This is a genomic window from Rathayibacter sp. AY1C1, from assembly GCF_002932105.1.
In the GTDB taxonomy this organism is placed as follows: Bacteria; Actinomycetota; Actinomycetes; order Actinomycetales; family Microbacteriaceae; genus Rathayibacter.
Map to the genome: position 1 here is coordinate 1 of NZ_PSWH01000013.1, position 55290 is coordinate 55290.

Here is a 55290-nt window from a genome sequence, read left to right on the forward strand (position 1 = left end):
CCCCCGCACCGACCGTCCCCGCCGGTCCCTCCTCCGCACCGCCCTGATCGGGACGACGACCGCTCTGCTGGCCGTCCTGGTCGCGGCGGCGCTCCTGTTCCACGCGTCCGGCGGACGCTGGTTCATCGTGCAGACGCCCTCCATGGGCACGGCCGCCCCGGTCGGCACCCTCGTCCTCACCGAGCCGACGGCCCTAGAGGAGGTCCGGGTCGGCGACGCGGTCAGCTTCCACCCCACCACCACGCCCGACGAGACCTACACCCACCGGGTCGTCGAGATCGCGGACGACGGCACGCTCCGCACCCAGGGCGACATCAACGGAGCCGTCGATCCGTGGGCCACCGGCCAGGACCAGCTCATCGGAGTCGTCACCACGGCGCTGCCGGTGCTCGGCTGGCTCGTGCGCGGCCTGCCGCTGCTGATCATCGGCGCCGTCCTCGTGCAGCTGCTCACCCGCTTCATCGCCTCGCCCACCCAGCGGGCGTCGATGCGGATCCTCGGCCTCTCGCTCGTCGCGTCCGTCACCGTCTTCGTGCTCCGCCCGCTCGTCGGCATCGTCGTCCTCGAGGCCACGGTCGACAGCGGCACGACGAACGCCACGCTCGTCTCGACGGGCGTCCTCCCCATCCGCGTGAGCGCCGAGGGCGCCGACCCCGTCGACCTGGTCTCCGGACAGGTCGGCCGCCTGCAGATCCCGGCGCACGACGGAGACGCCTACGCCCTCTCCTCCGCTCTGCACCTGCCGTTCTGGGGCTGGGTCCTCTTCGTCCTGCTCTGCGCGATCCCGGTGCTCTACACGGTCTTCGTCGGCCTCCCCGGCGAGCCGGAGCGGACCGCTGAGCGCGGCCGCCGCGCCGCCCGCGAGGAGGAGACGGCATGAGCCGGCACCGCCTCTCCGCCGCCTCACCGGCCGCGCGGCTGCGCACCCTCCTCGCCCGCCCGAGGTCTGTCGCCGCCGCCCTCGCCGCCGCCGCCCTGGCCGCCGTGCTGCTCACCGCCCCCGCCACCTCGGGCGCGTACACCGCGTCGATCCTGAACTCGACCAACACGGTCGGCAGCGCCGCCGCGTTCTTCACCTGCGACGGCGCCCTCGCCGCCGACCGCGGGGCCGCGCTCTTCGCCTACACGCTCGCGCAGCCGAGCGGATCGACGACCGCGCCCGACACGGACTCCGGCCAGTACCCGGGCACCTACCGCTCCACCGGCCTCTTCCCGACCGCGATGGTCAGCTCCGCCGCGACGCCCAAGGCCTGCCCGCGCGACGCGGGCGGCTCGTGGACGCCGAACGGCACCAACCAGTACCTGAGCACGCCGCTGGAGATCAGGAACCCCGGCACCTTCAGCACCGAGATCTGGTTCAAGACCACGAACGCCGGCGGCAAGCTCTTCAGCTTCAGCGCGGGCGCCACCGCTCCCGGCGGCCAGTACGACCGCCACACCTACATCGGTGCCGACGGCAAGCTCGTCTTCGGCGTCTACAACGGCGCCGCGCAGACCATCACGAGCACCCGAGCCGTCAACGACGGGCTCTGGCACCACGTCGTCTCCACGCTCTCGCCGACGGCGGGCATCGCGCTCTGGGTCGACGGCGTGAAGGTCGCCTCGAACAGCACGTACCGCACGGCCGAGAACACGACGGGCACCTGGAAGATCGGATACGACAGCCTCGGCGGCCAGTGGCCGAACGTCGGCTCCTCGTACTTCGGCGGGAGCCTGCGCTACGCCGCGGTGTACTCGACGGTCCTCACGCCGGAGCAGATCCAGACGCACTACGCGGCAGGACGCTGAGCGAACGGCCCGGTCGGCGGCGCCTCCGCAGCCCTAGGGTGAGCGGATGAGCACCCCCGCCCTCTCGCGCCGCGCCCGCTTCCACCAGCGGTTCCTCGTGGAGGAGCGCGTGATGGCCCCGGAGGCGCGCCGCGGCCTCGACCGGGCCGGCTTCGGCCTCATCGGCGTCGGCGTCGTCCTCTTCGCGGCCTTCACCGCGCAGGTCGCGAGCGGCACCGGCCTCACCGTCCTCGACCCGGTCGTCGCCGAGTGGTTCCGCGAGAAGCGCTCCGCCGAGGGCACGGTCGTGATGGACGCGCTCGCCACCGTCTTCGGGCCGGTCTACCTGCCGGTCATCATCCTGGCGGTGCTCGTGCTCTGGTTCGTCCTCGCCCGCCACCTCTGGCGGCCGATCCTCCTGGCCGGCGGCATGCTCGTCGGGATGCTCAGCGTGCAGCTGGCCGCTCACCTCGTGATGCGGATGCGTCCGCCGGTCGAGTACATGCTGCTCGGGCCCGACGGCACGTTCTCGTTCCCCTCCGGCCACGTCACCGGCGTGAGCGACTTCTTCCTGATCACCACGTTCCTCCTCGCCTCCCGCCGCTCCTCCCGGAGCTGGATGATCGGGGGCTTCGCGCTCTCGCTCGGGATGATCGCCGGCCAGATCGTCGCCCGGCTCTACCTCGGCTACCACTGGCTGACCGACACGCTCGCCTCGGTGTCGCTCGCCCTGATCGTGCTCGGCTCGGTGATCGTCATCGACACCCGCCGGACCGCGGTCGTGCGGGGCGACGCGGACTGACCGGCGCGGCGCCTCCCTCTGCGGCGAGGAGCCGACCGCGGGAGCAGGCCCTGTCGTCAGCCCCGGTCGGCCGGATCCTCCTCGGTGACGATCGGCACCGGCTCCGTCACGCCGATCGTGCTGACGATCGGGACGATCCCGGTGCGGGTGAACGGCTCCTCCGCGGGAGCCGCCGGCTCGTCGGGCAGCGGCGCGGGGTCGACCGCGGCCGGCGCCGACGGGTCGGACGCCGGGAGGCCGGGTCCGCTGCCCGGCGCCGTAGCGTCCTGCCCTGCGTCCGTCTGCCCCGCTTCTGCGCCGTCGGGGTAGAGGACGTCGGCGGCGAGGGCCTGCTCGATCCCGCGGTCCCGGCGGGTCCGGGCGCGGACCGGCGCCACCGCCCGCACGATCGGGGTGCGCAGGCGACGGTAGGCGATCCGGCCGAGCGTGACTCCGCCGGCGAGGCCCAGCGCGATCATGCCCGCCTGGAGCAGGAGCTCGATCCCGGCGCTCGGGCCGGCGTTCGAGGTGAGGCCGAGGACGCCGCGGTAGAGGGTGAGGCCGGGCAGGAGGGGGACGATCGCGCACGCGGTCGTCACCACGGCGGGCACCCGCATCCGCTCGGCCAGCATCTCGCCGAGCAGGCCGATCGCCAGCGCCGGGAGGGCGTTGGCCATGAGCGGCGCGAAGCCCGAGGTGGTCAAGGAGTCGGAGACGAGGAACGCGCCGGCTCCGGTGAGGGCGGCGATGAGCGCGGGCCGCGGCGGGGTGTGCGACGAGAGCGCCCAGGCGCCGGCCGCGACCCCGGCACCGAGCACCTGCACAGCGGCAGGCCAGGGGCGGGCGTAGGAGTCGACCAGCACCAGCTCGACCCCGAGCGAGCGCGCGCCGTCGAGCACCACGGCGATCCCGACGACGATGCCCAGCGTCAGCAGCCCGACCTCGAGCAGTCGGCCGCCCGCGGTGATCGGGAACCCGTTGATCGCGTCGTCCGCCGCTCCCACGAACGAGAGCCCGGCGAGGAGCACGACCACCCCCGACGCGACGACGAGCGCGGGCGGCAGCACCGCCAGCTCGACGGGCAGACGCGGCACGACCGCGAGCAGCACCACCGCCACTCCGGTCGCCAGCGCGGCGCCCGCGATCTGCTGGAAGAAGGCGGGCAGGCCCCAGCGGGCGAGCAGCTGGTTGACCAGGTCGATCGCGGCGGCCGTCGCGGCGGCGAGGAGCACGACGAGGGGTCCGCCCCCGAGCAGGAGCGCGACGCCCGCGGCCATCAGCGCGAGCGTGAGGGTGACGACTCCGCGGCGGTAGCGGTGCGGCTGGACGAGGATCGCGTCGAGCCGGTCGTGCGCGGCCTCGAACTGGTGCCGGGCCTCCTCGCGGGCCTCGGCGGAATCGACGGCATCGGCGACCCGCACCTCCGGCGAGCCCTCGGTGATGGCGGTGACGAGCGCCGTCACGCGAGCGAGCCGCTCGTAGTCGGCGCTGCGGGAGGGGACGACGCGCAGCACGCTCACGCTGGGGGAGTCGTCGCCTCCGTCGTGCACGACAAGGATCGACGTGAAGGTGAGGTCGACCTGGCACTCGATGCCGTACGCGCGGCACACCCGCTGGATCGTCTCGGTCACCTCGGCGGCCGCGGACCCCAGCGAGAGCAGCGTCTCGCCCAGCCGCACGGCCAGCTCGAGCACCCCGCGGACCGTCTGCTCGGCGAGGAGCGCCCGCTGCGCTCGACGGCTCACCGGGGCCGCGGGCCGCTGCCCACCGAGCTTGCCGACGACCTGCTGCAGAAGACGAGGAGAGCGCACCGTCCAGGGTAGGCACGCGGGGGCCGGTCCGGGGACGGGTTGCGCCGGCGGCTTCTGCGCGGATGCCCGGGCAGCAGCCCTCAGAAGCAGGCGAGCACCCGGGTCGTCAGCCAGAGGGCGGCCTCGAGCTCGGTGTGCAGCTCCCGGCCGAGGGCGAGCCAGCGCTCCTCCGCCTCGGCGCTCCTCCAGCCCTCGAACACGTCGCATCCGGCGGCCCAGAGCTCCTGCCAGCGGAGCAGCGGTCCGTGCAGGGCCTCCGGGACGCCGATCGCACCCGGGTCGTCGACCGGGCCGTCGACCGCCCAGAGCGGATACTCCGCGCCGTGGTCCGGGTACAGGCGGAGGTCGGCGAGCCGCCCCTCCCGATCGGCCCGCGCGCGGGCGAGGGTGTCCTCCTCCGTCGCGAACGGCGGGACGATCCACTCGATCTGCGTGACGGGATCGACGACTCGGCGTTCCACGGCTCCTCCTCCGCTCCTCGATGCGCGCACGACGGTAGCAGGGCCGTTCCGCGCAGCATCGGAGGGGGCCTGCCTACACTGGCGAGCGACTGCGTCCGCGAACGGGCGGGCGGGGCGAGGGGTGGGAGCGCATGAGGGTTCACGAGCGCGCGGTGCGGCACGGGCGGCTCCGGCGGCGGTCCGGGGTGCGGACAGTGGTGGTCGGGATCGCGGCGGTGGTCGGCGTCCTCGCCGTCAGCGCCACCTCGCTCGTGGCGATCGCGACGGTGAGCATCAGCCGGAACGTCGCCGACAACGCGGTCGACCTGGGCGTCGCTCCTCCCACCGCCGGGAACGTGCAGATGGGCGCGGTCGAGGGCGGCTTCGACGTCCTGGTGGTCGGCACCGACAACGACGCCACGCAGGGCGACTCCTTCGGCGTCCGCGACGACACGCTCAACGACGTCAACATCCTGCTCCACGTCTCGGCCGACCATCGCAGCGCGACGGTGATCAGCTTCCCGCGCGACCTGATCCTGGACCGTCCCGCCTGCACGGACCCCGAGACGGGCGTCGTCACCGAGGCGGCCGCCGGCGTCCCGCTCAACTCCGCGTTCCAGTACGGCGGGCTCGCCTGCGTCAACGACACCCTGCAGCAGTTCACCGGCCTGACGGTGCCCTACGCCGGCTGGGTGTCCTTCAACGGCGTCATCGAGATGAGCAACGCCGTCGGCGGCGTCCCGATCTGCCTCACGGGTCCGATCCTCGACACCGACTCGGGCCTCGACCTGCCCGCCGGCACCTCCACCGTCTCCGGGTCGATGGCCCTCTCGTTCCTCCGCAGCCGCCACGGCGTCGGCGACCAGAGCGACCTCAGCCGCATCTCGTCGCAGCAGCAGTACCTGGCCTCCCTGATGCGCACCGTCCGCTCGGCCGACACCCTCTCGAACATCCCCGCCCTCTACGGACTCGCGCAGGCGACCTCGTCGAACGTGCACCTGTCGACGTCGCTCACGAGCCCGGCGACGATGATCTCGCTCGCCCTCGCGCTGAAGGACGTCGACCTCTCGAAGATGGTGTTCGTGCAGTACCCGGCGCTCGACGACCCGGACTACCCGGGCAAGGTCGTGCCGAACGCCGAGGTCGGCGCCGAGCTCATGAGCCGCGTCCTCAACGACCAGCCGGTGACCCTCGCATCCGACGCTCCGGCGGAGGAGGCGCCCGCGGCGGAGACGCCCGCGGAGGGCGGCGCGGCTCCGACGGATCCCGCTCCCGTCGCCGTCGACGCTCCGGGTCAGACCGCGGCGGAGGAGACCTGCGCGGTGCCGTCCGACTGACCCGACAGGTCTCGCGACGACGAAGGCGCCCGGGCGGTGTGCCCGGGCGCCTTCGTCGTGCGCGGTGCGCGGCCGTCTACGCGCGGCGGCGGCGGAGCACCGTCAGGGCGAGACCGCCGAGGATGCCGAAGGCGGCCAGGGCGAGCGGCGCGGTCGTCGAGACGCCGGTCGAGGCGAGGACGGGGCGGTGGCCGCCCGTCTGCGCCGCGGGTCCGGAGCCGGCCGGGTGCACTGCGGGCCCGGCGCCGGCAGGGTGCGCCGTGACGGCGGCGACCGCGGCGGAGCAGTCGGCCTCTCCGGCGATCGGGTCCTCCTCCGTCAGCGTGTAGTCGTAGGAGGTGCTCGCCACGAGACCGCTCGACGTGCCGCGGGCGATGACGCAGTAGATCTCGCTCGCCGGGTCCTGCAGAGGGTACTCGCCGAGGGAGATCAGGCTCCAGCCGAGCCCGTCGACGCCGACCTCGAGGCTCGAGCCGCCGCCCGTGAGCGTCTGGCGCGCACCCGAGGTCGAGAAGACGCCGATCGAGACGGTCTCGTCCGCGCCGAAGCCGAGGAGAGCGCCACCGCTGGTGGGCTGTCCGTCCGCCGGGGCGGGCTCGGGCGAAGCCCCCTGGGGCCAGATCCGGATCGCGGTGCGCGAGGGGACCTGCTCCAGCGACGACGTCACGGAGCGTCCGCTGGTCTCTCCCGTGGCGGTGACGGAGAAGGTGCCCAGCTGGTCCGCCATGGTGTCGGCGTCGAGCAGGACGAAGGCCTCGCCCGAGAGCGGGGTCGGCGCGGGGGGCACGAGGGCGGAGGTGCTGCCGTCGGGCGCGGTGAGCGTGACGGACACGTCCTCGCCGCGGTCGAATCCGCGGAACGAGGCGACGACGCCGTAGATCCGGAACTCTCCGACCTGGATGTCCGCACCGGCCGGGAGCACCCCGCCGTCCTCCCGGTTCTGGAAGACGACGCTCGTGTCGGGCTGCGTCACGGTCAGCTCGACGGCATCGGAGGCGACACGGGCGCCCGAGGCGTCGAGTCCCTCCGCGACGACGGAGATCGTCTCGCCGGGGAGCGGGAGGTGGGGGTCCACCGCGACGCCGTCCGCGTCGGTGGGGAGCCAGTCCTGGAGGCGGAGCTCGCCGGAGGCGGTGATCACGCTGGTGGTGACGGCCTCCTCCGAGGCGCCGTCGCGGAGCACGACGACGGCGACGGTGCCGGGCTGGAAACCGGTCCCGGACACGTCCAGGCCGCCGGCCCAGCCCTCCGCCGAGGGGATCGCGGAGAACGCCGAGCCCGCTTCGTAGGTGGTGCGGTCGAGGGCGATCGCCAGGGGCGACTGCGCGCTCTCGACGGGCGCGGTGGTCGGAGCCGGAGTGGGCGCCGGAGTCGAGGCCGGCTGCGGCGTCGCCGTGGGCTCCGGAGTCGCGGTCGGCTCCGCGGTGGGAGCCGGCTCGGCCGGTGCGGGGCTCGAGGCGGCGTCAGGGACGACCTCGGTGGCCAGGGCGACGGACGGGAACGCGAGCGCCCCCAGCAGTGCCGCAGTGGTGATGATGGTGACGCCGTGGCGTCGTCGCGCAGAACGCACGATTCCTGCTTTCTCCGAGCCGCTGATCGCGGTCGGCTTCCCCATGAGCGGGGGACGATCGCCCCCTGTGGCCGAGTGTGTCCTATGCGGAACCTCAGCCGGTGCCGGATCCTGCAACGATCCGATCACGCCGCGCGGCGCGAGGTGACGGTTCGGTCACGGCCGGGCGCGGCGATTCTGACGGGCCGGTGGTCGTCGCTCTCCGGAGGCTCCTCAGGCCGGCGGCACGACCAGCAGGACCACGCCGATCGCGGCGCTCACCGCGGCGACCACGCACCAGCGCTCCGCCCGGGTTCCCGCGGGTCCGCGCGTCCGCGCCACGGCGCCGAGACCGATCGCGAGCACGGCGATGCCGATCTGCAGGGCCACCGTCGTCCGGATCAGCGCCCACGCCTCGAAGGCGCTCGCTCCGGTCGATCCGGTGGCGAGGAGCGGCACTCCGCCGACGCCCGCCGGGACGAGCAGCAGGCCGGATCCGATCGCCAGCGCCGCGATCAGGTGGGCGAGCACGTCGTCCAGCGCGGTCCGAGGCGGCGCGCCGACCGGCGCGAGGGCGGCGGTGCCGGGCCTGATCGCGACCGTGCGGAGGTGCATGGGGCGAGCGTAGGCCCGGACCGCACCCGAGCGGACCCCCTGCGGAGGCCCCTGTCCGGTGGGCATTCCGGGGGAGGATCGGCGCTGAGCGAGTAGTCGAGGGCCCCGCCCTCCGGTCGCTCGTCGACGCCGTCCGTGCGGCTCGCTTCACGCCCGTCAGTCGCTGCTCCCGGTCCAGGTCCCTTCGATCACCTGGATCAGGTCGTGCCGCTCATCGGGGCCCAGATCCGGTTCGAACTCGACGACGAGCCGGTCCGACCGGTAGACGTCCCTCGTGTTGTACACCGTCGCCTGCCGCGCGAGATCGAGGGAGTGGTAGCGGTGGATCGACGCCCCGGGCCCGTCGACGCCCTCCACGCACCCACGACGATCTCCGCAGGCCTCCCTGCTCGGAGCGGCAGCGCGCTCGAGTCCGTCCAGCTCCGCGCGGGTGACGTCCCGGATCGTGATCCTCGATCTCGAGTCGTCGAGGAGGAGCCCCGCTCCGAAGACGGCGGCTCCGCCGACGACGGCCCCGACGACGAGACCCGCCGCCCCGAAGACGACGGCGGTCCGGCCGACCGTTCCCGTGGCTCTGCTCGTCGCTGTCATGGAGGTCCTCTCTTCGGCCGGCTGCTCGGGCGGACGGCGGAGTGCCACCGCATCCGGAGAACCTCCCAGCGCTCATCGGCGGAGTCAAGAGCGCACACCTCGATGGCAGGAGATGTGGCGCGATCGTCGACGCAGAGGGTGCAGCAGCAGGCTCCGCATCCGCCCGGCGCCTCCGCCTCAGGCGCCGTCTCCGGCAGGATCAGGGGATGCGCCTGCAGACCCTCACCACCGGATCCGGACCACGACACGTCGGGCTGGTGCACGGTCTCGGCGCGTCGGCGACGACCTGGGGGCCGTTCGTCGAGCGGCTCGTCGCGACCGGCCGCTACACGGTCACGGCCGTCGATCTGCGTGGGCACGGCGCGAGCCCGCGGGCGGAGTCGTACCGGATCGACGACATGGCCGCTGATCTGGTCGAGTCGCTGCCGGCGGGGCTCGACAGCGTGGTCGGCCACTCGCTCGGCGGCGCGGTGCTGCAGCGCGCCGTCGCCGCACTCGCGCCCGGCCGGGCCGTCTACCTCGATCCCGGGTTCGCCCTGTCGCTGCCGACGAGCGGCCTCGCCGGACGGCTGTTCTGGGCGGTGCCGCTCCTGTCGCTCGGCCTCGCTCAGCTCGGACAGGCGCGGGCGGGCGCCGCGGTCCGCGCCGCCTACAGCCCCGAGACCCGCGCGCTCCTCGACGACGCGAAGAAGCGGTTCGACGCGCGGATGGCCGTCGGCGTGTTCCGGGACGTCGCCTTCCACCCGGTCCCGGTCGAGGCGCCGACGGTCCCGTCGACGGTCGTGCTCTCCGACCAGTCGCCGGCGGTGCTGCCGGACGCCCTGGCCGCGCGGCTCGAGCAGCGGGGCTGGCAGGTGCGCCGGCTCCCGGGCGTGCACCACGACATGCAGCTCGAGGACCCGGACAGGACGTTCGCCGCGATCGCGGACGTGCTCTAGCCGCCCCCTCCGCGGGTCGGGCGCCGGTGAACGGGGATTCCGGGTGCATCCGTACCTCGCGGATCAAGACGTCGGGCGATCCCGGAGGCCCGCCCGCCGTCCTCCTGCGCCCGCGGTCAGCGGACGGTCGTCGCGGCGTTGTCGGCGTTGCTGCGCATCGACGGGTCCGGTGTCCTGACCGAGAACGCGGCGGCGAAGGCGGTCGCGGTGCCGGTGCGCGTGGCCGTGACGGTGATCCTCTCGGTGACTTTCTGCCCGTTCGCGAGACTCGAGCGCGGGAAGATCACGATGCTCCCGATGCGGCTGTACGAGCCCGTGGCGGACTCGAACTGCACGGTCGGGGGGAGGATCACCTTCGAGTAGACGGACGTCGACGCGGAGGGTCCGGCGTTCTTCGTGATGAGCGTGTACGTGAACGTCCTCCCCTTCACCGCGGTGGTCGGAGCGGAGACGTCGACGCGCAGGTCGGCCCTCGTGGTCGCCTTCTGCGGAGAGACGGTCAGCGTGCTCGCCGCCTCGACGGTGCCCGCCGGGTTCACCGCGCGGAGGGTGAAGCCGTACGTCCCCGCGGTGGTCGGAGTACCGGTGAGGCGCCCCGAGCCGTCGAGGGCGAGCCCAGGAGGCAGAGTGCCCGACGCGACGGTGACGACCGGCGCCGGGGATCCGGTCGCCGTGTACGTGAAGTCGTAGGCGGAGCCGACCACGCCGGCCGCGGCCGTCCCCGAGAGGGTCGGAGCGGTCGCCGCCTGCCCGACGGTGAGTGTGTGGGGCGCGCCGGTGGTGGTGCCGAAGGTGGTGCGGGCGGACACGGTGAAGGAGGACGCTCCCTCGACGGTCGGGGTGCCGGAGAGGACGCCCGCGGAGGTGAGGGTCAGGCCGGCCGGGAGGGACCCGGAGGCGAACTCGATCGTCGACGCGCCGCCGGTGGCGAAGGTGTAGGAGAAGGGCGTTCCGAGAGGCGCCGTCGCCGGAGGGGCGTCGGCCGTGAAGACGGGCCGAGCGCCGAGGGCGAGGCTGTGGAAGCTGCCGCCGGACACGGCGGTGGCGCCGGTGAGTCCCGTCGGCACGGAGGCCTCGCCGAAGCCGTCGTAGCCCCAGGCGGTGACGGTGCCGTCGCGGCGCAGAGCGATGCTGTGGTAGCCGCCGGCGGCGACGGCGGTGACGTCCGCGAGGCCGTCGGGGACGTCGGACTGGCCGTCGCTGTCGCTGCCCCAGGCGACGACGGTCCCGTCCGCGCGCAGCGCGAGGCTGTGGGTGGCTCCGGCGGAGACGGCGGTGACGCCGGTGAGTCCCGCGGGCACGTCGGTCTGCCCGAAGGCGTCGTCTCCCCAGGCGGTGACGGTGCCGTCGCGGTGCAGCGCGAGGTCGTGGAAGCGGCCGGCGGCGATGGCGACGACTCCGCTGAGCCCGTCCGGCACGGTCGCCTGTCCAGAGAAGTCGTATCCCCAGGCGGTGACGGTCCCGTCGCCGTGCAGGGCGAGGTTGTGGTAGCCGCCGGCAGCGATGGCGGTGACGTCGGCGAGCCCGTCCGGCACCGTGGCCTGCCCGTCGCCGTCGTCGCCCCAGGCGGTGACGGTCCCGTCCCTGCGCAGGGCGAGGCTGTGGTTGACGCCGGCGTCGACGGCGACGACGTCGTCCAGACCGGTCGGCACGGTGGCCTGCCCGCTGCTGTCCTCGCCCCAGGCGGCGACGGTGCTGTCGCTGCGCAGGGCGAGGCTGTGGGAGCCGCCCGCGGCGATCGCCGTCGCGTCGGTGAGCCCAGCCGGCGCAGCGACCTGCCCGCTGGAGTCGTCACCCCAGCCGACGACACCGGTCGCCGCGGGAGCCGCGGCGACCGCGGACAGGGGAGCCGTGGTCCCGAGGAGGAGCGCGACCGTCGCCGTCAGCGCGAGCAGGCCGAGCGCCGGCCGAGGCCTCGTCCTCCGCTCAGGGGTCGAGCGGGCCGTGCCGGCGTCCGGGTCGGTCGGGCGGGAGGCGGAGGGAGAGCGCATGCTGGAGCCTTCGATCGGGTCGACCGTGGGCGGCCGTCTCCGAACAGTGGCACCCGGTCCCACCGCCGACAACAGCCTCTAGCGGACATGTCCGCAACAGGGCAGGGGCCGGTGCGCGGAGGATGCGTCGGCCTCGGAACGGGCCCGCGGAGCATCCCCCACCGGTGCCGGGGCCGATCCCGACGGATCGCGCGCAGGCGTCTCGCGCAGACCGATCGCGGCGAGACGTTCTCCTCCCGGCCACCCGTGCCGGACGCCCCGGCCCCTACCGTGGCCGCATGACAGCAGCGGAGTCAGGACGTCCCGGAGCCCGTGAGCGGGGCTCGAGCGGGATTATCGCGGCCGGCGCTCTGATGCTCGCCTCGGCCGGGCTGCAGCAGCTCGCCGCCGTTCAGCGCTGGGCCGTCGCCGGGCCGATCCTGGGCGAGCAGGCGATCGAGGACCACCGGTACGACTACTCGTGGCCCTCCGATCCGTGGGAGAACGTCGGATCGGCAGCGCAGCTGCTCGGGATCGGGCACCTCCTCGTCGCTCTCGCCGTCCTCGCCGCGGTCGGTCCGGGACGGCGGCGCCCGGTCGCGGTGCTGCGGATCGTGGTCGCCGCGGCGTTCGGCTGCCTCGGCCTGCACGCGGTCCTGTCCGGGATCCTCGGAGCACCGACGATCCTGCAGGCGATGCTCCCGGCGGTCCTGCTGGGTCTGGCCGCACCCGCCGGCCTGCTCGTCCTCGCGGTCCTCGTGGCGAGGACGTCGCCCCTCCGCGCCGCGTCCTTCGTCCTCCTGATCGGATCGACGCTGCCCGGCTACCTCGTCGCGACGTTCGCGATCGCTCCCGCGCTCGTCGACTACCAGTCGTACGACACCACGCCCTGGACGGAGTCGGTCGTCGCCGCCTCGGTGGCCCTCGCCGGGGCGGCGCTCCTGCTCGAAGCGCTGATCCGCTCGATCGTGCATCGCGCGGGGGCCGTGCCGCGTCGCGAGTCGCCGGGAGCCGACGCGTCCTGATCGAACGGCGGGCTCACCCGGCCCGCTCGGTCGTGCCGATCCCCCCGGACGCGAGGAAGGGCCGCCCCGAGGGACGGCCCTTCCCGCGACTCCGTCGGCCCGCGCTCCTCCAGAGGAGCCGGGCCGACGAGTGCTCAGTGCTGGCGGATCTTGTCGATCAGCTTCCCGCCGAGGTCCTTGACCTTGTCGGTGATGGGGGTGCTCGACTTCGGGCGCTCGGTGACGGTGAACGGCAGGGTGATCGCCTTGCCGGTCTGGTCGCCGGTCACCGTGACGCTGTAGTCGCCGGGCGTGGTGGGCGCCTTCGCCGTGACGGTGAGGCCGCCGCCGGCGAGGTCGCGGGTCGCGGTGCGGTCCGTGAAGAGGGGCGCGGAGCCGATCAGCTGCGTGTCCCCGTTGAAGCCCTTCGCGGTGAGGGTGACGTCGGCTCCGGGGGCGAACGACGAGCCGGAGAGCTCGGCGGTGGCTCCGAAGCTCATCGAGCGGATGTCGCGGTCCACTCCGAGCGCGTTCGTGATGGTGAAGAACGTGTCGGTCTGGTCGGTGAGCCCGGCGACGTTCGCCGCGCCCGGCCCGTAGGCGGCGATGCGCAGCTGCGTTCCGGTGTGCTGCTGCGATCCGCCCTCGGCGGCCGTGCCGTACGACACCTTCATGGTGCTGCCGTCGGCGGTCTTCAGCGCGGTGCTGAGCGAGGTCGGCGGGGTGGAGTCGACGATCTGGCTGGAGTGGGCGTGGTCGGCGGTGACGATGACGAGGGTGTTCCCGTCCGCCTCGGCGAAGGCGAGCGCGGCCTGGACGGCCTCGTCGAGGTCGACGGTCTCGCCGATCTGGCCGCACGCGTTCGCGGCGTGGTCCTGCTTGTCGATGCTCGCGCCCTCGACCTGGAGGAAGAAGCCCTGGTCGCCGGTGTCGAGGAGGTCGATCGCCTTCTCGGTCATGGAGCGGAGCGTCGGCTGCTCGGCCGGACGGTCGGGGTTCGCGACGCAGGTCTGCGGGGCGGCGTCCGCTCCGCCGACCGTCGCCGGGGTGGGCGCGTAGCGGACGGGCAGGTTGCCGGAGTTGAACAGTCCGAGCACGGGCGCGTCCTGGTCGGCGACGGTCAGCGCGTCGAGCTGCGCGGCGGTGGCGGGAGTCGTGGCGTCCCCGAGCACCTGGAAGCCGCGCTCCGCGGCCTGCTGGAACAGCGGCTCGCCGCTCCAGTCGCCGGCGCGGGCGACCTGCGCGAAGCTGGCCGACCCTCCGCCGAGGGTCAGGTCGGCGCGGGTGTCGAGGATCTGCTCGCTGATCGAGCCGAGTCCGCCGTTCTCCAGCGCGTCGTCGCCGCAGCTCGCGCTGTCGGGTCCGTAGCAGCTGCGGGCGTCGACGTGGGCGGCCTGCACGGCCGGGGTGGCGTCCTGGATCTCGGCGGTGGTGACGTTGCCGGTCTTCAGGCCGTTCGCCTTCGCGATCTCGAGGAGGGTGTCCTTGCGCTGCTGGTCGATGTCGACCGAGATGGCGTTGTCGTAGGTCTTGGTGCCGGTGGCCCAGGCGCTGCCGGTGGCGGCGGAGTCGGGTACGTAGTCCGGGGCGCCCTTGACGGCGCCCGTCGCCGGGTCGTCCGCCCGGTAGAGCGAGTAGGTCGTGTACTGGCCGGTGATCGGCAGGGCGTCGATCCCGGGGAAGCGGCCGGCCGCTCCGTACTGGTAGTTGCGAGCGACGGTGATCTCCGAATCGCCCATGCCGTCCCCGATGAGGAGGATGACGTTCTTCGCGTCCTGCTCCTTCACCGCTGCGCGCAGCGAGTCGGAGAGGTCGGCGTCGACCGGGGAGATGCGGGCGGCTCCGCCGGTGGCGGAGAGGTCGGCGGCACCGACAGCAGTGGCGGCGCCGGGTGCGGCCAGTGCGGCGGCGCAGACCAGAGCAGCGGCCGAGAGGGCCAGAGCGGAGCGTCCGCGGTTCGCGGAGCGGAACAGTCGTGTCACGTCGTGGACTCCTTGAGAGGTGAGACCCCGGAAAGGGGCACGCTCATCTCACTCCGGATCGCCCCGTCGGTGGGTGAACGGTGATGCATAGCTGAGTGAACTTTCCGACGAGGGCTCTCGGCCCTGGCGGCCCGCCGGAGCGTCCTGCCGACCGGCGCTCACCGGGAGCGTCGGTCGGCAGGGGCGCGGTCGCCGGGAGCCTTTCGGGTCAGCGCTGGACGAGCGGGACGGCGATGTCCGTGACGTCCGCGCCGATGGCGCCGAGCGGAGTCGCCGTTCCGTTCAGCAGTCCGATCTCGTAGAGCGACCCGTTGACGGCGGCGAGGCCGACCGAGCCGATGGAGCTGCCGTTGCGGAGGACGGAGTAGATGTCGAAGCCGGTCGCACCCGCTGCGTCGAGGCCGAGCTTCCCGGTCGGCGCCAGGGTGCCGGCGTTGGCCGGGGACTGGATCGCGATCTGGTCGAGGGCCGTGTCGAGGACGAACAGGGTGGTCGCGCTGTTCGCACCGAGGTCGTTGTTCGTGTACGCGGCCCCGGCGACACCGGTGGCCACGGCGGGCGCGGCGTAGCTGAGCGTGCCGTCGGCGACCGTCGCGGCGCCCGCGGTGGCGAACGGCTGACGGAGGTTCTGGCCCGTGTCGCTGACCACGCGGAGCGCGTTCGCGGCGGGGTTGAAGTCGACGCCGAAGGAGGTGCCGCTCAGCGCCACGGTGAGACGGGTCACCTGGGTGGCGACGCCGGTGGACGGGTTGATGGAGTAGACGCCGGCGCTCGCCGCGTTGTCCCCGACGCCGTAGAGGGCGCCGTCCTGGACCCGGTAGTCGATGCCGATGAGCGCGGTGTCGCCGCCGGTGAGGCCGGTGACGGCGACGCGGTTCGTGACCTTGCCGGGCTTGGTCGGGTTGAACTGCACGAGCTTCGTGCCGCCGTCGGACAGTCCGACGACCCGCAGCTTCGCCGCCACGGAGCGGACCGCGTTGATCAGGTTCCTGTCCGACGCGCTGCTGGAGTCGCTGGTCGCCGCGGCGGGAGCGACGCTGCTCGCACCGGCGAGCACGGGTGCCACCGCCATCACGCCCGCGACGGCGACAGCTGCGATACCGACTCTGATGTTCCTGCTCATCGTGCACTCCTCGAGACTTGCGGTCGCCGGAGATCGGCGGCTCGGAGGGGGATACCGTCCGGAGCGCGCGAGCGTTCATCCGATCCGGAGATCCGTGCCCCGTCACTCCGGCGAGCCGTCGGCGAACCGTCGGAGCGCGGCGGCGTAGCGGTCCGGGTCCCGGTGGTCGCTGTCGGTCAGGATCAGCACCGAGCCGGAGACGGCGCGCGCGTACTCGCCGCGGCAGGGGAGGGTGACCACCGTCCTCAGTCCGGCCTCCCAGGCGGGGACGAGGGAGCCGAGGCAGCGCCGCTCGGGGGCGGCGTCCAGAGGGACGTCCCGCGCGTCCATCCGGGCGGACCGCAGCTCGTCGTGCCAGGCGCGGAATGGGGCTCCGAGGGAGTCGTCGCCGAAGCGCTCGCGCCAGCCGGGGCCGCGCGCAAGGTCGAGGAGGCGTGCGCGCTCGGGGGATCCGTCGGCGGTGCTGGAGAGCTGCCGGAGGAGCGGGCCGGTCTCGACCGCCAGATGCTCGACGCAGTCCTGCCACAGCTGAGGCCAGGCGCGCTGCTCGTCGGCGCCGGGCTCCGCCGACCCGACCCGCTCCGGGGACCGCTCGAGCGGCGGCGGCCCGTCGCCCGCCGGAGTGAAGCCCCACGCTTCGCGGATCCAGAGGAGCTCGAGCAGCGCCGCGGGGTTGTCCTCGACCGTGATGACCATCTCCGACGGCCAGGGGTCGCCGGGAAGAGGACGGGATGCGCGCATGAGAGGAGCTCCTTCCGAGGGGATGAGGTCGGATCGTGCCGGAGAAGGCTCCAGGGAGGCTGGGCTCGCGTCGGCCGACGCGCCACTCCTCCGGGCGCCCAGCGGCGTCCCCGGTGATCGTCCCCGCGAGCGGTCGAGGACGGCGCCGAGCGCCTCCCGAATGTCGGTGCCCCCGACCTACACTCGGACGCGTTCGAACACACGTTCGATGCGATGAGGAGGGAGCCGACCATGGGCGTGACCGTCGTGGAGCGCATCGCGACCCCGGCCTCGGACGCCGTCGCCGTCATGTTCCTCGTCACCAGCGAGGCGGTGGCGGCCGGATTCCCGTCGCCGGCGCAGGACTACTTCGACGGGTCCCTCGACCTCAACGACCACCTGATCCGCGACAGGACGTCGACGTTCATCGTCCGCGTCTCGGGCGAGAGCATGGTCGGCGCGGGCATCAGCGACGGCGACGAACTCCTGGTCGACCGGTCGATCACGCCGACGCACGGGAGCGTCGTCATCGCGATCCTCGACGGCGAGCTGACCGTCAAGCGCCTCGAGCTGCACCCCGGGGGAGTGGTGCTGCGGGCCGAGAACCCGGAGTACCCGCCGATCCACGTCGCCGAGCTGAGCGACCTCCAGGTGTGGGGCGTCGTCACCGTCTGCCTCCACCGGCTGCACCGTGCGCTCTGAGCGGCGCATCGCCCTGGTCGACGTGAACTCGTTCTACGTCTCCTGCGAGCGGCTGTTCGATCCGAGGCTCGCGGGCCGGCCGGTCGTCGTCCTCTCGAACAACGACGGCTGCGTGGTCGCCCGCTCCGACGAGGTGAAGAGGCTCGGGATCGAGAACGGCACGCCCTGGTTCCAGATCGAGCCGCTCATCCGCTCCGGTCGCCTCCCGGAGGTGATCGCCCGATCGAGCAATTACGAGCTGTACGGCGAGCTGTCCGCGCGCGTGATGGAGCTGCTGGGCCGCTACTCCGCCTGGCAGGAGGTGTACTCGATCGACGAGTCCTTCCTCGGCGTCGACGGCGACGTGGCGGAGCGGGCGAAGATCGGCCGGGAGATGCGGGCGGCCGTCGCGAAGAACGTCGGGCTGCCCGTCTGCGTCGGCTTCGGACCGAGCAAGACTCTCGCGAAGTTCGTCAACAAGGGCGGAGCGAAGAAGCACCCGCGCCTGGGGGGCGTCTGCGACACGGACTGGTACACGCCCGAGCAGCTCGACGCGCTCATGGCCTCGCAGCACGTCACCGAGCTGTGGGGAGTCGCCGGCCGCACAGGGAAGCGCCTCGCGGAGCTGTCCATCCACACCGTCCGCGACCTCCGCGACGCGGACCCCGCGCTGATCCGCAAGAAGTTCTCGGTCGTCCTGCAGCGCTCCGTCTACGAGCTGCGCGGCGTCGACTGCATCCCGCTCGAGGCCGCCCGCACCGTCCGCGACCAGCTGATCTTCTCCCGGTCGTTCGCCACTCCCGTGACGACGATCAGCGACATGGAGCAGGTGCTCTCCGTCTACGCGCAGCGCGCCGCCCACCGCCTCCGCGCGCAGGAGTCGGTCACCAGGACGATGAGCGTGTTCGCGTCGACGTCGCCGTTCGCGGACGCGCCGTACGAGTCCGCCGGCGGCCTGGCCGGCTTCCCCGTTCCCACGGACGACCCGGTGGCGATGGTGAGGGCCGCGATCGGCACCCTGCGCCCGCGGCTGCGGGAGGGCGCGCGCTACGTGCGGGCCGGCGTCATCCTCACGAACCTCTCACCGCGGAACTCCCACGCGCTGCTCGAGATCTTCGACACCGCCTTCGACACGAAGGGCCTCGGCGCCACCATCGACGCCGTGACGAAGCGCCACGGGCGATCTGCGGTCGGCCTCGGGCTGGCGGGCATCCGCACGGGGCCGGTGTGGACGATGAAGCGCGACGCCCTCTCGCTCCGGGCGACGACGCACTGGGGCGAGCTGGCGACGGCGCACGCGCGGTGAGCCCGCCGCCGGGGAGATCGGGTCATCCGACGCGTAGGCGCCCGGGGCTGTCTCGGGCAGGCTCGTCGCCATCGACGAGTGTCGGTGCGGGGACGGCGGGAGGACCCATGGCCGAGAGCTGGCAGGACGCGTCGGTGCGGGGCGTCGCGATGATCGAGAACGAGCTGGTCGTGCGCGACTTCCTCGAGGTGTGGAGCGCTCGCGACAGCCGCCAGCTCATCCCGTTCCTGCATCCGGAGGTCGTCTACAGCGCGTGGAGCTCGCAGGAGATCGCGGGGCGGGCGCGGGTCCTCGAGATGTGCGACGAGGTCCATCGGGCGTTCACCGAGATCCGGATCGCCCTCGTCACGATCGCCGTGGCAGGAAGCGTCGTCCTCACCGAGCACGCCCTGCACCTCCGCTCGGACACGGGGGAGGGCCACTGGCTCCGCTGCTTCGGGAGCTACGAGCTCCGCGGAGAGCAGATCGTCACCTGGCGGCAGCTCCATGGCTGAGGGCCTCGCGTGACGGCGGTGACCGGGCCCGCGCGCCTCAGGCTCGCCCTGGTGCTGCTGGCGATCGCCTCGGGCGCGACCGACGCGTTCGCGTTCCTCCTGCTCGGCGGCATCTTCACCGCGAACATGACGGGCAACCTGGTGCTGCTGGGGCTGTACCCCCGCTCCGCCTGGCTGACGACCGCGGCCGGAGCGGTCACGGCGATCGTCTTCTTCGCCGGAGCGGTCTACGCCGGGTTCCGCACGACCCGGGCGCGCACGCCGTCGACCGGCGACGGGAGACGTCCGCTCCGCTCGATCGCGCTCGTGGGGGTCGTCCTGCAGCTCGCCGTCGCGGTCGCCTGGCCGACGGTGCAGAGCGGAAGGTCGCTGCTCGTCGACTGCGCGTTCATCGCGACCAGCGCGACGGCGCTCGGGCTGCAGACCGTGCTCGCGAAGCGGATCTCCGGCGCCGCCGGCCTGACGACGACGTTCGTCACGGGCACGCTCACGAGCCTGATGCAGGAGCTCGCCGAGCGCTCGTCCGGGTCGAGGACCGTCCAGGCGCTCATCGTCGCGAGCCTCGCGGTCGGGGCCGTCGTCGGAGCGGCGACCGTGACGCTCGCTCCGGCCTGGGCCCCGACGCCGGCCCTGGTGCTCTCGGCGGTCGCCGTCGTGCTTCTCTTCGCGCACCGCGCGCGAGCCGTGCCCGCGGGAGCGGAGCCCGGGGCCCCGCGTCCCGCGTGACCGGGATCAGGCGTCGAGCGCCCACTTCGGCCGGACCCAGTGGCAGGTGTAGCCGCCGGGGTGCTTGCGCAGGTAGTCCTGGTGCTCCTCCTCGGCGTCCCAGAACTCGCCGGCGGGCTCGACCTCGGTGACGACCGGTCCGGGCCAGCGGCCCGACGCGTCGATCTCGGCGATCGTCTGGCGCGCGACCCTCTCCTGCTCAGGCGAGAGGAAGAGGATCACGGAGCGGTAGGCCGTGCCGATGTCGTTGCCCTGACGGTTCTTCGTCGTCGGGTCGTGCACCTGGAAGAAGAACTCGAGCAGGTCGCGGTAGGAGAGCTGCTCGGGATCGAACTCGATCTCGACCGCCTCCGCGTGGTCGCCGTGGTGGCGGTAGGTCGCGTTCGGCGTGCTGCCGCCGGCGTACCCGGCGCGGGTGCTGAAGACGCCCGGCATGTCGCGGATGAGCTCCTGGAGCCCCCAGAAGCATCCGCCCGCGAGGATCGCGCGCTCCTCGGCCATCAGACGCCTGCCTTCGTGTCGTGCGCGGACTCGCGCGGAGAGATCATCATGCGGGCAAGTCCATCACGACCGGGGACGTCGCGGCGAGCGTCGGACGACTCTCGGAGCAGACCGTCGGCGGGGGAGCCGAGCGTGTCCCGGCCGAGCGCTCCGTCACTGCGATCGGTACGCCGCCGGGGATGCACCGGTGGGAACGAGTCATCTGACCGGGTCGCTCCGGGTGCCCCCGTTCCTACGCTCGTCGGTACAACCGAGGAGAGAGCGGAGCGGACCATGGAGCAGCCGAACGTCGAGACGCGCAGTGCACGGCGGGTGATCGAGACCCTGACCGCCAACGGCGTGAAGTACGTCTTCGGGATCCCGGGAGCGAAGATCGACGCGGTCTTCGACGTCCTCGCCGACGAGGGGCCGGAGCTGATCGTCTGCCGGCACGAGCAGAACGCCGCCTTCATGGCCGCCACGGTGGGACGGCTGACGGGCAGCCCGGGCGTCGTCCTCGTGACCTCCGGCCCCGGCACGACCAACCTCGCCACCGGCCTGCTCACGGCCAACACGGAGCAGGACCCGGTCGTCGCGCTCGCCGGGGCCGTGCAGCTCTCCGACCGCCTCAAGCGCACGCACCAGTCGATGGATGCGGCCGCCTTCCTCTCCACCGTGACGAAGTACACGGTCGAGTCGACGGATCCGGACGACGTCTCGGAGGCGGTCAGCAACGCCTTCCGCGCCGCCGTCACCGAGCCCCGAGGCGCCGCGGCGGTCGTCCTGTCGGCCAGCGTGATGGCCGCGCCGACCTCGCAGGTCATCACCCGGGCGGCCACGGGGCCGACGAGCGGTCCGGCGCGCGCCGAGGACCTCACCCACGCCGCCGACCTGATCAACACCGCGGAGCGGCCCGTCCTCCTCGTGGGACTCCGCGCGTCGGAGCCGGCGACCGTGGCGGCACTGCGGGTCCTGATCAGCGAGACGGAGCTGCCGGTGATCGAGACGTTCCAGGCGGCCGGCCTCGTCTCCCGCGAGCTCGAGGACCACTACCTCGGCCGCGTCGGCCTGTTCAAGAACCAGCCCGCCGACCTCGCCCTCGCCGAGTCCGATCTCGTCGTCGCGATCGGCTACGACGCCGTCGAGTACGACCCGGTGATCTGGAACAGCGACGTCGCCCGCCGGATCGTCCACATCGACTCCGTCGACGCCCCGCTGGACAACCACTACCTGCCCGCGCTGGAGCTGAAGGGCGACCTCGCGCAGACCGTCACGGCCCTCACGCCCCTCGTCTCCGGCCTGCAGCTCGACGAGGACGCGGCCGACCGGGTCGCCCGGCACCGGAGCGAGCTGGAGCGGATCGACGACGCGGCGCGGACGGCCGAGGCGGCTCCCGGGACCGTCGATCCCGCCCGCCTCGTGCTCCTGATGCGCGACCTGCTCTCGGACGACGCCACCGTGGCCTGCGACATCGGCTCGAACTACATCTTCATGGCCCGGCACTTCCGCGTGTACGAGCCCAAGCACCTGCTCTTCTCGAACGGGCAGCAGACCCTCGGCGTCTCCTTCCCGTGGGGCATGGCGGCGAGCCTCCTGCGCCCCGGGACCCCGGTGGTCTCCGTCTCGGGTGACGGAGGGTTCCTGTTCTCCGCGACGGAGATCGAGACGGCGACGCGGCTCGGCCTCTCGTTCACGCACGTGATCATGCGGGACGACACCTACGACATGGTCGGCTTCCAGCAGCTGCTGAAGTACGGCCGCAAGTCCGGGGTCCAGCTCGGCGACTACGACATCGAGAAGTTCGCCGCGGCGTTCGGCGCCACGGGCAGGCGGGTGAGCGGCCTCGCCGAGTTCGAGGAGGCCTTCCGCGCCTCCCTCGCCGAGCCGGGCGTCTCGATCATCGACGTCGCGGTGGACTACAGCCGCAACGTCGACATCGCCGCCCACCTGGTCGAGGACGCCTTCGAATGAGCACGCACACGGTCGACTCGACCGACGACTACGCGATCTACCAGAGCTCGACCATGGCCGCGCTGCTGGCCGGGGTCTACGACGGGGACCTGACGATCCGCGAGCTGCTCACCCACGGCGACCTCGGGCTGGGCACCTTCAACCACCTGGACGGCGAGATGGTGATCGTCGACGGCGTCTGCTACCACCTGCGCAGCGACGGCTCCGTCCAGGTCGCGGACGGCGACGACCGGACGCCCTTCGCCGCCGTGCTGCCCTTCCACGCGACCACGACGTTCACGGTCGAGGAGCCGACCGGTCTCGCCGGACTCACCCGGCTGATCGATGACGCGGTCGACGGCGGGAACATCCCCGTCGCCCTGCGGATCGACGGCCGGTTCACCGAGGTCCGCACTCGGACCGTGGGCGAGCAGACGGAGCCGTACCCGCCCCTGATCGAGGCGACCGCCCACCAGAGCGTCACCGGCATCGCCGACACCTGCGGCACGATCGCGGGCTTCCGCACTCCGCAGTTCGAGCAGGCCGTGTCGGTCCCCGGGTACCACCTGCACTACGTCGACGACGCCCGCGAGAAGGGCGGGCACGTCCTCGACGTGACCGTGGCCGAGGTGACGGTCTCGCTCACGACCGTCGCCGGACTGCACCTCGCGCTCCCGGAGACGGACCAGTTCCGCCGGGCGGACCTGGCGATGAAGGACATCGCGGCGCAGGAGGCGCGAGCGGAGGGGTGAGGCGGGCGGGACCTCCGGGGAGACGGGCCGGCCGCGACACGTCTCCCCGAAGGCCCGTCAGGGCGCGAGCTCCTCGCGGACGATCGCCGCTCCCGCGCTCAGCGCGCTGAGCTTCCCCCAGGCGAGGTCGCGGGGCAGCGGCGCCATGCCGCAGTTCGTGCTCGGGAGGAGCAGGTCCGCGTCGACGAACCGGAGGGCGCGTCGCAGGGTGTCGGCGACCTCCTCGGGCGTCTCGACGGTCCCGCTCGCCACGTCGATCGCTCCGAGCATGACCTTCTTGCCACGGACGAGCTCGATCAGCTCCATCGGCACGTGGGAGTGGTGGCTCTCCAGCGAGACGATGTCGAGCGAGGACTGCTGGAGGAGCGGCAACGACTCCTCGTACTGCCGCCACTCCGACCCGAGGGTCGCCTTCCAGTCGGTGTTCGCCTTGATCCCGTAGCCGTAGCAGATGTGCACCGCGGTCTCGATGCGGAGTCCCTCCGCCGCCCTCTCCAGCGCGGCCACACCCCAGTCGTGCACCTCGTCGAAGAAGACGGTGAAGGCGGGCTCGTCGAACTGGACGATGTCGACTCCGGCGTCCTGGAGGGCTCGCGCCTCCTCGTTGAGGATGGTCGCGAACTCCCACGCCAGCTTCTCGCGGCTCCCGTAGTGCCGGTCGGAGAGAGTGTCGATCATCGTCATCGGGCCGGGCAGCGCCCACTTGATGGGCTGATCGGTCTGCTCGCGCAGGAACCGGGCGTCGTCGGCGAACACGGGCCTCTCGAGCCCCACGGCGCCGACGACGGTCGGCACGCTCGCGTCGTACCGGTCGCGGATGCGCACCGTCTCGCGCCGCTCGAAGTCGACGCCCGTGAGGTGCTCGATGAACGTCGTGACGAAGTGCTGCCGGGTCTGCTCCCCGTCACTGACGATGTCCAGGCCCCGGTGGTGCTGCTCGTGGACAGCGGCGCGCAGGGCGTCCTGCTTGCCCTCGGCCAGGGCGTCGCCGGTCAGCCGCCACGGGGACCACAGGGTCTCCGGCTGCGCGAGCCACGACGGCTTCGGCAGGCTGCCGGCGATCGAGGTGGGCAGGAGCGGGAGGGCCGCCGAGGCTCCGCGCGCGCTCATCGGACCGCTCCCGCGTACCCGGCGGCCCACTGCCGCAGCCGCTCCCCGTGCGGCTTCATGAGGTGCTCCTCCGCGAACCGCCCCTGCTCGACCGCGAGCCGGCCGCGCTCCTCGCGGTCGTAGGAGACCGCGGGCCGCACGTAGTCCTGCTGCTCCAGGTCCGGCCGGTAGACGTCGGCGGCGGCCGAGCGCGCGCCGTAGATCTCGGGCCGGTAGATCCTCTGGAACGTCTCCATCGTGCTGATGGTGGCGATGAGCTGGAGGTCCGAGTAGTCCTCCAGCAGGTCGCCGCCGCAGTAGAACGCGAGCGGCGCCGTGCTGCCGGGCGGCATGAAGAAGCGGACGCCGAGGCCCATCTCCGCGAAGTACCGGTCGGTCAGCGAGAGCTCGTCCTGCCGGTACTCGACGCCGAGGATCGGATGGAGGGTCCCGGTGCGCCGGTACGTCCTGCTCGTCGAGACGCTGATGCAGATGACGGGCGGCGTCGACGAGAGCTCCGCGTACTGCGCGGAGTCCCGGAAGTGCTGGAAGAGCGCGCCCTGCAGGACGCCGAAGTCGTCGGGGACGGTGAAGCCGGCCTGCGCGGCGTTGACCGCCGGCAGCCGCACGCTGAAGTCGTGGTCGCGGAGGTAGGAGGAGAAGTTGTTCCCCAGTGTCCCCGGCTGACATCGGCCGGTGCGGCGGTCGAGGATCCGGGTGCGCAGGACCTCCAGCAGGGGGAACTCCCGGTCCTCGCCGTCCGCGGTGAGCCGCAGCCCGACGGAGACGATGTCGAGCCCGACCGTGTAGCGGCCGCGGCTCGGATCGTCGCCCGGCACGAGATCGTTCAACCGGTCGTCGATCATCCGCAGCGCGGTCCGGAGGTTCTCCCGGCGGCGCTCGCCGCGGGCCAGATTCGCGAAGTTGGTGGTGATCCGGGAGCTCTGGGCCGGCGAGTAGTCCTCGTCGAAGGGGGTGAGGGTGATGCTGAAGGCGGGTTCGTTCGTCATGATCGGCCGATCGGTAGGAGGGACTGGGGCGGGGGCACGATCAGTGCGGGTGGTCCTCGGTCAGCTTGAAGCCGAGTCGGCCGTGCGCGAAGGCGGCTCCGGCTCCGATGGCGGCCGCGACCCAGGCTGATTCGGCGAGCTCGGTCTCGGTCGCACCGGCGCGCACGGCGTTCTGGCCGTGGCCGTCGATGCAGTAGACGCACTGCTTGCTGATGCCCACGGCGTAGGCGATGAGCTCGCGGTACTTGAGCGGGATCTCGCGACCCTGCGGAGCGAAGACGGCGGTGTCGAAGGCGGTGAACGCCGCAAGGACGTCGGGGGTCTCCTTCTTGTAGGCGGCGGTGTAACGGCGGTCGGCTGCGCGGTCGTAGTAGGCGTCGGTCATGGTCTTCCTTCGGAGGTCGGAGAGGGGGCGGAGGGGATGAGGTCACGGCCGGGCGGGGATCTCCAGGCCGAGGTTCTCCCGCAGGGTCGTGCCCTCGTACTCGGTGCGCAGCGAACCGCGCTCCTGCAGCAGCGGCACGACGCGGTCGACGAACTCGTCCAGACCACCCGGGTGCAGGTGCGATCCGAGGACGACCCCGTCGCCGCCTCCGCTCTGCACGAACTCGTCGAGACGGTCGGCGACCTGCTCAGCCGTGCCCACGTACTCCGTGCGGTCGAAGACGGTCTCGGCGAGACCGCGGAGGGTGAGGTCGCGCTCCTGAGCGAGCGCACGCCAGGCGCGCACGGTCCCCGCGCGATCACCGTGGATCAGTGCGCGGCCCTCGATCAGCGGCGGCGCCTCGAGGTCGGCCTCGAGATCGGGTACCGGCCCGTCGACGTCGAAGCCCGACAGGTCCCGGTTCCAGACCTGCTCGAAGAGCACCTGGATCGTGCGCGGTGTGAGTTGCTGATCGCGGATCCACCGCGCTCTCTCCTCCGCCTCCGCAGCGGTGCCGCCGAGGACGACGGCGGCTGACGGGAGGATCCGCACGGAGCCGGCCGGGCGACCCGCCGCCGCGACCCGGGCCGCGATGTCGCGCGCGAACTCGTGCGCCTCAGGTCCCCGGTGGTAGGGGGAGAAGATCACGTCGGCGCTCGACGCCGCGAAGTCGCGACCCTGCGGAGAGACGCCCGCCTGCACGATCACCGGGCGGCCCTGCGGGCTGCGCGGCACGGTGAAACGGCCGGAGACGTCGAACTGGCTGCTCGAGACGGCGAACGACCCCGTCGACGAGTCGGCGAGGAACTCGCCGGAGGGGGCATCGGCTCGCACGGCGTCGGAGGTCCAGGTGTCCCAGAGCGTCGTCACCGCGCGGACGGCCTCCTCGGCACGGGCGTAGCGGTCGGCGCGGTCGAGGAAGCCGCCGCGGCGGAAGTTCGCGCCCGTGAAGGCGTCGAAGGACGTGACCACGTTCCACCCCGCTCGTCCGCCTGAGAGGTGGTCGAGGGTCGCGATCTGACGGGCGAGCTCGAAGGGCTCGTTGAACGTCGCGTTGAGCGTGCCGACCAGGCCGATGTGCTCCGTGACCGCGGCCAGCGCGGCGAGGAGCGGCAGAGTGTCCGGTCGTCCGGCGATGTCATGGTCGAACGGGCGCCCCGCGCGCTCCCGCAGTGCCAGACCCTCGGCGAGGAAGAAGTAGTCGAACCGCCCGCGCTCCGCGGTCTCTGCGACGCGGCGGAACGTCGAGAAGTCGACCTGGCTGCCGGCGTCGGGGTGCTCCCACAGGGTGTGCTCGTTCACCCCGCCCACGTAGGCGGCGAGGACGATCTGCTTCGGTCGCCGCGTCATGACTGCTCCTCGGAGGCGTAGCGGTTCGGGATCGACGTGGGCAGGCCCAGGGCTGAGCGGAGGGTGCGGCCCTCCTCCGTCCCGACGAGCAGACCGCGTCGGCGCAGCTCGGGCACGAGGTCGTCGGCGATCAGCGGCAGATCGGTGGCGAGAACCGCGGGTCGGAGGCGGACGCCGTCGTAGCCGAGCCGTGAGAGCTCGGCGATGCGGTCGGCGACGGACGCGGCCGACCCGGCGGCGACGGCGGCGTCGCCGGTGAGCGGTCGGCCGAGAGCGTCGAGGCGCGAGAGTCTGGCCGCGGCGGACTCCGCCGGGGTGTCGAGGACGACGACGAGGTCGGCGAGGACCCGCAGGCGCTCGCCCGTGCGCCCCGCCCCGCGCTCCGCCTCGGCGATCTCCTGGAGGATCCTCTCGGCGTCCGCTGCGTTCTGAGGCGTCGCGAACACGACGTCGGCCGAGCGCGCGGCGAAACGGTACGGGATGTCGGCGTGTGCGAGCGCGGCGACGACGGGCTGCCCCTGCGGCGGCCGGGGAGTGATCGCGGGGCCGCGCACCGAGAACCAGCGTCCTGCGAAGTCGACGCGGTGCACCTTGTCGGCGTCGAGGAAGCGATCGGTGGCGACGTCGCGGATCTCGGCGTCGTCCTCCCAGCTGTCCCAGAGTCTCCGTGCGACCTCGACGGCGTCGGCCGCCTCCTCGAAGAGCTCGTCGACGACGGCGCGGATCGCGGGGTCCTCGAGAAGGGGCGTGCCCGGCTCCGGCGGCACGATCGCCGCGATTCGTCGTCCGACGTGCGAGGCTTCGTCGACGCGTGACGACACCCTGACCTGCCAACCGCCCCGCCCCCGGCTCAGGTGGTCGAGCGTCGCGACGGCCTTCGACACGTGGAAGGGCTCCGTGTGCGTCACGGTGACCGTGGGCACGAGACCGATGCGGCTCGTGAGGGGGGCGACGTAGGAGGCGATCAGCAGCGCGTCGAGCCGGCCGCGGACCTCGTCGGTGCGGTCGTCGGCCAGGAAGGGGTCCGCCGATTGCAGGGCGAAGGAGTCCTCGATCGTCACGAAGTCGATCCCGCCGCGCTCCGCCCGCTGCACGATGTCCGCCCAGTACGCGCCGGTGAAGAGCGCGTCGGGACGGGCGCCAGGCTCGCGCCAGGACGCGGGGTGCCAGCCGGCGCCCTCGAGGGCGACGGCGAGGCTGAGGGGTGGGGCGGCGGTCATCGTGCTCCTCGGATCAGGGTGCCGGCTCGGACGAGCTCCTCGTCGTCGAGTGCGCGGAGGCGGCGCAGCAGCGCGCGCGCGACCTTGTCGTTCTCGCGGAACGACACCGCGTTCGTGCCCGGCCGGGAGAAGGCGCCGACGAACGGCGAGTCGGTGTACGGGCCGATCGCGTACCGGCGGCCGACGCGGCCTCCCGCCGTCGAGCGCAGCAGGGTGTCGTCCTGGTGCACGCGCAGCCTCCCGGTCGACAGGAGAGTGTCGCCGACGTCGACGAGGTCCTCGACCGCCGACCCCGACGCGACGAGCGCTCGCATCAGCGCGTCGTCACTCCTCGCAACGGACGTCCGGGGGAGGCGCGCGTCGACGAGAGCGTCAGCGAGGACGACCTGATCGGTCGCCCCGCCGCTCGCGACGAAGCGGCCCTCCTCTTCGGAGGTCTCCACACGGATGCCCGGGCCGAGGAAGTCGACGACGCCCGCGTCCGAGAGTGCGAGCAGCTCCTCGAGACGGTGCGCGGGCGGCCCGCTCGCGAGGAAGCTGAACCAGCCGAGCCACCATCCGTGCAGATCCTCGATCCGCGAGCGGGGCGTCCACCTCGCGGACGCGGTGAGATCGGCGACGAGGAAGTGGCTGCGCAGAAGCGCGAGGAAGAGCGCCATCGTGGCGCTGTGCTCCTGCCGGCTGCGCAGAGCCAGGTCGTCCCGGATGTAGGCGCGCACCGCCTCCTGCAGCGCCGAGCCGTCGGCGAACCGCACATCGGCGAACGGGCGGTCGAGATCGGGGAGGAGCAGCCTGTCGAGGCTGTCCGGCACAGTGTCCGCGACGAGCGCGGTCAGGGTCCGCGCATCTCCGAGGACCCGCTCGGCGTCGGCCCCGAGTGCGGGGAGAGCGTACCCCTGTCCCGCTTCGGGTCGCGGGCCGCGGGAGCCGGCGAGGACCGAGGCGCGCGGGTCGAGCCGCGAGAACACCTCCGAGAAGTGCGTCCAGTCGGTGCTCACCCGGTCGGGGTGCCCGGTGAAGAGCTCACGGTAGTAGCCCCAGAGCATCTCCTGGGCGATCAGGGGCCAGACGTCCTCGCTGAAGTCGAGCGGGCGGTGTCGCGAGCGCAGCTCCTCGACGACGGACGCCGAGAACCAGCGGGGCTCGGGCGCGGCTCCCTGGATCGTCGAGCCGATCTTCGAGTGGTAGGGGACCCCGCGGCGGCTGCCGATCAGGATGCGCGGCTCACGTCCCGACGGGTGGTAGCGCAGTCCGCCGGCGTCGTCCCGTTCGAAGCGGCCGCCCCGGCCCTCGGTGAGCAGCACCAGGAGGTCGACCGCGACGAGGCCGAGGCCGCGCACGATCACGTCGTGTCCGGCGCGGAGGGATCCGAGGTCGGCGTCGGCCGTGAACGACGGCGGCAGGTAGGCGAGGCCGTGGCGCTCGGCGAACCCGGCCAGCCGGGTCTCGTCGACCGTCGGCAGAGCGCCGCTGTGCCCGAGCGAGAACAGGACCAGGTCCGCCTCGATCACGTCGCCGGAGTCGAGGACGACCCGCTGCGCACCGTTGTCGCGGCCGAGCACCTCGACGACGCGCGCCGCGTGCTCGCGGACCTCGACGTCAGGGCGGAGAGCGGCGAGCGCCTCCCGGTGGAACCAGCGCAGATAGAGGCTCTGCAGCCGGCGGGTGGGGAAGCTGTCGGCGCGGAGCCCGTCGAGCTCGCGGCGCACGGCTTCGTCGCCCTCTGCGAGCGCGATCCGGCCGGCCCGCACCGCCTCCGCCCACTCGATCAGCGAGGGTCCGGGGCGCACCGGCCCCTCGATCGTCGCGCTCGCGTCGGTGAACATCGTCACGTCGGCTGCGAGCGAGTTGAGCTTCAGCAACGTCGACTGCTCGTAGCGCCAGATCCGGCCGGGGCCGACGGGGTACGGGTCGACGACGTGGACGACGAGCGCGGCCGGCCCGAGGGCGTCCTCGGCGGCGTTCGCGGCGAGGCGCTCGAGGACCCCGACCGCGCGGGGACCTCCCCCGACGATCACGAGGGAGCGGGTCCCGTCCGATGGCGCTGACATGCGTCCACGATGACCCTTCCCCCGTGAGGACGCCGCTCTGTGACGACTCGTGACGATGTGAAGAAGTGTGTAGCGGCGGGTTGGAGCCGGGTGGCCGCGGACCCTAGCGTCGGCCCCCACGGCGTGCAGAAAGGTGCGCCCCGACAGGCAGGAGCCTCGAGTGCCCATCGAATTCCTCGGCATCGCCGCGCTCAACGACGGCAGCGAGACACGAGCACGCAGCGGCGCGAGCTTCGACCCGGAGTACACGGTGCGTCTGGCCGCGGCTCATGAGGACAGCGGGTGGGACCGCATCCTGTTCGCCTACCACTCCGGAGCCCCCGACCCCGCCGTCGCCGCCGCTTTCATCGCGTCGCGGCTCGAGCGCATCCAGCTGCTGCTGGCGCACCGGCCCAACGTCTCCTACCCCACGGTCGCGGCGAAAGCCTTCGCGACCCTCGATCAGCTGAGTGGAGGCCGCCTGAGCGTCCACGTGATCACGGGCGGGTCGGACGCGGACCAGGCCGCGGAGGGCGACTACCTGAGCAAGGACGAGCGCTACGCGCGCACCGCCGAGTACATCAGGATCGTCAAGCAGGTCTGGACGACCCGTGAGCCGTTCGATCACGCCGGGGAGCACTACCGCTTCTCCCGGTTCGTCAGCGACGTCTGGCCGGTGCAGCAGCCTCGGCCGCAGATCTCGTTCGGAGGCTCCTCTCCCGCCGCTCTGTCCGTCGGTGCCGCCGAGAGCGACGTCTACGCGCTCTGGGGCGAGCCGCTGCGGGACACCGCCGAGCAGATCCGCAGCATCCGGGAGGCGGCGGCGGCGGCCGGCCGCGACGTCGCGCCGCGCATCCAGGTCGCCTTCCGACCCATCCTCGGGGCCACCGAGGAGCAGGCCTGGGAGAAGGCGGAGGGGATCCTCCGCCGCATCGAGGCGCGCACCCGCGAGACCGCCCCCGGAGGCCTCGCCGCGCCGGAGAACACCGGCTCGCAGCGCCTCCTCGCGATCGCCGCCGCAGGCGACCGTTTCGATCGCGCGCTCTGGACCAGGGCGGGAGTCGCCGCGGGAGCGCGCGGCAACTCGAACGCCCTCGTCGGGACGCCGGAGACGGTGGCCGCCGCGCTGCTCGACTACGTCGATCTCGGGGTCGACATCATCTCGGCGCGCGGCTACGACTACGTCGACGACACCCTCGACTTCGGTCGCCACGTGATACCGCTGGTGCGCGAGGAGGTCGCTCGACGCGACGCCGCGGCCGCCCAGGCCGCCGAGGAGGCCGCTCGTGTCCTCGTCTGACACCGTCGCGGCCGACGAGTTCGTCCATGTGCGGGCCGATGACCCGCGGGCCCGGCCCCTGCTCGACGAGCTCGAGCGCGAGTACGACACCCGCTACGGCACCGCCTGGGGCGAGCCGGCATCGGCCGAGCTCGCGCGCTACCCGAGCGAGGTGTTCGCCCCGCCGGAAGGATCCTTCGTCCTGCTTCTGCGCGACGGCACCGCGATCGCCGGAGGCGCGCTGAAGAGATTCGACGACACGACCGCCGAGCTCAAGCGCATCTGGACATCCTCGGCGCACCGTCGGCAGGGACTCGCCCTGCGCGTGGTCGCAGAGCTCGAGGCGGAGGCCCGCCGGCTCGGCTACTCGACCGTCTACCTCACGACCGGGCCGCTCCAGCCGGAGGCGCAGCGGCTCTACCTCACCGCGGGCTACACACCGCTCTACGACGTGACCCAGCCTCCGGAGGTGGTCGTCCTGCACGGCTATGCGCGGACGCTCACCGATCGGCCGCTTGACGTCGCGAGGATCCGGACCGCGCACGACGACTCCTTCGCGCAGCTCACCGCGTCCCTGCCCGACGGCGGAGCACGCCTGCGCGGTGGCGTCACGGGGCGTGCCTCATGAGCGGCACGATCGCGCCGCCTCGACCGCGGGACACGTCCGGCCCCCTTCCCGGAGGCATCGACCTCGCCCGACTCGGCGAGCGGCCGGTGCTGCCGCTGCGCCACCCGGTGCGCTGGGTGGTCGCCGCACTGGTCCTCGTGCTCCTGCTGAACGCCGGACAGACCCTCTTCACGAACCCGTCGTGGGAGTGGCCGAAGGTCGGGACCTGGCTCTTCAGTCCGGCGATCCTGAAGGGGCTGCAGCTGACGCTCCTCGCCACCGCCATCAGCGCCGTGATCAGCTTCGTCGGAGGCATCGTCGTCGCCGTAGCCCGGCTCTCGGGCAATCCGGTGCTGTCGACGCTCAGCTGGGTCTACATCTGGCTGTTCCGCTCGGTGCCGCTGATCCTCGTCCTCATCTTCCTGTTCAATCTCGGCAACCTGTATCCGACCGTCGGCATCGGCATCCCCTTCGGTCCGCAGTGGTCGGTGCCGACGGTGTCGCTGCTGCCTCCGCTCGCCCTCGGCGTGATCGGCCTGAGCCTGTCCGAGATCGCCTACAGCGCCGAGGTCGTCCGTTCCGGGGTGCTCGCGGTCGATCAGGGGCAGCACGAAGCGGCGAAGGCGCTCGGGATCCCGCAGCGCCGCCAGTTCACCCGCATCGTCCTCCCGCAGGCGCTCCGCTCGATCGTGCCCGCCTACGTGAACCAGATCATCGGCCTGCTGAAGGCGAGCTCGCTGCTGTTCTACGTCTCGCTGCTCGACCTGTTCGGGGTCGCTCAGAACCTCGGCAGCACGTACCCGACGGACATCATCCCCCTGCTCGTCGTCGCGACGATCTGGTACCTGGTGCTGACCTCGGCGATCTCGGTCGTGCAGTTCTACATCGAGCGCTTCTACGCCCGCGGCGCGCACCGGGAGCTCGCGCCCACGCCCCTCCAGCGGGTGCGGCGCTCGCTCGCCGGCCTGAGGAGTGCGCGATGACCGCCGCCATCGAGATCCACAACGCGACCAAGTCCTACGGCGACCGGACCGTGCTCCGGGGAGTCGACCTGCGCGTCGAGGCGGGCACCGTCACGGTTATCCTCGGTCCGAGCGGCTCGGGCAAGTCGACCCTGCTGCGGGCGATCAACCATCTCGAGAAGCTCGACGAGGGGTTCGTCTCCGTGAACGGCGAGCTGATAGGGGTGCGGCTGCGCGGCGGTCGGCTCAAGGAGCTGCGCGAGAAGGAGATCCTGCGCCAGAGGGCGAGGATCGGCTTCGTCTTCCAGAGCTTCAACCTCTTCCCGCACCTGACGATCCTCGAGAACGTCACCGAGGCGCCGATCTCGCAGGGGCAGCCGCCCGCGGAGGCCCGCGAGCGGGCACGCGCCCTGCTCGAGCACGTCCGTCTCGCCGACAAGGCGGCGGCCTATCCGAGGCAGCTCTCCGGCGGCCAGCAGCAGCGCGTGGCCATCGCGCGTGCGCTCGCGCTCGACCCCGAGGTGATCCTCTTCGACGAGCCGACCTCGGCTCTCGATCCCGAGCTCGTCGGGGAGGTGCTGCAGGTCATCCGGTCGCTGGCCGAGAGCGGCCGCACCCTCATCGTCGTGACCCACGAGATCGGCTTCGCCCGCGAGGTCGCCGACCGGGTGGTGTTCGTCGACGACGGCCTCGTCGTCGAGCAGGGCAGCCCGAGCGAGGTCCTCGACCGCCCGCAGAATCCGCGGACCCGCGACTTCCTCGGCCGAGTCCTCGGCTGAGCCCCCGCACTCCTCCTCTTCTCCATCCGCACGACAGACACAGGAATCGAATCATGACCAGACCGCACATCACTCGTTGGACCAGAGTCGGGGCGCTTCTCGCTGCCGCCGCGCTGACGACGGGCCTCGCGGCCTGCTCCGGTGCCGCCGCCTCCGACCCGGCCTCCCCGGGAGCCGCCTCCGGCACCACCACCGTCACCGTGGGTGCCCTCTCCAACGGAGCGGCGACCGAGACGGACATCGACGTGCCGGTCGTCGACGAGATCCGCGGCACGCTGCCGCAGGAGATCCTCGACCGCGGGACCCTGACGATCGGCGTCGGCGCTCTCCCCGCAGGCTTCCCTCCGCTCGCGTTCACCGGGACCGACACCGAGACCCTCACCGGCTCGGAGCCCGATCTCGGCCGCCTCGTCGCCGCCGTCCTCGGGCTGCAGCCCGAGGTGGAGAACTCCACCTGGGACAACCTCTTCGTGGGCATCGACACCGGAGGCAGCGACGTCGGCTTCTCGAACATCACCGTCACGGAGAAGCGCAAGGAGAAGTACGACTTCGCCTCCTACCGCGCCGACACCCTCGCGTTCCAGGTCCTCGCCTCGAACGACTGGGAGTTCGACGGCGACTACGAGAACCTCGACGGACTCACCGTCGCGGTCAGCAGCGGCACCAACCAGGAGAAGATCCTGCTCGAGTGGCAGGCCCGTCTGCAGTCCGAGGGCAGGTCCCTGGAGATCACGCGACTGCCCGATGCCAACTCCGTCACTCTCGCTCTCGGCTCCGGCCGGATCGACGCCTACTTCGGGCCCAACCCGACGACGGTCTACCAGAACCGGATCTCGGAGGACGGCGCCGACCCGACCCGCAACGCCGGCACGTTCTCCGGAGCGGGCGAATCGCACGACGGGCTGATCGCGGCGACTGTGAAGAAGGACTCCGGACTCGCCGAGCCGATCGCCCAGGCCCTCGGCTACCTCATCGGGAACGGTCAGTACCAGGACTGGCTGTCGGCCTACGGCCTGCAGGACGAGGCCGTGGACGAGGCCCTGGTGAACGCGCCCGGGCTCCCGCTCGACAACAGCTGAGCCGCCCCCGCCTCGGGCGCCCCGATCGACCAGCGGGGCGCCCTCCGCCCGCTTCCCCGAGGACTCCCATGCACCTGTTCGACTCGCTCACGCGCGAACGACTCGACCGCCCGACGAGCCGCAAGTGGAGCCTCCGCCCCGGCACCATCGGAGCCTGGGTCGCCGAGATGGACTTCGGTACGGCGCCGGCCGTTCGGAGGGCACTGCACGACGCCGTGGCCGGCGACGTGCTGGGCTATCTGTCCCCCTCGACTGCGGGCGAGCTGGGCGAGGCCGCCGCGGAGTACCTCGCTGAGCAGTACGCGTGGACGGTCGACCCCGCCCGCGTGCACTCCGTCTCGGATGTCATGGCCGCGCTCGGAGTGGCCGTCACCGAGTTCTCCCGCCCCGGCTCACCGGTGATCGTGCCTACCCCCGCTTACATGCCGTTCCTCACCTACCTGTCGGCCATCGGACGCGAGGTGATCGAGGTCCCGGGAACGATCGTCGACGGCCGCTGGGAGCACGACCTCGACGGGATCGATGCGGCCTTCGCGCAGGGAGCGGGCACCCTGGTGCTCTGCAATCCGCACAACCCGACGGGCTCGGTCCTGCCACGGTCCGAGCTCGAAGGTCTCGCCGCTGTCGTCGAGCGCCACGGCGGGCGGGTCTTCGCCGACGAGATCCACGCGCCGCTGCGGTTCGACGGCGTCCCCCACATCCCTTACGCCTCGGTCTCGGAGGAGGCCGCCCGGCATTCCGTCACCGGAACGAGCGCCTCGAAGGCGTGGAACATCCCCGGCCTGAAGGCCGCGCAGCTGATCACCACGAACGACGCAGACGAGGACGTCTACTCGCGCTTCGGGTTCGCGGTGCAGCACGGCGCTTCGAATCTCGGCGTGATCGCCTCGACGGCCGCCTACCGGGAGGGCGGAGCGTGGCTCGACGAGGTCGTCGACTACCTCGACGGCAACCGGCGCCTCATCGCCGACTTCCTCGCCTCCGAGCTGCCCCGGATCGGGCACCGCACCCCGGAGGCGACGTATCTCGCCTGGTTCGACCTGGGTGCTCTCGGCCTCGCCGATCCCGCGCAGCACCTGCAGCGCGAGGCGGGAGTGACGCTCACCTCCGGACGCCTGTGCGGCGCCGGCTACGCCGACCACGTGCGTCTCGTCTTCGCCATGCCGCGTCCCCTCCTCCTCGAGACGCTCGAAGCCGTGCGGGCCGCCGTGTGAACGGCGGAGCGCCTTCGCGGGGACTCGACGAGGTGGGACGGCGGAGCACCGAGGCGGGCGGCATCGCACGACAGTGGCGAGGAGCCGTCCTTCAGCGCCTCCGCTCCCTCTGCACCCCCGATGAGGCCGGGCCGCCGGCGGTGGACCGGGCGGCCTCGCGTGTCGAGGCTGTGCAGCTCGCCCACGAGATCGAGCACGGATCCTTCCGCCCGGTGCCCGGCCGGGCGCAGGATCCGGAGTGAGACGGGGCGGACCCCCCCCTACGTCCCGAAGAGGTTGGCGCGGGTTCCGCCGGGAGCGAGCTCGTCGCGGAGGATCCCGCGGCGGCGCAGCACGGGGACGAGGTCGTCGAGCATCCGGTGCAGGGTGACCGGGTGCAGGTCCCCGGAGAGGAGGAGCCCGTCGCTGCCGCCGTCGTCGCCGAGCTCCTCGACGAAGTCGGCGAACTCGTCCGCGGTGCCGACGAAGCCGGCGCGCTCGGCGACGCGGCCCTTGCGCGCCTTCCTGGTGAGCAGCTCCCGCAGCGGAGCGTCCTCCGTGCCGCCGTACAGGCCGGCGATGGTGCCGTGCGAGACGTGCTCGCCGAACACCGACCGCGGGACGGGGAGGTCCAGGTCCAGCCCGGTGAGGTCGGTCTCCAGGTCGCTCGACCAGCCGAGCGCGATCCGCCGCAGCGCGTCCTCGTCGGGGTGGCGCGACGCCTCGACGACGCGCGCGGCCTCCTCCGGGCTCGACACGATCTCGGGCTTCACGACGAAGAGCACGCGCAGGTCGTCCGCCGTCCGCCCGTGCTGCTCGGCCGCGGCGAGCACGCGCGCCCGGTAGTCGCGCACCGCCCGGGCCTCCAGAGGGGCGAGCGCGAGCTGCACGTCCGACTGCGTGCCGGCGAAGGCCAGGCCGCGGGGGGAGCCGCCTGGGGAGACGACGATCGGGTCGCCGTTCGCGAAGGGGACGGCGTTCAGGGGTCCGTCCACGCGGAAGCGCTCCCCGCGGTGGCGGAACGCGTCGATCCGGGTGCCATCGGCGTAGCGGCCCGACCCGGGGTCGGCGACCAGCGCGCCCTCGCCCCAGCTGCGCCAGAGCCGGCGGACGACCGCCATCCACTCGTCGGCCCGGTCGTAGGCCGCGTCGTGCGACAGCGGCTCCAGGCCCACGTGGCGGGCGCTGCCGACGTCGGTGACGAGGTTGATCCCGAAGCGGTCGGAGCTGAGGTGCTGCAGCGTCGCCGCCTGCCGGGCGGCGAGGTACGGGGGCGTGATGCCGGCGTTGATCGTCGGCGCCAGCCCGATCCGCTCGGTCGCCGCGAACAGGTACGGCGCCAGGAGGAGCGGATCGTGCTTCGGCCCGCCGTACGCTCCCCGCACCCGCAGGTCGAGCGTCTCCGGGGAGCCGAGCGAGACGGCGTCCTCCATCACGATCAGCTCGAAGCCGGCCTGCTCCAGCTCGCGGGCCGACTGCTGGTAGAGGCCGGGCTTCGTCCAGTCGTGGTTCCACTCCCGGTAGGGGTGCCCCCACCCCTGCGGGCCGAAGCCCCGGGAGAAGAACCAGCCGAAGTGCTGACGGCGCGCCACGCTCACACCTCCGCGAGCGCGGGGAGGGCGCGTGCGCGCACCGCGGCGAGCGCGGGGAGGGCGCGTGCGCGCACCGCGGCGAGCCCGCGCTCGAGGTCGCGGAGGAGGTCGTCGACGTCCTCGATCCCGATCGACAGCCGGAGGAGCCCGGGGTGGATCCCGGCGGCGGCGCGCTCGGCGGGGGTGCGTCCGGCGTGGGTGGTCGACGCGGGATGCAGCACCAGCGAGCGCACGTCGCCGAGGTGAGTCATGTGGCTGAACAGCTCGACGGCGTCGATGAAGGCGGCCGCGCCCGCCTCGCCTCCGGCCACGGTGAAGGAGAAGACGGAGCCCTGCCCGCGGGGGAGCAGGCGCTGCGCGAGGGCGAACGACGGGCTCGACTCCAGGCCGGAGTAGTCGACCGACACGACCTCGGGCCGCCCCTCGAGGAAGCGGGCGACGGCGAGGGCGTTCGCCGAGTGCCGCTCGACCCGGAGCGACAGCGTCTCGACGCCCTGCCGCAGCAGGAAGGAGTTCAGCGGTGACGGCGTCGGTCCGAGGCGGGAGACCACGATGTCCCGCGTGTACGAGACGAAGGCGCGCCGGCCGTGCTGCTCGGTCCAGCTGCGGCCGCCGAACGACCGCTCCTCCTGGTTGAGGTGCGGGAAGAGCGCGGGGCGCGCCGCCCAGTCGAACGTGCCGGCGTCGACGATCACGCCGCCGAGGGCGGAGCCGTGCCCGGCGAGGAACTTGCTGGTCGAGTGCACGACCACGTCGGCCCCGTGCTCGATCGGGCGGAGGAGGTACGGGGTCGCGAGCGTGTTGTCGACCACGAACGGGAGCCCGTGCCGGTGCGCGATCGCGGCCAGCGCCGGGAGGTTCAGCAGATCGTTCTTCGGGTTCGGGATCGGCTCGCCGAAGAGGACCCGGGTGTCGGGCCCGATCCGCCGCTCCCACTCGCCGAGGTCCGACGCGTCGTCGACGAAGTCCACGCCGATCCCGAGCCGACCGAAGTTCTGCACCAGCAGCCCGCGGTTGCCCTCGTACAAGCGGCGCGACGAGAGCACCCGGTCGCCGGCCTGCAGGATCCCCAGGAGAGCGGAGGCGGTGGCCGCCTGGCCGCTCGCCACCAGGATCGCCTCGGCGCCGCCCTCGAGATCGGCGAGCCGACGCTCGACCTCCTCGGTGGTCGGGTTCCCGTTGCGGGTGTAGAGGTAGCCCTCGTCCTCGCCGGCGAACCGCTCGCGGGCGTGCTCGAAGCTGTCGAACACGAAGCCGGCGCTGAGGTGCACGGGCGAGACGCGCGCTCCGTGGGCGCCGTCGGGCGCGGCACCGGCGTGCACCTGGCGCGTGGTGAAGCCGGCGGCCGCGGAGGCACGGTCTTCGGGCGCCGGGGTCGAGGTCGCGGCGCTCGCCGCAGTGGTCGCTGTGGTCGCCGCAGCGGTGGTCGCGGTGGTCGCCGGTGCAGTGATCGTCACGGTGTGCTCCTGTCCAGACGCCCTGAAGGCGGATGCCGGGAGCCTGTCAGGCCGAGGGGAGTGCGCGCCGGATCGTGACGGAGTGTGACTGCGAGGGCGCGCCGTCGTGGGTCGTGGACGTCGACCGCTCGGAGTCCGCGTGTCGTGACTCAGCTGTGCGTCGTGTTCGCCCGGATCTCCTCGACGGACAGCTCCGGTGCGCCGCCCGCTGCCGCCGCCGGGTCCATCCAGACGAAGTCCCAGTGGTGGCCGTCGAGGTCGTCGAAGCTCTTGGAGTACATGAATCCGTGGTCCTGCTCGCCGGCCGGGGTCGCCCCCGCGGCGAGGGCCTTCCCGTGGAGCGTGTCGACCTCCTCCCTGCTGTCGGCGCTGAGGGCGAGCTGCACCTCGGTCGAGGTGGTGGCGTCGATGATCGGCTTGCTGGTGAACTCGGCGAAGAACTCCCGCGTGAGCAGCATCGCCGTGATCGTGTCGCTGATCACCACGCTGACGGCGTTCTCGTCGCTGAAGCCCTCGTTGATCGAGTAGCCGAGCGACTCGTAGAAGGCCCTCGCCCGGGCGAGATCGGCGACGGCCAGGTTGACGAAGAGCATGGTGGGCATCGGTGCACCGTTCCTGTCGGGACGCCGGTGGCGCGCCGCCGCCGGTCGTGACTGCATGATGGTGACCGGCCGGCGGCGGTGTCAAGGAAGCGCTGCCGAGTAGGCGGTGGATGCCCGGCGCGGGGCGTCCGGAGGAGGACTCGGCGCACGGATGCCGCGGATCTGCTGGACTGGCCTCGAGCACCGCAGCACGAGCAGGAGGGAGCGGACGTGATCGGGATCCTCGTCGCCACCGTCCTCGCGGCCGCCCTCCTCGCGGCCGGCTGGACCGCGATCGGACCCTCGCATCCGGTCTTCGCCGCGGTCGCGCAGGTGGTCCTCACCAGCTGGGCGGCCCTGACCTTCGGTGCGCGCACGCGTCCGCTCGAGCAGTCCTGGTTCGACGTGGGTCGCCGCGAGCCGGCGCTGCTGCGCGCGCTCGGTGTCGGCGTCTTCGGCCGGCTGCTCGACATCGTCGGGTGGAACCGCCTCGTCACCCGGGAGCGCGGCTTCGACGGCACGCGCGCGGGGCTGGCCGCACTCGATCAGCACACCCGCCGCTCCGAGGCGGTGCACCTCGCGTGCACGGCCGTCGGAGTCGCGCTCGCCCTCGCCGCGACGGTCACGGGTGCGACGGGCGGCGCGGCCTGGCTGCTCGGGTCGACGATCGCCGTCCAGCTCTACCCCGCGCTGCTGCAGCGGCTGGTGCGGGCGCGCATCCAGCGGGCGGGGCGGGCGGCGCGCGGTGCACTTCACGTCGCGGACTCGGGAGACAGCGCCCCCGGCGGCGGACCGACCACGGCTCCCGAAGGGCGGTGATCACGGGGTCCCCGACGCGCCGCGATCGTCACCGGGATCGGCCAGGGGATGGCGGCGCGCGAGGACATCGCGAGCCACGTCGGGCGGATCGCGCCGGTCGTCCTCCGCCGCCGTCAGCAGGAGAGCGAGGGCCGTGTCGGCGGGGACCCGCTGCGCTGCGCTGATGAAGCCGACGGCCTGCAGCACGGCGATCGTCCCCGGCGTGAGCGGGGCGCGGGACGCCGCCCAGCGACGGACCTCGGCGTCGTCCGTGTCCCCGGTCAGAGCGTCGGCCAGGGGGCGTGGAGGGAGGGCATGGGCGGGCCGGTCAGTGCCCGAAGCCGTGCTCGAGCTCGACGTCGAAGGTGACGTCGTCCTCGCTCGGCTGCACGGGGAACACTCCCGTGAGCGTCCTGGTGCGTTCGCGGATGCGGGCGACCTCGGCCGTGTTGTCCGGCTCCGGGAGATCGGAGGGAGTGGTCTCGGCGACCAGGGCGGCGCCGGCGTTGAGCAGGAACACCGCCTGCACGGTGCCGCCGTCGCCGCCGATGCCGGTGTACTCCACACGGTCCGCCGTGCTGCTCGCGGCGAGGGCGACGCCGTACTCGACCAGAGCGTCCGCCGCGTCGTCTCCGACCAGCATCGTCTTGTTCGCGAAGAGGAGATGCTTCATGCCTCCAGCGTGCGCAGCGCCGGCGCCGACGGGGGAGAGACTTGACAGCTCCTGAGGCGGTCGACACATGCGACCGCGGCACCCGGTGACGCCCGGTCGCGCCCGATCGTCCTCGGCGTCGCCGAGACGGCACCCGTGGCGTCGGCCGTCCTCTGAGCAGGTCCGCGTCACAGGAACGTGGATCGACGGACCCGTGCTGATGTCGGCCGCCGAGACACCCGGCCGAGAGCAGGGCGACGTGACAGGCGGTGTCAGCGGACCATTCGCCGACGCCCGCGCCGCTTCTCCCCTCTGAGGATCAGGGCCGCGAGGAACGCGGCGAGGAGTGCGCCGATGGTGTTCATGAACCAGTCGTTCGTGTCGCAGGAGCGGCCGATCGCCGGAACGCACGCCTGGACCACCTCGATCAGGGCGGACAGGCCGGAGACGGCGGCGGCGACGAGCAGGGGCCGGCCGACCGCGACCGCGAGCAGCAGGGCCCCGGGGAGCAGGAGCGCGATGTTCGCGAGGGTGTCGATGCCGTCGAACGGCACCGAGAACTGCACGGTGCAGAAGACCCGCGGCGTCCCGTCGGGCGGATACACGGTCAGCGCGATCCCCACGACGAAGGCGAGCGCGGCGAGGACGAGAAGAGACCTTTCCGCGCCGCGCCGGTGCAGCAGCCAGGCGATCGCCGTGACCACCGCGACCGCGATCCAGAAGGCGATCGGGACGAGCGCGGCGTGGTCGACGAGGAACGTGCTGATCACGGTGCTCCGCTTCGAGGTGTCGGGGTGGCGGGAGAGGAAGAGGTCTTCCGTTGACGGACGGCCCGCTCCCTCCAGGTCGGCTTGTACCGTCGACCCGCCCGCCTTCGGCGCGAGTCAGCTCCGGAGGGGAGAGCCTGCTGCGTCGAAGCGGTAGCCGCCGAAGGCGCCGCTGAGCAGCGGGCGCGCCGTCGCGATCGCGGCCTGGACCCGGGGGAGGGCGAGGGAGGCCCGATGCGCCTCGGCGCTCTCCCACAGCTCGACGACGAAGACGGTGTCGGGCTGCTCGTCGTCGACCCCGACCTCGTAGAGCAGGCAGCCGGCGTCGACGAGGTCGTCGTTGTGCTCGGTGAGGACGGCGACGAGCTCGTCGCGTCTGCCGGGGACGGCCCCGAGGGTGCCGACGTTCACGAAGGTCATGCCGCGAGGGTACCGCCGAGGACACCGGCGGCGGGTGGCCGTCTCGCCGGTCGGAGTGCGGTCGGGACGTCACGCTGGACGGAGTCGCCGTGCTCCCGCCTGCGAACCGCAGACCGGTCGCGGTCGGCCCGAGGCCACGCCGGCTCGGGAGGATCGCGTCGCGAGAGAGGATCCCCGGTGGTCTCCGCGATCCCCGTCGGGTCCCACCGGCCAGGCGTGAGCGTGCTCGGACCGACGGAGTGCGCCCGATCAGCCCGCGGGCCTGCTGAACAGATTGACGATGTTCCCGTCCGGGTCGCGGACGAGGGCGGAGCGGTTGCCCCACGGCATGGTGCTCGGCGGGAGCACCACGTCCTCGCTCCGGGGTCCGAGCTCGGCGAAGGCGCGGTCGACGTCGGCCACCTCGAACTCGAGCAGGACGGAGCGGTTCGCCGCAGGGACGACGGCGCCGTCGAGCATCGCGACCGTCGAGGTGTGGGCGATCGCGAGGGTCGCGCCCGCTCCGGTGAACTGCGCGAAGACCGGCGCCGGGCGCTCGGCCGGTCGGCCGACGACCTGCTCGTAGAAGGCGACGAGGCCGTCGAGGTCGTCGGTGACGATGCGGAGGGAGGTGAACGACATGGGGCTCCTTCAGGGGCGGGATGAGGTGATGGCACCAGGCTCGCCGGTCGTCGCGACACCGTCCTGTCGGTGTTTCCGCAGATCGTCCGCGACTCCGCGAGGTCCGCGGCGGCCGTCCCCGGAGCAGGTCAGTCGTCGACGACGGACCGCAGCCGTCCGTACTGGAGCGCGAGGTCCTCGGCTCGCAGGGTGCGCTGCGGAGGCCGCTCGTCGGTCACCTCGACCGACAGCATCCGGTCGCCGCGGAACGCCCTGACCCCCTCCCGCAGCCGGCACCACGCGATCAGGTACCAGTGCTCCTCCTTCCCGATCGAGCCGAGCGGTTCGACGTCGCGGACCGATTCCGCGCCGCTGCTGTCGCGGTAGCGGAGCCGGACGACACGATCCGCTCGGAGGGCCGTCGCGAACTCCGCCGGGACGACCGCCTCCTCCTCGCTCTCGAGGAAGTGCACCCGGGAGGCGACCGCGCCGGCGCGGGCGGCCACGTCGTCCGGCAGGACCGCGAGCGTCTTCCGGGCAGCGGTCCTGGCTGCCTGCCGGAACGGACTGCGCTGCAGCGCGCTGAGGCCGATCAGCACGGCGACGGCCTCCTCCACCGTGAATCCGGCCGGCCCGAGGGTCGCGGACGCGTCGATGACGTAGCCGCCCGTGCGGCCGGGCTCCGCCCAGATCGGCAGACCCGCCTGCTGCAGCGCGGACAGGTCCCGCTCGATGGTCCGCACCGACACCTCGAACCGCTCGGCGAGACGGCGCGCGCTCCGCGGCCGGGGCGAGACCGCCCGCAGCTCCTCGACGAGCCCATACAGACGATCGGTGCGGTTCACCCGACCATCATCCGTCCGGGCCTTCGGGGTGGCGTCCGTCGCCGGACTCACTGCGGAGAGATCTCCGCGGCAGCGGCCGCCGCGGGGCGCCTGCGGGAGGAGCCGTCCTGACGGTGGGCCGCCCCTGGGAGTCGCCCGTCTACTCCGCGAGCGCGCGCAGGTGCACCGCCGCCCAGGAGCGGAACGGCGTCCACGTCTCGGAGATCTCGTCGATCGACCGGTCGTCGCCGTAGCGCTTCGCGACTTCGTCGCTCAGTCTGCCCTCGTTGCGCGGCAGGACGTCGGGGAAGTTCGCGCCGCGGATCACGACGAGCTCGGCCGAGAACGGCCCCATCCCCAGGATGCTCTGCACCTGGACGAAGGCCTCGGCCGGCTGGAGCGAGCGCAGGTGGGAGCCGGAGAGCTGTCCGTCGAGGGCGGCCTCGGCGATCGCCTGCAGGTACTCCGCCTTGCGGTCGGGCAGGTCGAGGGACGCCGCACGCAGGACGGCCGGGGACGGGAAGGCTCCGTCATCACCGAGCTGCTGCGCGAGACGCGTCCTGACCGCCGCCGCCTGCCGGATCTGCAGCCGACGCGACAGGACCGTCCAGACCGCCGCCTCGTAGGGCGAGAAGAAGCCGCACGGCCGGAACCCGGGGAGCCGAGCCTGCGCGTCCGCGATGACCTCGTCGCGCGCCGCGACGTCGGGCCAGCTGCGCCCGTCGATGTCGATGGACAGCAGCCGACGAACCTGCTCGGTCGCGGCGTCCAGGTCGCCCGGGCCCTCGGCCACGATGCGGGCGGACGGCCCGTCCTGGGTGACCGCGACGTCCACTCGCTGCCAGTCGGCATCGCAGAGGAGGGCGGAGCGGATGCCCGCGGCCTGCGGCTGCGACGCGAGCCGGTTCGGGGTGAAGCCCTTCCAGAACCGCTGGGTGGTGGCCAACGACCAGGGCCCGAGGATCTCGTGAACGGTCTCGAGTCGAGTCACGGTCGGGCCTCGGGGCGCTGAGCGGCGGCAGGACCGTCGGTCCCGGAGGGGGTGGACGAGCCGTCGGGCGGTTCATCGGCGTGTGCCGCATCGGTCGACCGTTCTCCGAAGAGGAAGGCCTCGCCGTCGGAGTAATGGCTGTTCACGCTCAAGTGCTCGGCGAAGCGCTCGTCCCCGAACGCCGCTGTCAGGTCGTCGGCCGAGCGCCACTGCACGTACTCGATGATCCGATCGCTCCGGAGGTCGCGGAAGAAGCTCGTCGAGACGAAGCCCTCGAGCGTTCTGATGTGACCGCGCGTCTCGCTCTCGTTGTACTCGGCCATCCATGCCTGCTTGCCCGCGACGGGCGCCAGTCGGATGATCTCGTGGGCCGCCGTCGGGGCAGCGCGCACCGGATCGACGGGAGTCGCGTCGTCCGGGCTCGCCGTCGCCGAGGTGGTGAACCGGTAGATCCCCTCGTCCACGCGCCACGACGATTCAGTGCGGCTCAGTTCCGCCGCGAAATCCTCGGCGTCGTGGCGGCTGCGCCAGAAGAGCAGCCCTAAGAGGAGATCGGTGCCGGGGGAGGAGGGCGGGCCGAGCACGCGGCCCTGCGCCAGCCGGATCGCTCCGCCGTACCCCGTCCTCGGACGTGCGAGCGCTGCCGGCGAGGTGGCCGGATCGGACCGTTCCGACCCCGCGCCGCTCGGGTGCGCTTCTGCGCTGACCACGACGACGAAGGGGGACGCGTCACCGTCGACGGTGGTGCTTCGTGGGGACACTGACATGGGAGGACCTCCGGGCTTCGAGGACGCCGGAGGTTTTCAGCCCCGGATCGACACCGCCGGTGAGACGGGTCGACCACTCCGATGAGAATCGGTCAGGCGATGACGGTACACCACTTCCCTCCCGCCGTCCCGATCCCGGACGCCCGATTCGCATCCCTCGGGTGAAGCGGTCGGTCCCGCTCGGCGGTGACGGGGACAGCCGCCCGACCGGCGACCGCGGCTCAGTACTGCGCCGGCTCGTGCACCTCGACGGAGCCGTAGAGGGGGGCGCGGCGGGCGTACCGCACGGCGTCGTCCCGGGTCGGGCAGTCGAGCAGGTAGTAGCCGACGAGGGCTGACCGCTCCTCCGCTCGGGACGGGGCCGGAGTGCCGCCTTCTCTTCGCGCCGCGGTCAGATCCGTCTCGACGGAGACGTCCCCGGAGGCGTCGGCGAAGCGTCCGGAGTCGACGAGGACGCCGTCCGCCTTCAGCGACGCGTCGTAGTCCGCCCAGGCCGCGTAGTCCTCGGGCGCATCGCCCCCGGCGTAGCTGCCGTCCGACCGCATCACGAGCATGATCTTCATCGCGCCTCCTGATTCATCCGACCACCGTTCCCCCGGCGGCCGCCTCCGCGGTCGGATCGCCCCCGGGAACCGGCACGCCGAGCCTCCGACCATTCTGGGTCGAGGTGACCGTGCAGGGAAGGGATCGCTACGGAGCGGGATCGTCCGCGTCGAGGGCCTGCTGGAGGAGCCGGAGCGCCTTCGGCCCGACTCCGTGGAGGGTTGCGAGACGGTCGAGGCCCACCCGCCTCACGTCGTCGACATCGTGCACGCCCGCGTCCTCGAGCGCACGGGTGGCCGGGGCGCCGACGGCGGGAAGCGGTCGCGAATCCATACGTCCGACACTACGAACCGGACGACCGTGCCGACAGCCGATCATTCGGCGACTTCTGGCGGCGGGTGATTCCGGCGGCTGCCGTCACGACAGCAGCGGCGGCGAAGGCGACCATCGTGCCCTCGTGGTCGTGGTCCCGGGTGGATGGAGGGCCCCCGGGCGAGGTCGTCCGCTCAGGCCGCGGGAGTCGGACGCGGAGGCGCCGTACTGCCGCGTTCGACGATCTCAGGGCCGAGGAGGCGCACGACGTACGCCTCCTCGGTGTCGGTCGCGCCTTCGATCCGGCGGACGAGCTGACGCACCGCCATGCTCCCGAGCCGGTCGGGTGCGCTCTCCACGAAGGAGTAGGGGAGCGAGAAGGTGCGCGCGAACTCCTCCGAGAACCGGCCGAGCACCGAGACGTCCTCCGGGCTCCTCGTGCTCCGCGCTCCCAGAACGCTCGGAAGTGCCGCTGCGGCCGCCTCGTTGTTGACGAGCAGGCCCGTCGCCCGAGGGTGCGCGTCGAGCAGGTCTCCGAGCGCCCGGCCGACGTCCGGCTGGGTGGAGGGCGCGAACGACGTGTGCAGTCGGATGCCGTGGGCGTCGGCGGCCTCGAGAGCGGCGTCCTGCAGGCGCCAGACGTAGGCGCCGCCGCGATCGACGACGTGCTGGGGCGGGGACACGAGCACGAGCTCCCGATGCCCGAGGGAGTGGAAGTGCTCGATCATCGCGCGACCGGTCTCCTCGAAGTCGAGGTCGAAGACGTCGACGCCGGAGCAGTCCCTCGGCAGGCCGACGAGGGCGCCCGGCTGCCGGGCGTTGCGCAGGATGTCCAGCCGCGGATCGTCCACGGCGACGTTGAGCAGGACGATCCCGTCGACCATGCGGGAGTCGCTGATGCGTCGCAGGGCGCTTGTGCCGTCGGCGTCGGTGACCAGCAGGATGTCGTATCCGAGCTCGCGGGCCATGTTCGAGACGCCGAGGGTGTACTGCAGCATCGCGGGGGCGAACTCGTCCTCGAGGAACTGCGCCAGCAGGCCGATGACCCGGGTCTGCGAGGTCGCCAGCGATCGCGCGCCCGCGTTGGGCGTGAACTCCAGGCGACGAGCCGCAGCGAGCACTCGTCGGCGCACTTCGGCCGAGATCGGGCGGTTGCCCGAGAACGCGTAGGACGCGGTGCTGCGGGAGACGCCCGCTTCGCGGGCGACGTCTGCGATGGTGGCCACTGTCGTTCTCCTCGGAGGCTGTCGGACGGCGAGGACCGGTCGGACTGCTGCCGGCTCTCCGCTCAGGTGCAGGAGAGCACGCGGCGGTCGCACCTCATGCTCCTGCATCCAGGGGCCGCTGCCGGTCCGGGTGGGGGGCGCCCCAGCTGCGCCCAGCCTGCCGTGGCATGCCCCGCACACGCTCGAGGCGCCCCGTACGGATACGGGGCGCCTCGAGGTCCGGGTCAGTTCAGGGTGAACTGGACGGTGGTGGTGTTCCCGGCGACGTCGTGGACGACCATGGTGTTGGCACCCTTGACCGCGCCGAAGACGCCCGGCTTGATGAAGTTCACGTCGGACCACGCGTTGTCGGTGAGATCCTTCACGCGACCGTTGATGACCGCCCTGTCGATCCTGCCCGCGTCGTACAGCTTGAAGCTCACCTGGTCGTAGACGCCCTTCTCACCGGTGGTGAAGGAGGGCTCGGTCTTGACCGTGGCCGTCGGCGCCGTGCTGTCCAGCGTCACCGCGAAGGTCTTCGTGGGCGCGATGTTGCCCGCGAGATCCTCCGCGTTGTACTTGACGGTGTAGTTCCCGTCGGGCAGCTGCACCGTGGCCGAGTGCGATCCGGTCCTCGCTCCACCGGCGACCGGGGACTGCGTGCTCGTGACGAGCTTGCCGTCCTTGTAGATGTTGGCCACGATGCGCTTCAGTCCGCGGTCGTCCGTCGCGTCGACCTGGACGGCCAGTGCGGAGAAGGGGCCCGCCGTGGTGGGCGACACCAGCGTGACCGCCGGCTTGGTCGTGTCGGCGACGGCGACCGGCGTGAGCGTCCAGAACCGGTCGGCGGTCTGGGCGTCGGTCGCGGTGCTGGTGGTGGCCCCGTCGGTTCCGAGCACGATGGTCCCGTTCCGGTTGTTCCCCGAGGAGTCCTGGAGCGCGGCTCCGGACGCCTCGTCGAACGCGTACTGCGCGACGGTGCCCGCCGCCGCCCGGCCGCCGGCCAGAGCGGCCACGTCGGCCGCGGACAGCGCCCGGTCGTAGACGGCGAAGTCGTCGATCGCGCCGTCGTAGGCCGGGTCCCCGTACTGCGACTTGCCCAGGTAGTTCCGGTTGGTGTTCCCGAGAGCCGACGGCTTCACCGTCATGTTCGGGTTCGTGGCGACGACCGTGCCGTTGAGGTACATCGTGCCCTGCGTGCCCGAGACGGTGACGACCACGTTCGACCACTGGTTGAGCGGGAAGTTCTGACCGCCGTAGGTCAGTCGCTGCTCGCCTCCGGCGCCGGTGTTCGTGATGGCGAACCGCGGTCCGGCACCCCCGGCGTTGAGAGTGAGGAACATGTTGACGTTCTAGCCCGTGCCGAAGTCGAAGACGCGGGAGTAGTTCGTCAGCGACGCCGGCTTGATCCAGGTCGAGACCGACCAGTCGCCGGTGAGTCCGCTGACGATTCCGCTGGGTAGCGACCCGTACGACGCCGTCTTGCAGAAGTCCAGTGCCGTGCCGAACCTGCCCGGCTGGCGGGCTCCGCTGACCTGGCAGTTGGACGTCGGTGCGCCGTCGGACCACTGGATGACCGCAGCGCCCGCGTCCTTGCTCAGGTTGAGGACCCCGAGCGTCTTGCCCGTCGCGTAGTTCGCGAGGCGGACCTTCCCCTTCCCGTCGGGGATGAGCTGCCAGAGCTGCTCGTCTCCGCCGTTCGCGTCGGCGATCACCGCGGCTGCTCCGTTGGACGTCGCGGCGCCGGCGATGGTCAGGGCGCGTCCGCTGGGCGTGTGGATGACGCGGTAGAGGCCCTGGCCCGCTGCCGTGATCCTCCACGCCTGTCCGGTCGAGGTCGCGGAGTCGGCCTGGACGACCGGCGTCCCGTTCGCGGTCGCGCCGCCCTGCGTGGCGAGCTGCAGACCGGAGTTCGCGTTGCCCACGGTGTAGTCGCCCGCCAGGCTGGTCGGGCTCTTCTCCGGGGTGACGATCACCTGGTAGCCGTAGGTCGGGTTCATCACGATGGGCACCGTGATCGATCCGTCGCTGGCGACCTCGTAGGTCGTGTTCGAGATGGTGACCGGGCCGTCGGTCTTCACCGTGCGGCCGTAGGAGGCGGTGAAGTCCACCTGGACGTCGACCTTCGAGCCGAGCGACAGCTCGTCGAGCCCGTTGACCTTGATGGACGTGGCTCCGGTGTTGCCGCCGGCGATGACGCGCACTTCGTCGCCCTCGTCGCTGACGGAGGCGGCGCCGTCGAGCGGGCTCTCGTTCGACGGCGGCGTGGTGGTCACCATCTGGCCGCTCATCTGGGCGTACCAGGTGTAGAGCCAGTACGCGCCGTTGGGGTCGCCGTTCCGTCCGGTGAGGAGGTCGCCCAGGGCGCCCGACTGGTTCCAGAACGGGAGCTCGGCGCGGGTGATCCCGTAGCGCTCGAGCTTCGCGATGTACCCGACCAGCGGGCCGGACAGGCCGACCTCGGCGGGTGCCGCGTACTCGGTGATGTCGATGGGCGGCTCGGGGAGGTCGAGGTCGTCGAGGATGGCCCGGACCTTCTCGACGTCGCCCTTGATCTTCGAGGAGCGGATCAGCTCGTGCCACTCGAGGACGTCCGGGAGGGTGTCGGTCGCCTTCGCGTGCTCGTAGAACGCGCGCATGTTCGTGATGTTGTCGGAGTAGGCGGGGCCCTGGATCGGCATCTCGGGGTCGAGGGTGCGGATCAGACGGTAGGTCTCGGTCCAGAGATCGAAGAAGGAGCCGTTCGACGCCTGCCAGGTGATATCGGGCTCGTTCCAGATGGCATAGGCGACGATGTTCGTCTTGCCGGACGCCTGGGTGTCCTCGACCATCTTCTCGACGGCCGGGAGCCAGGAGGCCTTGTCGTATCGATAGGGCCAGCCGGGCAGGTAGTCCACCAGGCGGACGACGACGCCCGCACCGGCCGACTTCGCGGTGTCTGCGACCGACAGGGCGTCACCGGTCGGCTGCTGTGTGCCCCCCTCGGGCTTCTGCACGAAGGTGTGCGGCTTGATGGGGAGGATCTTGTCGAGGGACGGAATACCGGCGCTCGCCAGTCCGTACAAGGACCCGCTGGCCATGTGAGTGACGGGACGGAAGGGCTGGTCGGCCTCCACGACGAGCGTGGCTGCGGCTCCGGGTGCCGCTTCCGCGGGAGCGCCCACGGCGAGGACGCTCCCCGCTGCGACGACCGCCGCTGAGACGACTGCTGCGAGGACACGACGCCCGCGGATCCGACGGCGCTGTCGCCGGTCGGCATCCGTGGGAGGCGTCTCGCTTAGAGCGATGGATCTGTTCATCTGCTGTATCTCCATTGATCGAGCGATTGGTCGAACCTGTCCGCACAGTGCTGCATAGATCATCGAACCGGTTCGATGTGGATTAAAGCATTAACTGGCCGAGGCCTCAATACCTCTGAGCTCTTCGAGCCTTTCGCGCCTGATTCGACATGATGCGTTCGTATCTTTCCGACACCTCTGCACCAGAAGTTGCGAAAGCTTATGAGGACCGTCGAGTGGCGCGGGAAAGAGCTGTCGACGGCGTTTTGTCCTGGGCGCGCGTCCCACGGGGGAGGACCGTGCGGGAGCGGATCCCCGGCTGTGCCGCATCGTCGAAGGTCTCGACCCGGTCCGTTCACCGGGGCGGGGTCGAGGGAGAAGCCCCTCCGCCGCGACGAGCGGCAGAGCAGCGACCCTCAAGCGGTTCGGACCTCTACCGTTGCACCCGTGCCCCTCCTTCTCGCCGACCTGCTGTCGTGAGAGCGCTCGTCGCCTGGCTCGAGCGCCGCCAGATCCCGCTCTACCTCGCCGCGATCGCCGCCGGCGCCGCTCTCGGACTGCTGCTGCCCGCCGCGCACCACCTCGAGGTCGCGATCGAACCGGTGCTCGCGCTGCTGCTGTTCGCCACGTTCCTCGGGGTCCCGTTCGCCGCGATCGGACGGTCTCTGCGCGACGGCCGCTTCCTCGCCGCGGTCGGGGTGCTGAACTTCGTCGTCGTGCCGCTCGTCGCCTACGGGCTGTCCCGATTCGTCGCCGACACTCCGGTGCTGCTGTTCGGGGTCCTCCTGGTGCTCCTGACGCCGTGCATCGACTACGTGATCGTGTTCGCCGGGCTCGCCGGAGGGGCGTCCGACCGGCTGCTCGCCGCCGCACCGCTGCTGATGCTCGCGCAGATCCTCCTCCTCCCCGTGTATCTGCTGCTCTTCATCGGTCCTGCGGGGGTGGCGGTGGTCGACGCCGGTCCGTTCGCGCGGGCGTTCCTGCTGCTGATCGTGGTGCCGTTGTCTGCGGCCGGGCTGGTGCAGGCCCTCGCGCGCCGACACGTGTCCGGCCGGATCGTCGAGACCACGATGCTCGGGCTCATGGTGCCGCTCATGACGGCCACGCTCTTCACCGTCGTCGCCTCCCAGGCCGGCGCCGTGGGCGCCTCGGCCGGCCGGCTTCTCGTCCTCGTCCCGCTCTACGCGGGATTCCTCGTGGTCATGACCGCTCTGGGGCTCGGTGCTGGACGCGTCTTCCGACTCGACGTGCCCGCGACGCGCGCCCTCGTGTTCAGCGGCGCGACCCGCAACTCGCTCGTCGTGCTGCCCCTCGCACTCGCGCTCCCGGCACCGCTGTCGCTCGCGCCCGTCGTCGTCGTCACGCAGACTCTCGTGGAACTCGTCGGCATGGTCGTCCTCGTCCGACTGCTCCCTCGGCTCGCCCGAGACCGAGCAGCGCGGGCCGGCCCGGTCTGACGCGGACTCACCAGCGCCCGAGACGACTCGGGCCTGCAGAAGGGTTGCCCCGGGGAGTCGCCCGGGAGGTGCTCGCCGGTCAGTCCTTCTCCGGTCTGCCCGCAGTCCCCGCGTCAGCGGGCTCATCGGCCGGGGCGACAGGAGCTGCGGACTCGACCGCGGTGGGCTGGACCTCGGCTGATCTCGCATTCCTGGCGGCGAGGCGCTTCTTCTGGGACTTGCCGGTGCTGAACGGGCTCACCCACAGCCAGGAGAAGCGCCGCAGCGACTGGAAGATGAACAGCGACGCCCAGAGGGAGAACACCGTCAGGGCGACCGGGAAGACCGTCGCCGGAAAGGTGGGGACATGCGTCTCGCCGAGCAGGGGGACGAATGCGACGACGACCGCGATCACGAAGAGGTGCAGGAGGTAGATCTGGAAGCTCTGCTGCCCCATGGTGACGAAGATCTTCAGTGCGCGGACCTTGACGAGGTACTGGGAGCCGGCGATGCCCGCGATGATCGCGACCGAACTGGCGATCAGGATGACGCCCGGAACGCGGTTGGCGTCGAAGGCGACGATCACCGCGATGATGCCGAGGTAGGCCACCGCGAGCGCGAGCGCCTGCCAGAGCTTCACACGAGCGGCGAAGCGGTAGAACGTGCGGGGGATGAACATCGCCACGAGGAAGAAGATGAAGTTCTGGAGCACCCGGTCCCAGCCGATGTTGTCGGTGTCCAGCAGGCCGGTGGTCGTCGCCGCGACGGCCAGCAGCCCGGCCACCGAGAGCTGGATCCACCGGGGCACCTTGCGGATCAGCCAGGCGAGGATGCTGAAGATCGCGAGAGCCCAGATGAACCAGTAGCTGCTCGACGGCAGGATGGGGAGCACCAGCACGTTGAGCGGGTCCGTCGGCGAGGTCGCCTCCGACCGTGAGAACGGGACGATGAGGTAGAAGACGACCCGGATGAACGACCACAGCAGGTAGAGGTACACCAGCGCGAGGACTCTGCGGCGCCACAGTTCGGCGAACGTCCACGTCAGCATCCGGGCGGCCGTGAGGCCCGCGATGAAGAAGAACACGGGCATGGGGAAGTAGAGGAGCACGGTCCGGAGCTTCGGGACGTACCCCGCGAGGTCGAAGAATCCGAGGAACAACGACGAGTGGTAGAGCACGACGAGGCTGATCGCGACGCCCTTGGCGAAGTCGATCCACTCCCGCGACTCGGGGCGCTTCACCACGGCGCCGGTCGCACTCGACCCGGTCATCCGCCGCTCCTCGCGTGGGCGCACACGGCGCGATCACTGTTCACCGATTGCTGCGGATCCATTGAGCCCCCAAGATGTCGAATTCGAACCGGATGCGAATGAGCCCCCGGTTCATTCCCCGTACGGGTCCTGAGAGTACGGGAAAGTTTCCGATCACGGACGAGCCGATGGAGTATCGAGGCGGCAAGGGAAGTCCGGACGCCTCGCCGCCGCCTGTCCGCGGAGATCGCCCGTCCGATCCCGGAGTCACTCGGTGGATCGGGACGGGCGGCGGAGGATCGCAGACGAATGGACCGTCGAGAGACCCGCAGACGGCGCTTTCGTCCAGCCCCGGGGGTCGCGGACCCGAAGAACGAGACGAAACCGGCGTGCGGCTAGGACACCTCGACCTCTCCGGCATACTCCATGACGTGAACGACGCCACCACCGCCCCCAGTCTCGACGGCCGCGAGTTCGTGATGACCTCCTCGACCAACAGCGCGGTCGACCCGGAGTCGCCGTCGCGGTTCCACTACTCCGAGCGCGACGGAGTGGTCTGGGGCGACTACGTCGGCGACACCGTGACCTTCGGCCGGTTCGTGGGCACGCGCACCGGCGACGCCCTGCAGGTCTCGTTCGTGCACCAGCTGATCGACGGCGGGACCGTGGTCAGCGGCACCGGCGGCAGCCGCGTCGAGCTCGACGGGGAGGGCCTGCTGCGGCTCGTCGAGGAGTTCGAGATCGACGGCGACGACCACGTCAGCATCTGCGTCGAGGTCTGACGCTCAACGCGCCGCGTCGCGGCCGTTCCCCGCGGTGGTGAACCGCGTCATGCCGAGCCGGTTCGTCGATCCGGAGCGGTCGGGGATGTCGGAGGGCAGCAGGTAGGCCTTGCGCACCACCTCGTCGAGCACGACGACCGAGACCACCGACTTCACCTCGGGTCGGGCCGCGACCACGCCGGTGACGAAGTCGTGCACGCCGCCGATGTCGAGCGAGCGGACCAGGAGCATCGCGTCGTGCTCGCCGGTCGTGATGCAGCAGTACTCGACGTCGGGCATCTGGAGGATGCCCTCGCGGAACCGGTGCCACGACTGCGGATGCACCGTCACGAACACCAGGGCGCAGACGTCGAGCCCCACCTTGCCGGGATCGACCAGGGCCGAGAACCCGGTGATGACGCCGGATGCGGTGAGCTGCTCGACCCGGTTGTAGACGCTCGCCCGCGAGACGTTCACCCGCTCGGCCAGGGCGGACATCGAGATGCGCCCGTTCTCGCGCAGGACGGCGAGGATGCGCAGATTGAGGTCGTCGAGCCCGCCCGCGCTTTGTCCAGCGACCGCACCGGCGGCCGGATCGGTGATCGACATAATCCACTCCTTCGTCGCTGCAGGCGGCAGTTCGTCCACGATAGCGGCCCTCTGGAAACGGAGTGCGTCGCGATGTGCCATCGTTTCGCAACACGTCCAGCCGAACCCTCGCCAGGAGGCCTCCATGGTTGTCCGCTCCACCCGCACCCCGCGCTCCGCCCCGACGCGAGTGGTGATCGCCGCTGCGGCGGTCTCCCTCGCCCTTCTGGTGGCGGGCTGCTCCTCGGGCCGCGTCGACACCGCCGACGGCAGCAGCGCGACGCTCACCATCAACAAGGCGTTCGACCTCAAGACCGCCGACCCGGGCCGCATGTACGAGCCGACCGGCCAGATGGTCGACAAGGCGCTCTACGAGACCCTTCTCACCTTCGAGGGCGGCGACGTCTCGCAGGTCGTCGACGGCCTCGCG

56 protein-coding genes (1 of these 56 only partly in view) are annotated in these 55290 nt (G+C 72.1%); 22 read left to right on the forward strand and 34 right to left on the reverse strand.

Annotated elements, in window-relative coordinates; genetic code table 11:
- The 3 genes from C5C71_RS17560 to C5C71_RS08010 form a co-directional block, all read left to right on the forward strand.
- A partial coding sequence (locus C5C71_RS17560; RefSeq protein ID WP_104337480.1) for a S26 family signal peptidase occupies nucleotides 1–880 on the forward strand: 880 nt, incomplete at its 5' end.
- On the forward strand, nucleotides 877–1788 hold the full coding sequence (locus C5C71_RS08005; protein ID WP_104337481.1) for a LamG domain-containing protein: 912 nt from the start codon (nucleotides 877–879) through the stop codon (nucleotides 1786–1788). The genes C5C71_RS17560 and C5C71_RS08005, both read left to right, overlap by 4 nt.
- Before the next feature lie 46 nt (nucleotides 1789–1834).
- Nucleotides 1835–2569 (forward strand): phosphatase PAP2 family protein, encoded by a 735-nt coding sequence (locus tag C5C71_RS08010; RefSeq protein WP_104337482.1) that lies wholly within the window; start codon nucleotides 1835–1837, stop codon nucleotides 2567–2569.
- A gap of 56 nt (nucleotides 2570–2625) precedes the next feature.
- Here the strand turns inward: C5C71_RS08010 and C5C71_RS08015 are convergent, their stop codons facing one another.
- Both C5C71_RS08015 and C5C71_RS17565 read right to left on the reverse strand, forming a co-directional pair.
- A complete protein-coding gene (locus C5C71_RS08015; RefSeq protein WP_181065667.1) occupies nucleotides 2626–4359 on the reverse strand; it encodes a threonine/serine exporter ThrE family protein in 1734 nt (577 codons plus the stop codon).
- 80 nt (nucleotides 4360–4439) lie between these two features.
- Nucleotides 4440–4820 carry a hypothetical protein gene (locus tag C5C71_RS17565; RefSeq protein ID WP_181027137.1) on the reverse strand — a complete coding sequence of 127 codons (381 nt, stop codon included), beginning with the start codon at nucleotides 4818–4820 and terminating at the stop codon, nucleotides 4440–4442.
- Between the two features lie 131 nt (nucleotides 4821–4951).
- On the opposite strand from C5C71_RS17565, the gene C5C71_RS08020 reads away from it, so the two are divergent.
- Complete coding sequence (locus C5C71_RS08020; RefSeq protein WP_146078973.1) at nucleotides 4952–6136, forward strand: LCP family protein; 1185 nt, start codon at nucleotides 4952–4954, stop codon at nucleotides 6134–6136.
- A gap of 76 nt (nucleotides 6137–6212) precedes the next feature.
- Here the strand turns inward: C5C71_RS08020 and C5C71_RS08025 are convergent, their stop codons facing one another.
- The 3 genes from C5C71_RS08025 to C5C71_RS08035 form a co-directional block, all read right to left on the reverse strand.
- On the reverse strand, nucleotides 6213–7706 hold the full coding sequence (locus C5C71_RS08025; RefSeq protein ID WP_146078972.1) for an LPXTG cell wall anchor domain-containing protein: 1494 nt from the start codon (nucleotides 7704–7706) through the stop codon (nucleotides 6213–6215).
- 213 nt (nucleotides 7707–7919) lie between these two features.
- A complete protein-coding gene (locus tag C5C71_RS08030; protein WP_104262235.1) occupies nucleotides 7920–8300 on the reverse strand; it encodes a hypothetical protein in 381 nt (126 codons plus the stop codon).
- A gap of 156 nt (nucleotides 8301–8456) precedes the next feature.
- Nucleotides 8457–8891, reverse strand: coding sequence for a hypothetical protein (locus tag C5C71_RS08035; RefSeq protein ID WP_104226555.1), 435 nt, complete (start codon nucleotides 8889–8891; stop codon nucleotides 8457–8459).
- A gap of 206 nt (nucleotides 8892–9097) precedes the next feature.
- Here C5C71_RS08035 and C5C71_RS08040 point away from each other — a divergent pair, with 206 nt between their 5' ends.
- On the forward strand, nucleotides 9098–9829 hold the full coding sequence (locus C5C71_RS08040; RefSeq protein ID WP_104226554.1) for an alpha/beta fold hydrolase: 732 nt from the start codon (nucleotides 9098–9100) through the stop codon (nucleotides 9827–9829).
- A 116-nt stretch (nucleotides 9830–9945) separates the two neighbouring features.
- Here C5C71_RS08040 and C5C71_RS17275 read toward each other — a convergent pair whose 3' ends face one another.
- The gene (locus C5C71_RS17275) at nucleotides 9946–11820 is read right to left on the reverse strand and encodes a DUF11 domain-containing protein (protein WP_146084444.1); all 1875 of its coding nucleotides are present in this window, start codon (nucleotides 11818–11820) and stop codon (nucleotides 9946–9948) included.
- Between the two features lie 278 nt (nucleotides 11821–12098).
- Between C5C71_RS17275 and C5C71_RS08050 the strand changes: the two genes are divergently transcribed.
- Complete coding sequence (locus C5C71_RS08050; protein WP_146084445.1) at nucleotides 12099–12824, forward strand: hypothetical protein; 726 nt, start codon at nucleotides 12099–12101, stop codon at nucleotides 12822–12824.
- 134 nt (nucleotides 12825–12958) lie between these two features.
- Here C5C71_RS08050 and phoA read toward each other — a convergent pair whose 3' ends face one another.
- The 3 genes from phoA to C5C71_RS08065 form a co-directional block, all read right to left on the reverse strand.
- A complete protein-coding gene (gene phoA / locus C5C71_RS08055; RefSeq protein WP_258068678.1) occupies nucleotides 12959–14785 on the reverse strand; it encodes an alkaline phosphatase in 1827 nt (608 codons plus the stop codon).
- 208 nt (nucleotides 14786–14993) lie between these two features.
- Nucleotides 14994–15908: a DUF4394 domain-containing protein gene (locus tag C5C71_RS08060; RefSeq protein ID WP_219814169.1), complete on the reverse strand. Its 915-nt coding sequence runs from the start codon at nucleotides 15906–15908 to the stop codon at nucleotides 14994–14996.
- Between the two features lie 102 nt (nucleotides 15909–16010).
- Nucleotides 16011–16649, reverse strand: coding sequence for a hypothetical protein (locus tag C5C71_RS08065; protein ID WP_104337485.1), 639 nt, complete (start codon nucleotides 16647–16649; stop codon nucleotides 16011–16013).
- Between the two features lie 288 nt (nucleotides 16650–16937).
- Here C5C71_RS08065 and C5C71_RS08070 point away from each other — a divergent pair, with 288 nt between their 5' ends.
- The 4 genes from C5C71_RS08070 to C5C71_RS08085 all read left to right on the forward strand — a co-directional run bounded on the left by C5C71_RS08070 (nucleotide 16938) and on the right by C5C71_RS08085 (nucleotide 19835).
- Nucleotides 16938–17330, forward strand: a complete 393-nt coding sequence (locus C5C71_RS08070) for a LexA family transcriptional regulator (RefSeq protein ID WP_258068686.1) — start codon at nucleotides 16938–16940, stop codon at nucleotides 17328–17330.
- Nucleotides 17320–18615 (forward strand): Y-family DNA polymerase, encoded by a 1296-nt coding sequence (locus C5C71_RS08075; protein ID WP_104247118.1) that lies wholly within the window; start codon nucleotides 17320–17322, stop codon nucleotides 18613–18615. Before C5C71_RS08070 ends, C5C71_RS08075 begins: the two co-directional genes overlap by 11 nt.
- A gap of 107 nt (nucleotides 18616–18722) precedes the next feature.
- Nucleotides 18723–19109, forward strand: coding sequence for a nuclear transport factor 2 family protein (locus C5C71_RS08080; protein WP_104337487.1), 387 nt, complete (start codon nucleotides 18723–18725; stop codon nucleotides 19107–19109).
- An 18-nt stretch (nucleotides 19110–19127) separates the two neighbouring features.
- A complete protein-coding gene (locus C5C71_RS08085) occupies nucleotides 19128–19835 on the forward strand; it encodes a YoaK family protein (RefSeq protein WP_181065668.1) in 708 nt (235 codons plus the stop codon).
- A 6-nt stretch (nucleotides 19836–19841) separates the two neighbouring features.
- Here the strand turns inward: C5C71_RS08085 and msrA are convergent, their stop codons facing one another.
- Nucleotides 19842–20336 carry a peptide-methionine (S)-S-oxide reductase MsrA gene (msrA, locus tag C5C71_RS08090; protein WP_104288389.1) on the reverse strand — a complete coding sequence of 165 codons (495 nt, stop codon included), beginning with the start codon at nucleotides 20334–20336 and terminating at the stop codon, nucleotides 19842–19844.
- A 273-nt stretch (nucleotides 20337–20609) separates the two neighbouring features.
- Between msrA and alsS the strand changes: the two genes are divergently transcribed.
- Together alsS and budA are read left to right on the forward strand one after the other, a co-directional pair.
- Nucleotides 20610–22286: an acetolactate synthase AlsS gene (gene alsS, locus C5C71_RS08095; protein ID WP_104337489.1), complete on the forward strand. Its 1677-nt coding sequence runs from the start codon at nucleotides 20610–20612 to the stop codon at nucleotides 22284–22286.
- Nucleotides 22283–23017: an acetolactate decarboxylase gene (gene budA, locus C5C71_RS08100; protein WP_104337490.1), complete on the forward strand. Its 735-nt coding sequence runs from the start codon at nucleotides 22283–22285 to the stop codon at nucleotides 23015–23017. Before alsS ends, budA begins: the two co-directional genes overlap by 4 nt.
- A gap of 57 nt (nucleotides 23018–23074) precedes the next feature.
- Here the strand turns inward: budA and C5C71_RS08105 are convergent, their stop codons facing one another.
- Genes C5C71_RS08105 through C5C71_RS08130 form a run of 6 tightly spaced genes read right to left on the reverse strand, consistent with a single transcriptional unit; the run spans nucleotide 23075 to nucleotide 30161 of the window.
- Nucleotides 23075–24127: a methionine synthase gene (locus tag C5C71_RS08105; protein ID WP_104262243.1), complete on the reverse strand. Its 1053-nt coding sequence runs from the start codon at nucleotides 24125–24127 to the stop codon at nucleotides 23075–23077.
- On the reverse strand, nucleotides 24124–25116 hold the full coding sequence (locus C5C71_RS08110; RefSeq protein ID WP_104337491.1) for a putative oxygenase MesX: 993 nt from the start codon (nucleotides 25114–25116) through the stop codon (nucleotides 24124–24126). The genes C5C71_RS08105 and C5C71_RS08110 overlap by 4 nt, the downstream gene beginning before the upstream one ends.
- A 40-nt stretch (nucleotides 25117–25156) precedes the next feature.
- Entirely contained in the window at nucleotides 25157–25501 is a 345-nt protein-coding gene (locus C5C71_RS08115; RefSeq protein ID WP_104223293.1) for a carboxymuconolactone decarboxylase family protein, read from the reverse strand.
- Between the two features lie 42 nt (nucleotides 25502–25543).
- On the reverse strand, nucleotides 25544–26890 hold the full coding sequence (locus C5C71_RS08120) for an NtaA/DmoA family FMN-dependent monooxygenase (protein ID WP_104319783.1): 1347 nt from the start codon (nucleotides 26888–26890) through the stop codon (nucleotides 25544–25546).
- Complete coding sequence (locus C5C71_RS08125; protein WP_104226542.1) at nucleotides 26887–28110, reverse strand: LLM class flavin-dependent oxidoreductase; 1224 nt, start codon at nucleotides 28108–28110, stop codon at nucleotides 26887–26889. The genes C5C71_RS08120 and C5C71_RS08125 overlap by 4 nt, the downstream gene beginning before the upstream one ends.
- Nucleotides 28107–30161, reverse strand: coding sequence for an FAD/NAD(P)-binding domain-containing protein (locus tag C5C71_RS08130; RefSeq protein WP_104337492.1), 2055 nt, complete (start codon nucleotides 30159–30161; stop codon nucleotides 28107–28109). The genes C5C71_RS08125 and C5C71_RS08130 overlap by 4 nt, the downstream gene beginning before the upstream one ends.
- Nucleotides 30162–30321: 160 nt before the next feature.
- Here C5C71_RS08130 and C5C71_RS08135 point away from each other — a divergent pair, with 160 nt between their 5' ends.
- The 6 genes from C5C71_RS08135 to C5C71_RS08160 all read left to right on the forward strand — a co-directional run bounded on the left by C5C71_RS08135 (nucleotide 30322) and on the right by C5C71_RS08160 (nucleotide 36060).
- A complete protein-coding gene (locus tag C5C71_RS08135) occupies nucleotides 30322–31440 on the forward strand; it encodes an LLM class flavin-dependent oxidoreductase (protein ID WP_104233983.1) in 1119 nt (372 codons plus the stop codon).
- Complete coding sequence (locus tag C5C71_RS08140) at nucleotides 31427–32047, forward strand: GNAT family N-acetyltransferase (RefSeq protein WP_219812286.1); 621 nt, start codon at nucleotides 31427–31429, stop codon at nucleotides 32045–32047. The genes C5C71_RS08135 and C5C71_RS08140 overlap by 14 nt, the downstream gene beginning before the upstream one ends.
- Nucleotides 32044–33009, forward strand: a complete 966-nt coding sequence (locus C5C71_RS08145) for an amino acid ABC transporter permease (RefSeq protein ID WP_104233982.1) — start codon at nucleotides 32044–32046, stop codon at nucleotides 33007–33009. Before C5C71_RS08140 ends, C5C71_RS08145 begins: the two co-directional genes overlap by 4 nt.
- Nucleotides 33006–33767, forward strand: a complete 762-nt coding sequence (locus tag C5C71_RS08150) for an amino acid ABC transporter ATP-binding protein (RefSeq protein ID WP_104223287.1) — start codon at nucleotides 33006–33008, stop codon at nucleotides 33765–33767. Before C5C71_RS08145 ends, C5C71_RS08150 begins: the two co-directional genes overlap by 4 nt.
- 53 nt (nucleotides 33768–33820) lie before the next feature.
- Nucleotides 33821–34846: a transporter substrate-binding domain-containing protein gene (locus tag C5C71_RS08155; RefSeq protein WP_104337493.1), complete on the forward strand. Its 1026-nt coding sequence runs from the start codon at nucleotides 33821–33823 to the stop codon at nucleotides 34844–34846.
- A gap of 68 nt (nucleotides 34847–34914) precedes the next feature.
- A complete protein-coding gene (locus C5C71_RS08160) occupies nucleotides 34915–36060 on the forward strand; it encodes a MalY/PatB family protein (RefSeq protein ID WP_104247108.1) in 1146 nt (381 codons plus the stop codon).
- Nucleotides 36061–36320: 260 nt separating this feature from the next.
- Here C5C71_RS08160 and C5C71_RS08165 read toward each other — a convergent pair whose 3' ends face one another.
- The 3 genes from C5C71_RS08165 to C5C71_RS08175 form a co-directional block, all read right to left on the reverse strand.
- Complete coding sequence (locus C5C71_RS08165; RefSeq protein ID WP_104337494.1) at nucleotides 36321–37631, reverse strand: LLM class flavin-dependent oxidoreductase; 1311 nt, start codon at nucleotides 37629–37631, stop codon at nucleotides 36321–36323.
- Nucleotides 37632–37633: 2 nt separating this feature from the next.
- A complete protein-coding gene (locus tag C5C71_RS08170) occupies nucleotides 37634–38953 on the reverse strand; it encodes an O-acetylhomoserine aminocarboxypropyltransferase/cysteine synthase family protein (RefSeq protein WP_104337521.1) in 1320 nt (439 codons plus the stop codon).
- 284 nt (nucleotides 38954–39237) lie between these two features.
- Nucleotides 39238–39690, reverse strand: coding sequence for a VOC family protein (locus tag C5C71_RS08175; RefSeq protein WP_104250854.1), 453 nt, complete (start codon nucleotides 39688–39690; stop codon nucleotides 39238–39240).
- Nucleotides 39691–39900: 210 nt separating this feature from the next.
- Here C5C71_RS08175 and C5C71_RS08180 point away from each other — a divergent pair, with 210 nt between their 5' ends.
- The gene (locus C5C71_RS08180; RefSeq protein ID WP_104333574.1) at nucleotides 39901–40488 is read left to right on the forward strand and encodes a hypothetical protein; all 588 of its coding nucleotides are present in this window, start codon (nucleotides 39901–39903) and stop codon (nucleotides 40486–40488) included.
- Here C5C71_RS08180 and C5C71_RS08185 read toward each other — a convergent pair whose 3' ends face one another.
- From C5C71_RS08185 to C5C71_RS08250, 13 genes are all read right to left on the reverse strand, one after another.
- Nucleotides 40489–40674, reverse strand: a complete 186-nt coding sequence (locus C5C71_RS08185) for a hypothetical protein (protein WP_104233977.1) — start codon at nucleotides 40672–40674, stop codon at nucleotides 40489–40491.
- 121 nt (nucleotides 40675–40795) lie between these two features.
- Nucleotides 40796–41140: a hypothetical protein gene (locus C5C71_RS08190; protein ID WP_104337495.1), complete on the reverse strand. Its 345-nt coding sequence runs from the start codon at nucleotides 41138–41140 to the stop codon at nucleotides 40796–40798.
- A gap of 251 nt (nucleotides 41141–41391) precedes the next feature.
- Complete coding sequence (locus C5C71_RS08195; RefSeq protein ID WP_181065669.1) at nucleotides 41392–41889, reverse strand: VanZ family protein; 498 nt, start codon at nucleotides 41887–41889, stop codon at nucleotides 41392–41394.
- A gap of 114 nt (nucleotides 41890–42003) precedes the next feature.
- Nucleotides 42004–42306 (reverse strand): putative quinol monooxygenase, encoded by a 303-nt coding sequence (locus C5C71_RS08200; protein WP_104226533.1) that lies wholly within the window; start codon nucleotides 42304–42306, stop codon nucleotides 42004–42006.
- 249 nt (nucleotides 42307–42555) lie between these two features.
- Nucleotides 42556–42927: a VOC family protein gene (locus tag C5C71_RS08205; protein WP_104272993.1), complete on the reverse strand. Its 372-nt coding sequence runs from the start codon at nucleotides 42925–42927 to the stop codon at nucleotides 42556–42558.
- Between the two features lie 128 nt (nucleotides 42928–43055).
- Nucleotides 43056–43751 carry a YafY family protein gene (locus C5C71_RS08210; protein WP_104262256.1) on the reverse strand — a complete coding sequence of 232 codons (696 nt, stop codon included), beginning with the start codon at nucleotides 43749–43751 and terminating at the stop codon, nucleotides 43056–43058.
- 139 nt (nucleotides 43752–43890) lie between these two features.
- The gene (locus C5C71_RS08215) at nucleotides 43891–44721 is read right to left on the reverse strand and encodes a DNA-3-methyladenine glycosylase (protein ID WP_104268968.1); all 831 of its coding nucleotides are present in this window, start codon (nucleotides 44719–44721) and stop codon (nucleotides 43891–43893) included.
- Nucleotides 44718–45488, reverse strand: a complete 771-nt coding sequence (locus C5C71_RS17570; protein WP_181065670.1) for a hypothetical protein — start codon at nucleotides 45486–45488, stop codon at nucleotides 44718–44720. The genes C5C71_RS08215 and C5C71_RS17570 overlap by 4 nt, the downstream gene beginning before the upstream one ends.
- A 221-nt stretch (nucleotides 45489–45709) precedes the next feature.
- Entirely contained in the window at nucleotides 45710–46051 is a 342-nt protein-coding gene (locus tag C5C71_RS08230; RefSeq protein WP_181028805.1) for a YciI family protein, read from the reverse strand.
- 127 nt (nucleotides 46052–46178) lie between these two features.
- Nucleotides 46179–46364, reverse strand: a complete 186-nt coding sequence (locus C5C71_RS08235) for a DNA-binding protein (protein ID WP_104337500.1) — start codon at nucleotides 46362–46364, stop codon at nucleotides 46179–46181.
- A 173-nt stretch (nucleotides 46365–46537) separates the two neighbouring features.
- Nucleotides 46538–47569, reverse strand: a complete 1032-nt coding sequence (locus tag C5C71_RS08240; RefSeq protein WP_104337501.1) for a LacI family DNA-binding transcriptional regulator — start codon at nucleotides 47567–47569, stop codon at nucleotides 46538–46540.
- A gap of 224 nt (nucleotides 47570–47793) precedes the next feature.
- Nucleotides 47794–48891: a LamG domain-containing protein gene (locus C5C71_RS08245; RefSeq protein WP_104337502.1), complete on the reverse strand. Its 1098-nt coding sequence runs from the start codon at nucleotides 48889–48891 to the stop codon at nucleotides 47794–47796.
- Between the two features lie 9 nt (nucleotides 48892–48900).
- Complete coding sequence (locus tag C5C71_RS08250; protein WP_219814171.1) at nucleotides 48901–50628, reverse strand: RICIN domain-containing protein; 1728 nt, start codon at nucleotides 50626–50628, stop codon at nucleotides 48901–48903.
- Nucleotides 50629–51302: 674 nt separating this feature from the next.
- Between C5C71_RS08250 and C5C71_RS08255 the strand changes: the two genes are divergently transcribed.
- Complete coding sequence (locus C5C71_RS08255; RefSeq protein ID WP_258068680.1) at nucleotides 51303–52283, forward strand: arsenic resistance protein; 981 nt, start codon at nucleotides 51303–51305, stop codon at nucleotides 52281–52283.
- A gap of 79 nt (nucleotides 52284–52362) precedes the next feature.
- Here the strand turns inward: C5C71_RS08255 and C5C71_RS08260 are convergent, their stop codons facing one another.
- On the reverse strand, nucleotides 52363–53532 hold the full coding sequence (locus tag C5C71_RS08260; RefSeq protein ID WP_104337504.1) for an acyltransferase: 1170 nt from the start codon (nucleotides 53530–53532) through the stop codon (nucleotides 52363–52365).
- Nucleotides 53533–53942: 410 nt separating this feature from the next.
- On the opposite strand from C5C71_RS08260, the gene C5C71_RS08265 reads away from it, so the two are divergent.
- Complete coding sequence (locus tag C5C71_RS08265; protein ID WP_258060307.1) at nucleotides 53943–54293, forward strand: hypothetical protein; 351 nt, start codon at nucleotides 53943–53945, stop codon at nucleotides 54291–54293.
- 3 nt (nucleotides 54294–54296) lie between these two features.
- On the opposite strand, the gene C5C71_RS08270 is transcribed toward C5C71_RS08265, so the two are convergent.
- Nucleotides 54297–54881 (reverse strand): Lrp/AsnC family transcriptional regulator, encoded by a 585-nt coding sequence (locus C5C71_RS08270; protein WP_104223259.1) that lies wholly within the window; start codon nucleotides 54879–54881, stop codon nucleotides 54297–54299.
- A gap of 124 nt (nucleotides 54882–55005) precedes the next feature.
- Here C5C71_RS08270 and C5C71_RS08275 point away from each other — a divergent pair, with 124 nt between their 5' ends.
- Nucleotides 55006–55290 carry the beginning of an ABC transporter substrate-binding protein gene (locus C5C71_RS08275; RefSeq protein ID WP_104337505.1) on the forward strand. Its footprint extends 1314 nt past the window's final position, so 285 of the gene's 1599 nt are visible here — the first part of the coding sequence; it begins with the start codon at nucleotides 55006–55008; its stop codon lies beyond the right edge, outside the window.

What these genes read in the sequence shown, in the direction of transcription:
- C5C71_RS08005 (WP_104337481.1), top strand. Translation starts at nt 877, where the DNA reads ATGAGCCGGCACCGCCTCTCCGCCGCCTCACCGGCCGCGCGGCTGCGC.
- C5C71_RS08010 (WP_104337482.1), top strand. Translation starts at nt 1,835, where the DNA reads ATGAGCACCCCCGCCCTCTCGCGCCGCGCCCGCTTCCACCAGCGGTTC.
- C5C71_RS08020 (WP_146078973.1), top strand. Translation starts at nt 4,952, where the DNA reads ATGAGGGTTCACGAGCGCGCGGTGCGGCACGGGCGGCTCCGGCGGCGG.
- C5C71_RS08030 (WP_104262235.1), bottom strand. Translation starts at nt 8,300, where the DNA reads ATGCACCTCCGCACGGTCGCGATCAGGCCCGGCACCGCCGCCCTCGCG.
- C5C71_RS08035 (WP_104226555.1), bottom strand. Translation starts at nt 8,891, where the DNA reads ATGACAGCGACGAGCAGAGCCACGGGAACGGTCGGCCGGACCGCCGTC.
- C5C71_RS08040 (WP_104226554.1), top strand. Translation starts at nt 9,098, where the DNA reads ATGCGCCTGCAGACCCTCACCACCGGATCCGGACCACGACACGTCGGG.
- C5C71_RS17275 (WP_146084444.1), bottom strand. Translation starts at nt 11,820, where the DNA reads ATGCGCTCTCCCTCCGCCTCCCGCCCGACCGACCCGGACGCCGGCACG.
- C5C71_RS08050 (WP_146084445.1), top strand. Translation starts at nt 12,099, where the DNA reads ATGACAGCAGCGGAGTCAGGACGTCCCGGAGCCCGTGAGCGGGGCTCG.
- C5C71_RS08060 (WP_219814169.1), bottom strand. Translation starts at nt 15,908, where the DNA reads ATGAGCAGGAACATCAGAGTCGGTATCGCAGCTGTCGCCGTCGCGGGC.
- C5C71_RS08065 (WP_104337485.1), bottom strand. Translation starts at nt 16,649, where the DNA reads ATGCGCGCATCCCGTCCTCTTCCCGGCGACCCCTGGCCGTCGGAGATG.
- C5C71_RS08070 (WP_258068686.1), top strand. Translation starts at nt 16,938, where the DNA reads ATGTTCCTCGTCACCAGCGAGGCGGTGGCGGCCGGATTCCCGTCGCCG.
- C5C71_RS08080 (WP_104337487.1), top strand. Translation starts at nt 18,723, where the DNA reads ATGGCCGAGAGCTGGCAGGACGCGTCGGTGCGGGGCGTCGCGATGATC.
- msrA (WP_104288389.1), bottom strand. Translation starts at nt 20,336, where the DNA reads ATGGCCGAGGAGCGCGCGATCCTCGCGGGCGGATGCTTCTGGGGGCTC.
- alsS (WP_104337489.1), top strand. Translation starts at nt 20,610, where the DNA reads ATGGAGCAGCCGAACGTCGAGACGCGCAGTGCACGGCGGGTGATCGAG.
- budA (WP_104337490.1), top strand. Translation starts at nt 22,283, where the DNA reads ATGAGCACGCACACGGTCGACTCGACCGACGACTACGCGATCTACCAG.
- C5C71_RS08105 (WP_104262243.1), bottom strand. Translation starts at nt 24,127, where the DNA reads ATGAGCGCGCGCGGAGCCTCGGCGGCCCTCCCGCTCCTGCCCACCTCG.
- C5C71_RS08110 (WP_104337491.1), bottom strand. Translation starts at nt 25,116, where the DNA reads ATGACGAACGAACCCGCCTTCAGCATCACCCTCACCCCCTTCGACGAG.
- C5C71_RS08115 (WP_104223293.1), bottom strand. Translation starts at nt 25,501, where the DNA reads ATGACCGACGCCTACTACGACCGCGCAGCCGACCGCCGTTACACCGCC.
- C5C71_RS08120 (WP_104319783.1), bottom strand. Translation starts at nt 26,890, where the DNA reads ATGACGCGGCGACCGAAGCAGATCGTCCTCGCCGCCTACGTGGGCGGG.
- C5C71_RS08125 (WP_104226542.1), bottom strand. Translation starts at nt 28,110, where the DNA reads ATGACCGCCGCCCCACCCCTCAGCCTCGCCGTCGCCCTCGAGGGCGCC.
- C5C71_RS08130 (WP_104337492.1), bottom strand. Translation starts at nt 30,161, where the DNA reads ATGTCAGCGCCATCGGACGGGACCCGCTCCCTCGTGATCGTCGGGGGA.
- C5C71_RS08145 (WP_104233982.1), top strand. Translation starts at nt 32,044, where the DNA reads ATGAGCGGCACGATCGCGCCGCCTCGACCGCGGGACACGTCCGGCCCC.
- C5C71_RS08150 (WP_104223287.1), top strand. Translation starts at nt 33,006, where the DNA reads ATGACCGCCGCCATCGAGATCCACAACGCGACCAAGTCCTACGGCGAC.
- C5C71_RS08155 (WP_104337493.1), top strand. Translation starts at nt 33,821, where the DNA reads ATGACCAGACCGCACATCACTCGTTGGACCAGAGTCGGGGCGCTTCTC.
- C5C71_RS08160 (WP_104247108.1), top strand. Translation starts at nt 34,915, where the DNA reads ATGCACCTGTTCGACTCGCTCACGCGCGAACGACTCGACCGCCCGACG.
- C5C71_RS08175 (WP_104250854.1), bottom strand. Translation starts at nt 39,690, where the DNA reads ATGCCCACCATGCTCTTCGTCAACCTGGCCGTCGCCGATCTCGCCCGG.
- C5C71_RS08190 (WP_104337495.1), bottom strand. Translation starts at nt 41,140, where the DNA reads ATGAAGCATCTCCTCTTCGCGAACAAGACGATGCTGGTCGGAGACGAC.
- C5C71_RS08200 (WP_104226533.1), bottom strand. Translation starts at nt 42,306, where the DNA reads ATGACCTTCGTGAACGTCGGCACCCTCGGGGCCGTCCCCGGCAGACGC.
- C5C71_RS08205 (WP_104272993.1), bottom strand. Translation starts at nt 42,927, where the DNA reads ATGTCGTTCACCTCCCTCCGCATCGTCACCGACGACCTCGACGGCCTC.
- C5C71_RS17570 (WP_181065670.1), bottom strand. Translation starts at nt 45,488, where the DNA reads ATGTCAGTGTCCCCACGAAGCACCACCGTCGACGGTGACGCGTCCCCC.
- C5C71_RS08230 (WP_181028805.1), bottom strand. Translation starts at nt 46,051, where the DNA reads ATGAAGATCATGCTCGTGATGCGGTCGGACGGCAGCTACGCCGGGGGC.
- C5C71_RS08235 (WP_104337500.1), bottom strand. Translation starts at nt 46,364, where the DNA reads ATGGATTCGCGACCGCTTCCCGCCGTCGGCGCCCCGGCCACCCGTGCG.
- C5C71_RS08245 (WP_104337502.1), bottom strand. Translation starts at nt 48,891, where the DNA reads ATGTTCCTCACTCTCAACGCCGGGGGTGCCGGACCGCGGTTCGCCATC.
- C5C71_RS08250 (WP_219814171.1), bottom strand. Translation starts at nt 50,628, where the DNA reads ATGGCCAGCGGGTCCTTGTACGGACTGGCGAGCGCCGGTATTCCGTCC.
- C5C71_RS08260 (WP_104337504.1), bottom strand. Translation starts at nt 53,532, where the DNA reads ATGACCGGGTCGAGTGCGACCGGCGCCGTGGTGAAGCGCCCCGAGTCG.
- C5C71_RS08270 (WP_104223259.1), bottom strand. Translation starts at nt 54,881, where the DNA reads ATGTCGATCACCGATCCGGCCGCCGGTGCGGTCGCTGGACAAAGCGCG.